Genomic DNA, 52,009 nt, shown 5'->3' with positions numbered 1-52,009 from the left:
TACTCATTTTCACTTCCTGCTACTCAATATTTGCTTTTCACTACCCATCCAACTCATCAACACCGAAGTCTCACCAGACCGGCTTTTCTGCTAGGGCCTCTTCTGCGGGGCTTTGCGGGTATACGTATTCCGGGGCCCGTCGCAGGGGCTGCCGTAATCCAGGATGAGCTTGTCGCCGACGATGCTGTAGGTGGCACCGTAGGAGTGGCTTGCTGGCGTAGTGATTTGGAAGATCAGACCTGGTGCCGAGGCCGCCAGGCCGCACAGGGTAGGCGTACCGATGGTGTAGGTGCCTTGGTTGGTCAACGTGCCATTTTCGTACTGGGTGAAATCGGTGGCAGTGAAGACGATAGTTTCGTCGGGTAGCGGCGTGGGGCGGCAGAAGCACTGGCGGTCAGCTAACTGCCAGGTGCCCGCCAGCCCACCCACGGCCGGTGTAATATCGTCGTTCTTGCAACCCGTCAAGCCCCCTGCCAGCATCAGGGCGCAGCTAATCAGCGAAGTATATCGTTTCATATGTTCCAACCGGTTTTCCAAGGCAACCCGCCTCTATAAGTCGAGCCACTCACGATAAATAAGGTTGCAAGCACCAAAAAAACAGCGAAACCACCGTCTCCAACGAGGCCGTCGTTACGCTGTCGTTGGTGGCGTATGCTCATCGGCCACAACCGACGAGTCCTCGCGCAGCTTGCGGCCGCGCAGCTGGAGCAGGAATATCAGGCCCAGAATGAAAAACACGATGAGCGCCAGGATGCTGTAGCGCATGTTGCCGCCCATGATTTGCGAGATGCCGCCGAACACCATCAAACCGATAACGATGCCCACTTTCTCAGTAACGTCGAAGAAGCTGAAGTAAGCCGCCGGGTTGGGCGTGTTCTCGGGGATGATTTTGGAATACGTGGAACGCGAGAGGCTCTGCACGGCCCCCATCGTGAGGCCGATAACGGAGGCCAGCGCGTAGAAGCTCCAGCCGGCCTGCACGAAGTAGCCGGCAATACAAATCAGCATCCAGATGAACACGGCCCAGCTGAGGGCGCGGGTGTTGCCGATGCGCTCCGAGAGTTTGGAGAACAGGTAAGCACCCAGAATACCCACTATCTGCAGCAGCAGAATAGTGATGATGAGCGAGGTTGTATCGAGCTTGAGCTCCTCGTCACCGAAAAGCGTGGCCACGTACATAACCGTCTGCACGCCCATATTATAGGTGAAGTAGGCCAGCAGAAACCGCTTGAGGTTGGGCTGCTGCTTGGTTTCTTCCCAGACCTTGCCCAGCTCGCGGAAACCGTTGAGCAGCCAGCCCGAATCGTTGGTCGCGCCGGCCGGGCGGCCAGGGTCGGCGGGCAGGGTGGCAAAGGGAATCTGGGCAAAGCCAGCCCACCAGATGCCCGTGAGCAGGAAGCTCATACGGGTCGCCTTTTCGGTGGTCAGGCCAAACAGCGGCGTGCCCGACAGCGTGGGCCCCTGAATGAGCACCAGGCAGATAACGAGCAGCAGCACCGAGCCGATATAGCCCATGGAAAAGCCGCGGGCCGAGAGCGAGTCGAACTTCTCCTCCGACGAAATATCGGGCAGATAGGAGTTGTAGAACACGATGGAGCCCGAGAAGCCCACCGTGGCCATGAGGAAGATGAATACCCCCATCGTGAACGTGCTGGCCTCGAAGAAATACAGTCCCGCGCACGAGGCCGCCCCGAGGTAGCAGAAAATCTGGAGAAATAGCTTCCGCCGGCCCGAGTAGTCGGCCAGGGCCGTGAGCACCGGACTGATGAGGGCAATGATGAGGAAGGCCGCCGACACCGAATAGTTCTGGAGCGAGGTGCCCGGAACACTCATGCCGAGGAACTCGACGGGGGTTTTGCCGCTGTCGGTGCCCGTGAGGCTTTTCACTACGGAACCCCAGTAAATGGGGAAGATGGAGCTGGTAATGACCAGCGGATAAACTGAGTTGGCCCAGTCGTAGAACGTCCAGCCGCGGGTGATGCGCTTGTCGTCTTTGGGAATGGTTTGAACGCCGGGTTCGGCGGACGTAACGGCGGCGGTAGCGTCGCTCATACAGGCAGGGGCTTGGGCAGTAGTGCGGGCAAGATAACGGGATTTCACGGCTGTGGTTGTGATGGCCCGGTAACGCAGTGGTTATGCTCCGGCACCACGTCCCGGCTCGCCTGCCAGCAGCGCTGCATATTGCTGCTCGGTATCCACATCAATGGCCCCGGCGGGGAAGGTTACGGCGGCTACCAGCGCCGGATGCTGCCGAAGCAGCTGCCCGGCCCCAGCGGCGTCCGGCAACTGCCGGAGTAGCGGTAGGGCCTCGGCGCCGAACAGCACCGGTACGCCCAGCGTATCGCCGTACTGGCTGGCTACCATGGGGCGGCCGCTGGCGGCGTGGGTTTCGGCCAGTTGCCCCAGCAGCGCGGGCGTTACGTGGGGTTGGTCGCAGAGCATTACGACCACTTCGGCCCAAGCCATGCCCAGGCATTCGAGCAGGCGCAGACCGCACCGGATGGAAGCACCCATGCCCGCCGCCCAGTCGGGACACCGCACCACCTGCACCGGCAGGCAGGCCAGCTCGGGTAGCAGTGCCTCATGCAGAGCACCGGTTACCACCACTACCGGCGCGCCGGCCGCGGCAGCTACGGCCGTTTCGGCGGCCCGGCGCAGCAGCGTCTGGCCTTGGTACATCAGCAGCTGCTTGGGTCGCCCCAGGCGCGAGGAGGCTCCGGCAGCTAGAAGCAGAATGGCGGGCATATGGGGGGAGTTGTAAGCTGTAGGAGAGGCGCCCCTACAACTCGCAGGTAGCTTCTACCCTACCCTCGGGCACCAATGGGGCGTCGGCGTGCAGCGTGGGGTGGATAGGATGGGGCGAGTCGCGCAGGAAACCAGCGGGGCGGCCCGTCAGCACGGCCTGGATTTCGGCCACGATGGAAAGGGCAATTTCCTCGGGCGTTTCGCCGCCCAGGTTCAGGCCGATGGGACTGTGCAGGCGGCTGTGCAGCTGCGTGGCGGCGTCGGGGGTTTCCTGCACCAGATCCTGCAGCAGCCGCTCGTACTTTTTGCGCGGGCCCAATAGCCCGATGTAGGGCGTGGTGGCGTCGGGTAGCAGGTGGCGCAGCACTGCCAGGTCGTAGTAATAGTTGTGGGTCATCAGCAGCGCGAAGGCCCCATCGTAGGGCTGCTCTGCTACCTTTTCCAGCGGAAGTACCCGCACGGCGTGGGCCTCGGGGAAGCGGGCCGGCTGCACCTGGGCCGGGCGGCCATCTACCACCGTTACACGCCAGCCCAGGCCGGCGGCCAGGCGCACCAGCGGCTGCACGTCGTTGCCGGCACCGTACACGGTCAGGCGCACAGGCGGGCGCAGGATTTCCAGGCTCACGCGCACGGCTCGCGGGCCGGCCGGGTAGTGGCGGGTAGCCGGCCGGCCAGCGGCCAGCGCGGCGCGGGCATCGGTTAGCAGCGGCTGCCGGAAAGACATTGTGGCAGGCAAGGTACCTTCAACGCTGCCATCGGCCAACAGCAGCAGGCGCTGGCCAACCTGCACCTCACCGTCGGGCCCCACTCCGGCAAATACGGTGGCTACCACGGCCGGGGCGTGCGCAGTGGCCTCGGCCCAGCGGCGCAGCAGCTCCAGCGGGTTATCGGGGTCCTGGAAGTCGAGCGGTTCGAGCAGAATCTGCACGATGCCCTGGCAGCCCAGCGCGGCCCCGAACTGCAGGTCGTCGTCGGGGTCGGTCGAGTCGTAGGTGACCAGGGCGGGGCGGCCCTGGCGGATGGTGCGGCGGGCCCGGCGGCGGGCGTCGCCTTCGAGGCAGCCCCCACTGATGGCTCCGGTCAGCTGGCCTTCGTCGGTCACCAGCATCCGGGCCCCGGGGCGGCGGTAAGCCGAGCCGGCCACATCCACCACCGAGGCCAACGCGCAGGCCCGCCCCGCGGCGCGGTGCTGGTCGTAGGCATGAAGCAGGCGTTCGAGTTCAGTCATTTTACTAAGCTGTTAGCTTTTTGTCAGGGTAACCCAGGTTGGGGAGGTCGCTGTAGGGGCGGGGCTTAGCTGCGCTGTCCTCCGGTTGTCCCCGCCCGCCGTTGAACGGCTCGGGGTCAAATCGTTGAACGACGCAATCCGAATCGTTCAACGGCGGGCGGGGACAACCGGAGGACAGCGCAGCTAAGCCCCGCCCCTACCCGATAGACCTACCTCTCAACAAAAACTACGCTGGCATCCGCATGGCTTCCAGCATCTTATCGGGCGTCATCGGGAGGCTGCGCAGGCGGCGGCCGGTGGCGTTGAATACGGCGTTGCCCACGGCGGCGGCCACGCCGACCATGCCCAGTTCGCCAATACCCTTCACGCCCAGATAGTTGATATAAGGGTCGCTTTCGGGCACGAATTCCACCTGAATATTGGGAATATCGGCGTTGACGGGGATGTGGTAGCCGGCCAGGTCGGCGTTGGTATAGTGGGCGAAGTTGGGGTCGCGGAACGTGTCTTCCATCAGGGCCGCCCCGATGCCGTAAATGGCGCCGCCGGTCATCTGGCTGGTAGCAGTTTTCAGGTTGAGGACGGTGCCCGCGCCGTGCACGCCCACCCAGCGCGTTACGCGAATCGTACCCAAGTCGGGGTCAACTTCCACCTCGCAGAAATGGGCACCAAACGAATGCATGGAGTGCCCGCCCGTTTTCTTCTCCTTGTTGTCGTTATTCGGGTCGGCACCGTTTTGGCCGAAGTTCTTCTCCTCGTAGCCCGCCCCATACTTGCCGGTGCCGCTGCCCTCAATGTCGGGCTGGCCGCTGCGGCCCAGGGCCGCCAGCAGTGTTTCGCCCTTCTTAGGGTCTTTGCTGAGGAACATGCGGCCCAACTCCACCTTTACGTCGGTGGGCTTGGCCTTGTAAAGCGGCGACTTCTTATCGGCCACCGCCATTTTCACCACCTTATCCCATACATCCTGCGCAGCGGCCATGATGGACGACGCCACCGTGCCGGCCGCCACCGAGCCGCCCGAGCCGGGGGCCGTAGGCAGGCGGGTGTCGCCCAGCTCGAAGCGGATTTTTTCGGGCGGCAGGCCCAGCGCGTCGGCCGAAACCTGCGTCATCACGGTGTAGGTACCGGTGCCCAGGTCGGTGGCCCCGGCCTCCACTACGGCGTGGCCGTCGGCGAATAGCCGGACGCGGGCCGTGCCCTGCGAGCTGTGTACCGGGTAAGTTGCCGAGGCCATGCCGTGGCCCACCAGCATTCGGCCCCTGCGCGTCTGGCCGGGCTTGGGGTTGCGCTTGCTCCAGCCGAACAGCTCTGCGCCGCGGGTGTAGCACTGCTTCAGGCTCTTGCTGCTCCAGGGCTTGCCGTTGCTGTGGTCGTAGTCGGCGTAGTTGCGCAGCCGGATTTCCATCGGGTCGATGTTGAGCTGGTTGGCCAGATCGTCCATCGACGACTCCAGCGCAAACGAGCCGGGGGCCTCGCCGGGGGCGCGCATCCACACCGAAGTCATCACGTTGGCCCGCGCCAACTCGTACACCGTCGAGTAGTTCTCGCAGGCATACAGCATGTCCATCACCTTGCCATTCGACTCGGTGTAATTGTCCCAGGGCGAAGTGGTGGCCTTTTTAGTGTGCACAATGGACACCAGCTTACCATCGGCCGTCGCGCCCATCTTCAGGGTTTGCTCCTGGTCTTCGCGGTGGCCGACGCCAGTGAACATTTGCGGGCGCGTGAGGGCCAGCTTCACCGGCCGGTTCACGGCCTTGGCCGCCAACACCGTGAGAATAGTGTGGGGCCAGAACGAGCCTTTGCAGCCAAAACCGCCCCCGATATACTTGGTCACCACCCGAATCTGCTCGCGGGGCATGCCCAGCAGATCCGCCAGCGCACCCTGGTGCATGGTTACGTTCTGGCTGGCCTCGTACACGGTCAGCTTGTCGGCGCCCTCCCACACGGCCAGCGTGGCGGCGGGCTCCATGGGGCTGTGGTGGTTGATAGCGTGTACGTAGGTGGCCTCGTGCTTCACGGCTGCGCCGTCGTAGGCCTGCTGCGGGTTGCCGCGCACCACGTGGGCGTCCTTCTTGCCCTGCTGAATTTTCTGGGGGTCGAACAGTTCGGCCTTGGGGTCGTGGTAGGAGTCGATGGGGGTTTCGGCCTGGTAGGTCACCTTGATGAGGGCCGCCGCCTGGGTGGCCGCCTCCAGCGTGGCCGCCACCACCAGCGCTACCGGCTGGCCGGCGTACTGAATCTGGTTGTCCTGCATGGGCAGGTAACTCTGGGCCGCCCGCCACTTCTCAATCTGCTTGGGCGTTTTGGCCGGCTTGGGCAGGTTTTCGTGGGTGAAGATGTTGATAATACCCGGCTCCTTGGCCGCCCGCGAGGTGTCGATGCCGGTGATACGGCCCTTGGCAATGGTGCTGGATTTAAGCACGCCGTACACCGTGCCAGGCACATTTATTTCGGCCGAGTAGCGGGCCGCGCCGGTTACCTTGGCCGGGCCGTCCACGCGGTCCAGGGGTTTACCGACTACGTTGGTAGGCGCGTTTTCTTTCTGGTTGGAAGTATTGCTGGTCATATCCATGATGTTGTATGGTTGTCCGTCATGCTGAGCGAAGTCGAAGCATCTCTACCGCAATGGTAACTCTGCCAACTGGTCAGCGGACCAACGAAGCAGTAGAGATGCTTCGACTTCGCTCAGCATGACGGACTATTGTCCTGATTAAACGGCTACCTCACTCAAGGCCCGTACCAGCGTATTCTTCGCCATTTCTATCTTGTAGGCGTTGTGCTCGCGCGGCTTGGCCCCGCGCAGCGCCAGCTCGGCGGCGGCCCGGAACGTGGCCTCAGTAGCGGGCTTGCCTACCAGCGCCTTTTCGGCCTCGAAGCAGCGCCAGGGCTGGGTGCCCACGCCGCCCAGCGCCACGCGGGCCGCCCGAACGGTGCCGCCCTGCACCTCCAGTCCCACCGCCGCCGATACCAGCGCGTAGGCGTAGGAGCTTCGGTCGCGCACCTTCAGGTACTTCGATTTGCGCGCTGCCGCCGTCTGCGGAATAGTCACGGCCACAATCAGCTCGTCGGATTCCAGCACGGTTTCACGCTGGGGCGTGGTGCCGGGCAGCAGGTAGAACTTCGTGATGGGCACCTGCCGCTGCTTGCCCTTGGAGTTTTCCAGCGTCAGCACCGCGTCGAGGGCGGTCAGGGCTACCGAGAGGTCGCCGGGGTAGCTGGTGGCAATGCAGGTTTCGCTGGTGCCCAGAATGGCCAGGTTGCGGTTGTCGCCTTCCAGGGCCGGGCAGCCGGTGCCGGGCTCGCGCTTGTTGCACGGAAACGCCGTGTCGCGGAAGTAGCCGCAGCGGGTGCGCTGCAGCACGTTGCCCCCGATGCTGGCCATATTGCGCAGCTGGGCCGAGGCCGCCAGCAGCAGCGACTCGGCCACGGCCGGAAACTGCTGTGCCACCAACGGGTGCGCCCCCACGTCGCTCATGCGCTCCAGTGCCCCAATGCGCAGGCCGTCCTTGGTCATCTCAATACCCCGGAACGGCAGCAGATTCACGTCGATAAGCTGGTCGTGATTTTCCACGTTCGACTTCATTAAATCGAGCAGCGTGGTACCGCCGGCAATAAAGGCCGCCGACTTATCGTCGCGCTTGGCGGCCGTAGCATCCTTGGGTTTCTCGGCCTGGATATAGGAGAAGTTATTCATGGTAGTAGGGTCTGGGGGAGGGTGCTTGAGCGAGGAGAGTGGGGTAATTGGACTGTCATGCTGAGCTTGCCGAAGCATCTCTACCGCTTAGTTGCAGTGACAGTTAGGTGATAGGGGTAATTACGGTAGAGATGCTTCGACTTCGCTCAGCATGACGTTCTTCTACCTGCTGAAACCAACCTTGCCCCTATCCCATCTGGCCCTTGGCCTCCAGAATGGCGGCCGTGATGTTGGGGTAGGCGCTGCAGCGGCACAGGTTGCCACTCATCCACTCGCGTACTTCGGCTTCGGAGCCGGCGTGGCCCTCCTGCACGCAGGCCACGGCCGACATAATCTGGCCCGGCGTGCAGTAGCCGCACTGGAAGCCGTCGTGCTTGAGGAAGGCGGCCTGCATAGGGTGCAGCTCGCCGCCCTCTTTGGCCAGGCCCTCAATGGTGGTAACTTCCTTGCCCTGCGTCATAATGGCCAGCGTGAGGCAGCTGTTCACGCGCTTGCCATCTACGAGCACGGTGCAGGCACCGCACTGGCCATGGTCGCAGCCTTTTTTCGAGCCCGTCAGGTCGAGGTACTCGCGCAGGGCGTCGAGTAGCGTTACGCGGGGCTCGGCCCGAATGGCGCGCACGGTACCGTTCACTTTCAGACTAATGGTGGATACGCCTTCTACTTTCTTCGAGAGGGCCGTCAGGCGCTCGGCCTGGCTCAGGAACGGCGGCGCCAGGGCCAGCCCCAGAAAGCCGCCGGCCTGTTTCATGAAGGTGCGGCGCGAGCCGTCGGGGTTGAGCGGGGCAGGAGTAGTTGGGGCAGACATAAGGCAGAAACGAAGTAGAAGAAAGACCTGCTACCGGGCCGGACCGGGTGGGGTACTACCGGCATACGCAACCTGCCGGATGTGTGTTCGCTATGCCGGAGGCTACCGATGGTTTAGTCGGTAAAACCTGCCTTCCGTCGTTATGTTGCGTTCATCGGGCCAGAACCAGTCTTTTCAGTTAGCTTGCTATGCGCCTGGCTTGCTGCTTTGCAGTTAACCAGCTCGTTCTATTGGTGCTTTCAGCCTGTTGCTTACTACCTCCGCCCTATTCCGCTGCATGCTTCATCAGTATATTCCTGCTTTCTGCCTGCAAACCGATGCGGAATCGGGCATGCTACGGGTAGCGTATCGGATGGGTACCGAATCGGCGCTGCGCCGCCCCGATGTGACGGCCCTGCTGGCACTGGCCCGTACGCATACCGTTCGCCGCCTGCTCATCGATATGCGCACCGTGCCCCTGCTGACGGTGTACGACGAGCTGTGGCTGGGCACCCACTTTATGCCCGCCCTGCTGGCCATGCCCCTCGAACGGCTGGTGCTTATTGTTGGCAGCCACCAAACCTACCACCAGCTGGCCATCGATGCCCTGCACGACCTGGTGCAGCCGTCCATCGGTTTCGACTCGCAGTATTTCGACGACCCCGAAACGGCCCTCTGCTGGCTCACCGACGACGCCCCCCAGGTACCCGCGCTGCTGGCCGAGTGGGCCGGCCGGACAGCCGGCCCCGCCAGACTGTAGGTACTGGAGAAACACGGGGCTATGTTGGCCAGCTGAACACCTCTTAGACGGTGCAGAACGCGTATTCACGTTGCTTCGTTGAACGAATCTGCCCTAACGGCGCGAACGATGAGACAGCTCAGGCACCATTGCTCCCCAAACCTTCGGCTTGTCCCAATTTTATATAACCTTACGTGGCAAATTCACGTAACTCATTATCCAATAACCAGTTACTTAAACCCCACATCTATGCGTAACCAGCCCTTCTTTTCCATTCTGCTCGCCGGCCTGCTCACTTTCGGTATAGGCACCGTTGCTTCGGCCCAGAGCGGCACCCCCACCGGCGCGCCGCTCACGCAGAAAGCCAATGGCAACCTGCTTCAGATGTCGAAGCTCTCTGATAACCATACCACGCTGATGAAGGCCGTGGCGGCGGCCGGCCTCGATGAGCAGGCCCGTGGTGCTACCAAGTACACCATATTCGCTCCCACCAACGCCGCCTTCGACAAGCTACCCGCCGGTACGCTCAACGAGCTGCTCAAGCCCGCCAATAAAAGCCAGCTGGCTCTGCTGATTTCCTACCACGTGGTGCCCGGTTCTTACCTGGCAGCCAACCTCAAAGACGGCCAAAGCCTGACTACTGTGCAGGGTGAAACCCTTACCGTGATGCGCCAGGGCGACGCCATTATGCTCAAGGACGCTAAAGGCGCTATGGTCAACGTCGCCAATGATGATATTATGGCCGAAAACGGCATCGTGCATTCGGTTGACGCCGTGCTGATGCCCACCAGCCTGACGGGCGCGAAGAAGTAAGCCGCACCTCTCATTGCAAAAGCCCCCGCCTGGTTCCGTAAGGAGCCAAGCGGGGGCTTTTTTACGTTGCCAGCCACTTCGGTTACATCTGCTGCCCCTGCAGGGCTGAAAATCAGCGAAGTGTATAGGCGCTGTACAAAAAAGGCTGCTCCGTGCCACCTGATGAGTCTGCCTTTCCAGACCCATTCGACCGAAGACCGTGGCAGCTGAATGGGCCAGGTTACGAAGTCAGGAGTGGGGTGCGAAGTTGAGCCCCGCGCCTCACTCCTGACTTCGCAACTTGAGTTACACATGGAAGCATAAGCATTTCGATATAATATAATTATACATATAATATTTTTAACTATACGTTAAAATAACTTATATTCACTAACCAAAATACTTTTTATTTCACTTTACTCCCTGCCCTATGAACGACCCCACTGACCTCTCTGCCCGCTCCCTGCATACCATCGATAGCGGACATTTGGAAATATATGCCTCCTCAGCAACTTGGCTAAAAATCGTCGACTTTTACAAGAGTTTGCTGGCCCCGTCGTCCAAACAGGCGGGACCAGCCGTGGCTATATTTCAGATGGCAGGTGGTAATGAGTTATACATCATTCTAACTAACGACCAGGCCCTTCTTGCCAAGCAAGCAGGCCATATTCCTTGGCACTTGCCACTAGATAATGCCGGTCAGGTAGCCCAAGCAATGCAACGCGCTCGAAGTCTGGGAGCCGATGTGGTACTTGACACAACCTATGCTTGGGCATTTCCTATTCCCGTACACCTAGGCGGACAGGCAATCATCACACTAGGCACCGTCCGGTTCCAGACACACCCGCAACTCTCATCCGACGACACGACCCTAGGGCTTATCCATAACCCCAACTGGTAGGCCGTACCGGCAGGAGGCACCGCCACTCAGGCCCCGGGTGACGGAAGGCGGCCGGCAGCATTCGGTTTTCAGGGGCCTTGGAGCTGGCAGCGGCCGGCCCCGCGCTGTTCTGAATTTCTGAGCTCACCCCCCATGAAACCCCTACTGATTGCCCTGCTGCTGAGTCTGCTGGCAACAGTGCCGCCCGTGTTCGGCCAGCTGGCCGGCCCCGATAGTCTGCGGCAGCTGCTTCGCACCCAACGCCGGCCCGATACCCTGCGCGTGCGGCGGCTGCAGGCCCTGTCCCATTTCCTGAAAACCACCGATGCCGAACAGGCCACCCAGGTAAGCCATCAAGCCCTGCGGCTGGCCCTGGCCCTCTCCGATTCGGTGGGGCAGGGCGAGGCCATGCTGGCGCTCAGCAACCTGTACCGGCGCCAGAACCAGTTTACGGTGGCCCACCGGTATGCCCGGCGGGCCCAGGCGCTTTATGCCCGGCGCCGCGGCGACCAAGGCGAGAGCCGGGCTTGGCTGGAGCTGAGCACTCTGGCCATGGTGCAGTCAATCCCCATTGAGGCGCTGGAAGCCGCCCTGCGCGGCCTACCCCTGGCCGAGCGCGCCCACGATCTGCAGACCCAGAATCGTCTGAATCTCATCGTCGGGATTACCCACTACCAAACCGGCAACTACACCGAAGCCCTGCCGGCCCTGAAAGCCACGTTGCGAATCGGCCGCCAGCTCGGCGACCATCAAATGGTGCTGACCGCCCTGGCTACGCTTGGCGACTCGTACCAAATGCTGAGCGACTGGCCCCGGGCGCTGCGCTGCTACCAGCAGGCGCTGCGCCTGAACCGGCAGCAGGGCGACCAACAGGGCGAGGCCGGCTCCGAGATAAGCCTGGCCGAAATGTACAGCCGGATGCGTAACTCGGGGGCGGCCCTGGCCCATGGCCAGCGGGCCCGCCAGCTGGTGCGCAACACCCCGAGCGACGGCTACAACATCCCGGGCCTGCAGCTGACTCTGGCCCGCGCCTACCAACTCCGGCAGCAACCCGACAGCACGCTGGCGCTGGCGCATTCGGCGCTGGTGCTCAGCCAACGGAGCAGCAGCAGCAACAACAGCATTAGCCGCGAGGCGGCCCGGCTGTTGGCCGAAACCTATGCTGGCCAGCGCAAATTCGGGGAGGCTTACCGCTTCCGGACCCTGCAGATGGCCTACGACGATACGCTGTCGGGGGAGGATACACAGCGCCGCACCAGCGCCCTGCGCTACGTCTACGAGCTGGACAAGCGGCGCAACCAGATTGTGCTGCTCACCAAAACCCGCCAAATCCAAACCCAGAAAGCCGACCGCCAGCGCCAGCATGTGTATGGCCTGCTGGCGGGCCTGGGGGGCGTGCTGCTGCTGACGGCGCTGCTGATGCGCAACATCTACCTCAAACAGGTCAGCAACCGCAGCCTGCAGGAGAAAAACGAGCAGATTGCGGCCCAACGCGACCACCTCGACCAGGCCCTGACTGAATTAAAGGCCACCCAGGCGCAGCTGGTGCAGCACGAGAAGCTGGCCTCGCTGGGCGAGCTGACGGCCGGCGTGGCCCACGAGATGCAGAACCCGCTCAACTTCATCAACAACTTCTCCGACCTGAGCCTGGAGCTGCTCGACGAGCTGACGACCGAGCTGGACAAGGAGCCCCTTTCGGCCAGCGGCCGGGCCCTGAGCGCCGAGCTGCTGGCCGAGCTGCGCGAAGACCAGGTGCGCATCAACCAGCACGGCCACCGCGCGGCCCGCATTGTGCGCAGCATGCTGGAGCACTCGCGCGCCAGCAGCGGCCAGGCCCAGGAAACCGACCTCAATGCCCTGACCGAAGACTGCCTGCACCGCGCCTACGAAAGCTGGCTGATCGAGCACCCGGGGTTCAGCGCGCACTTCAGCCTGCACCTGGCCCCGGGGCTGCCCCGGCTGCGGGTGGTACCGCAGGATGTGTGCCGGGTGCTGCTCAACCTGCTGGCTAACGTGTTTTATGCCCTCCGCGAAAAGCAGCGGCTGCTGGGGGCCCACTTCCAGCCCGAAGTGTGCCTGCGCACTCAGCAAACGCCCACCGAGCTGCGCATTGCGGTGCGCGACAACGGCATTGGCATGACGCCGGCCGTGTGCAAACACGTTTTCGAGCCATTTTTCACCACCAAGCCCAGCGGCGAAGGCACCGGCCTGGGCCTCTCGCTGAGTTACGACATTATCACCAAGGGCCACCGCGGCACCCTGAGCGTGGAAAGCCGCGAAGGCGAGTACACGGAGTTCGTTATCTGCCTGCCGCTGGCGCTGGCCCACCCCGCCGAGCTGCTGCCCACCCCGCAGCCGGTAGCCACCGCGGCGTAACTGTTGCGGCAGCTGGCAACGACAGCACGGCAACGACAGCACGGCAACGCCAGCACGGTAACGCCAGCACGGTAACGCCAGCACGGTAACGACAGCATGGTAACGCCAGCACGATGTAGGGGCGGGGCTTGTCCCCGCCCGCCGTTGAACGGTTCCCATTGAACGATTCCCGTTGCAGCGGCGCGAACGGCGGGCGGGGACAAGCCCCGCCCCTACATCGTTTGGGCGTGCCCGTTCTGGTAGCACCATTCAGCAGCGGGCGCAGCTAAGCCCCACCCCTACATCGTATTCCAACGGCTGGGGTTGTCGAGGATGTAGTGGCGCTGGGCTTCCAGCTCGCCGGGCGAGCGGATGATTCGCTCGTAGTAGTTGCGCTGCCAGCAGGACGGCGGGGCCGTGTGTCCGGCCGCCAGCAGGGCCCTGCGCCACTCCTGATAGCAGCGCGATTTGAAGCTCCCGACCAACTGGCTCACCGACACTGCCCGGTTGTGCGTGAGCGCCAGCAGCAGATGCACATGATTGGGCATGAGCACCCAGGTATCGAGCCGGATGGTGGGATAATGGTCAGCCAGGGCCAATAGCTCGGCCACGACCGTTTCTCCCAGCGCCGAGAGCTGCAAGGGCGCATCGGGGGGCAGCATACCAAACAGGTGGGCCTTTCCCTGGGCACAAAGTGTCAGGGAATAATAGCCCGCCATGTCGTAGTCGTAGCCAGCGTAGCGGATGCTGCGCCGTTCGGGAAGTGGTTCCATAGCTTTACTATCGAATAAGTATACAGAATACCCCTCAATTTAAATAAACGGCAACGCAGGAACGGCAACGGTACTGCCGGAATGGAAACGATAGCACGACGTAGGGGCGGGGCTTGTCCCCGCCCGCCGTTCGCGCCGCTGCAACGGTAATCGTTCAATGGGAACCGGTCAATGGGAACCGGTCAATGGGAACCGGTCAATGGGAACCGGTCAATGGGAACCGGTCAATGGGAACCGGTCAATGGGAACCGGTCAATGGGAACCGGTCAATGGGAACCGGTCAATGGCGGGCGGGGACAAGCCCCGCCCCTACACCGTGCTATCGTTTCCGTTTCCGTCCATCCGTTCCCCCGTTCCCGATAAATAACAACATAGCTCCCTATCTTCCCCGCCCCATTATCCTGTTATCCTACCTCCCTCGTGACTTACCCCGAATTTGAAGCCCGCTGGAAGCCAGCCGGCGGTGCGGAGCGCGCCAACTACGGCCTGTTTCTGCAAGACCTCTGCGACCTGCTGGGCGTACCCCGCCCCGACCCGACCACCGACGACCCCGCCCAGGATGCCTACGTGCTGGAACGGGCCGTGCAATTCCCCGGCGGCGGCAGCAGCACCGGCGGCGGCGGCAGCACCGGCGGCGGCCCCAAAACCAGCACCGGCCGCATCGATTTGTACAAGCGCGGCTGCTTCGTGCTCGAAACCAAGCAGGGCACCGACACGCCCGACCAGCAGCTGAAGCAGCAGCGGGCCGAGCTGGGCCTGGAGCCCGCCCGCCGCCGCAAGGGCCACGCCGTGCGCGGCACCGCCAAATGGGCCGAAATGATGCAGGCCGCCCGCCAGCAGGCCCTCGGCTACGTGCGCGCTTTGCCCCCCGACGAGCCCCGGCCCCTGTTCGTGCTGGTGGCCGACGTGGGCTACTGCCTCGATGTGTACAGCAACTTTGCCGGCGTGGGCGACTCGTTTGTGCCGTTTCCCGACCAAACCCGGTTCCGGCTGCCGCTGGCCGCGCTGGCCGACGAAAGCACCCGCGCCATGCTGCGCCAGCTCTGGCAAACGCCCCGCGAGCTGGACGCCAGCCGCCGCGCCGCCCGCGTAACGCGCGAGCTGGCCGGCCACCTGGCCAAGCTGTCGGGGCAGCTGGAGCAGGCCGGGCACGCGCCCGAGGTGGTGGCCCAGTTTCTGATGCGCTGCCTGTTTACCATGTTTTCCGAGGATACCGGCCTGATACCCAAGCGCAGCTTTACCGGCATGCTGGAGGCCTACGGCAGCCCCGAGCTGCTGGAGTTTCTGCCCGACGCGCTGGGCAACCTGTGGCGCACTATGGACGCCGGCGGCTACTCCTCCGACCTCAAGGCCCGCCTGCGCCGCTTCAACGGCCGGCTGTTTCATGAGGCCACCACGCTGCCCCTGAGCGCGGCCCAGGCCGAGCTGCTGCTGCAATCGGCCCGCGCCGACTGGACGGAGGTGGAGCCCGCCATTTTTGGCACCCTGCTGGAGCGCGCCCTCGACCCCCGGGAGCGCCACAGCCTGGGGGCCCACTACACGCCCCGCCGCTACGTCGAGCGGCTGGTGCTGCCCACGGTGCTCGAGCCGCTGCGCCGCGAGTGGAGCGCCGCCCAGGCCGCCGCCGCCCGCCGCCTCGCCGAAGGCCAGGAAAAAGAGGCCCGCGCCGAGCTGGTGCGCTTCCTCACGCGCCTCACCAGCCTGCGCATCCTCGACCCGGCCTGCGGCTCGGGCAATTTTCTGTACGTCACGCTCGAACACCTCAAGCGGCTCGAAGGCGAGGTGCTGGCCGCCATCAACAGCTACGGCCAAACGGGTTTGCTGGAGCTGGGGGGCGGCACCACCGTGAGCCCCCACCAGCTGCTGGGCCTGGAGCTGAACCCGCGCGCCGCCGCCATTGCCGACGTGGTGCTGCGAATAGGATACCTGCAATGGCACCTGCGCACCTACGGCCCCTCCGAGCTGCGCGAGCCCCTGCTCGATGAGTACCAGAACATCCGCCAGCAGGATGCCGCCCTGCAGCACGACCCGCCCGTGCCCCGCCTCGATGCCCAGGGCCAGCCCGTAACGCGCTGGGACGGCAGCACCCGCCTGCACCCCGCCACCGGCCAGCCCGTGCCCGACGAAACCGCCCGCACGCCCGTGCTCGACTACCCCAACCCCCGCCCCGCCGAGTGGCCCCAGGCCGATTTCATCGTGGGCAACCCGCCTTTTATTGGTAATAAGTACATGCGGGAGGCTTTGGGAGATGGTTATGCCGAAGCGTTGCGTAAGGCTTATAAAGGCAAGGTGCCTGAGTCGGCTGACCTTGTTATGTACTGGTGGTACAATGCTGCCGTAGTTGCGCAAAAGGGCGAAGTAGAGCGGTTTGGCTTTATCACCACGAACAGCATCAAACAGACCTTTAACCGGCGGGTGATGCAGCCCTTTATAGACGGTGAGAAGCCACCACTCACACTAACATTCGTTGTCCCCGACCACCCTTGGGTTGAGGGCGGCGGCGGTGCGGCAGTGAGAATAGCAATGACAGTTGCCGAACCGTCAGCTTCTATTAATGCTGGTCGTTTGCTGGTTGTGCAGAATGAATCTGTACCAGAAGGAGATGAAGCTGCTGAAGTCTCTTTTACAGAGACTCAAGGAAGTATTCAATCTGATTTGACAATCGGAGCCGCTTTAGACAGTGCTCAGTCTTTGAAAGCAAATAAAGGCTTAGGAAATAGAGGAGTACAGCTATTAGGTGCTGGATTTATTGTGACACCCGAAATTGCTCTGAAATTAGGTTCTGGTGCTGCATTAGGGTTAGAACAGCATATTCGCCCATATCGAAATGGAAGGGACTTAACAGATATTCCGCGTGGTGTTATGGTCATTGATTTGTTTGGTCTAACCTCGGACGAGGTACTTACCAAATACCCTTCTGTATACCAGCACATTCTTCAGACAGTGAAGCCCGAAAGAGACCAAAATAATCGCGCTTCATACAGAGAGAGGTGGTGGATTTTTGGAGAGGCACGCGGAAGTTTCCGCCCTGCTCTCGCAGGGCTTGCTAGATTCATTGCAACACCTGCTACAGCTAAGCATCGAGTTTTTCAATTTCTATCAGGAGATATTTTGCCTGATGATGCACTAATTGCTTTTGCATCTGATGATGCCTATAATCTAGGTATTCTATCTAGCCGACTGCACATAGTTTGGGCACTTGCAGCTGGGGGTGATTTAGGTGGTAATACGCCTAGATATAATAACTCCCGTTGTTTCGACCCGTTCCCCTTCCCCGAGGCCACGGCCGAGCAGCAGGCGGGCATCCGGGCGCTGGCCGAACAGCTCGACGCCCACCGCAAGCGCCAGCAGGCCCAGCACCCCACCCTCACGCTCACCGACCTCTACAACGTGGTGGAGAAGCTGCGCGCCGACCAGCCCCTGGCCACGGCCAAAGAGCAGCTCATCAACCAGCAGGGCCTGGCCTCCGTCGTGCTCAGCCTGCACCAGCAGCTCGATGCCGCCGTAGCCGCCGCCTACCACTGGCCCGCCACCCTGCCCGAAGCCGACATCCTGGCCCGCCTCGTGGCCCTCAACCACGCCCGCGCCCAGGAAGAAAGCGCCGGCCACGTCCGCTACCTGCGCCCCGCCTACCAGGCCCCCGAGCTGCAGCAGCAGGCCCTGACGCTGCCGGCCGCCGCCGCCCGCGCCACCGCCGCCACGGCTGCCACCGGTCCGCAACCCTGGCCCACCGAGCTGGCCCAGCAAATGCAGGCCCTCCGCGACGCCGTGCAGCAGGCCGGCCAGCCCTTGAGCGCTGCCCAGGTCGCGGCCCGCTTCCGGCGCACCCCCGCCGCCAAGGTGCAGCCGCTGCTGGCTACGCTGGTGGCCCTCAGCCTGCTACGCGAAACCGACGACGGGCTGTATGCCGGGTAGCGCGGGGCCCGTTTGCCCGCTGTAGTTCATCGTGGCCGGGGCGGTAGTAGCCGCTCCTGGCCGCTCTTGGCTTTACTCCCTTTCCCTATGCGCTCCTACCCCACTTCCGCCCGCCTGCTGCTCGCGGGCAGCCTGCTGCTGGCCCTGCCCGGCTGCCTGTTCAACTCCGACGACTCGGCCCCCCAAGAGCAGCTGCCGCCCGCCACCCAGCAGGGCCTCAACGAGGGAGGCTGCCGCATAGATGGCACCGTCTGGAAGCCCGCCCAAGTCCTTTTCGGCCCCAAAAAGCTCTACGTCAGCGTCGACCGTCGCACCGATAACACCCCCGGCTACCGCTTCTCGCTCTCGCTCGTGCGCCGCATCGATGCCTCCTATCCCAACGCTGTATCAGATGTCGACCTGTACGTGCCCAACCTGCGCGGCGTCGGCCCCATTGCCCTCAACCAGTCCTTCACGCCCGGTTCCGGCGGCCCCTACCCTGCCCACGCCCTCTTCAATAGCTACACCGACCCCAGCAACACCAGCACCCACACCGTCTACTACACCGGCCCCTCCGCCCCCGGCCAGCTCACCATCACCCGCTTCGACACCGTGGCCCGCGTAGTGTCCGGCACCTTCGAATTCGTTGGCCGGGCCGCCACCGGCCAGCAAATCAGCGCAACAGAAGGCCGCTTCGATGTGGGCTACTAAGTAGGAACCCCAACACGGAAACGCCAACGCGGAGGGCGCTGTAGGGGCGGGGCTTGTCCCCGCCCGCCGTTGAACGGTGACGTGACAACGGTGACGTGGAAACGGTGACGTGGAAACGGTGACGTGGAAACGGTGACGTGGGAACGGTGACGTGGGAACGGTGACGTGGGAACGGTGACGTGGGAACGGTGACGTGGGAACGGTAATGTGGGAACAACACGCACGCCAACGGTTGCAGCGGCGCGAACGGCGGGCGGGGACAACCGAAGGACAGCGCAGCTAAGCCCCGCCCCTACAGCGCCCTCCACGATTTGGGGTAATACAGGCGGGTTGAAATAGACTAGTTATTATTATACTTTTTATATATATTGTTTTATCATCCACTTACCCCCATTAGCTATGACCGACGAGTCCAACGCCATCGAAACCATCGTTCCAGCCGAGCAGTGGGAGAAGCTGGTGCAGTTCTACACCCGCCTACTCGGGCAGCCGCAGCAGCCCAGCGACTCGGAGGCCCTCTTCGCCTCCCCCGACGATGGCCTGACAATCCGGCTAACCAAGGAAGATACCACACGCGAGCTAACCAATGCCTTGGTGCCTAACATCAAGATCAAGCGCGGCCCGAACGGATTAAAGCAAGTCAAGGATGAATACGATAAGCTTCTAAAAGACAATGCGGGAAACATTGCCAACCAGGAGCCAACCTTCGTACGAGGCCCAAATGGAAATGAATGCACTATTGCGTTGGTCTGGATTGGCCCCCGTCACGTCGACAAACTGGCCAGCGAGCTGGTGTGCGTGGTTCATAATCCCAATTGGTAATTCAACATAACCCGGCTGCTAAAGCAGCCGCCTTGCAGCATAGCTCCAAGACCCGCACACGTACCCCGAAAAATAAAAAGCCCCGTTTCTGAAGCAGAAACGGGGCTTTTTGTAGAGGGGATGGGATTCGAACCCACGATGAGCTTGCACCCATACACACTTTCCAGGCGTGCTCCTTCAACCACTCGGACACCCCTCTGGGTGATGCGGTTTGGTGGCGCAAAATAACACCCGATTTTCCGGAAACGCAAGCGCCGGCCGCTTTAGGTGGGTAGATACAGCCGTCGGAACGACAGAACGGCAACGACAGCACGTTGTAGGGGCAGGGCTTAGCTGCGCCCGCCGTTGAACGATTTCCGGTGAACAGTTACCGTTGCAGCGGCGCGAACGTCGGGCGGGGGTTTACACGCAATATTCGAACGATGTAGGGGCGGGGCTTAGCTGCGCTGTCCTTCGGTTGTCCCCGCCCGCCGTTAAACGGTTACCGTTGTCGGTTACCATTGAACGGTTACCGTTGTTGCGGCGCGAACGGCGGGCGGGGGTTTACACGTAATATTCGAACGATGTAGGGGCGGGGCTTGTCCCCGCCCGCCGTTAAACGGTTACCATTGAACGGTTACCGTTGTTGCGGCGCGAACGGCGGGCGGGGACAAGCCCCGCCCCTACAATGTGCTGTCGTTGCTGTTCTGGTGGCGCTAGAGCAGCGTTATTTCGCCGCGCAGGTCCTGGGCCATCAGGCGGCGGGCCTGAGCCGGGCCCAGTTCCAGGCCGAGCACGAACATGAGTTTGGTGATGGCGGCCTCCACCGTAATATCGTCGCCGCCCACAATGCCGAGGTCGGAGAGGTAGGCGCTGGTTTCGTAGCGGCCCTGCAGCACCCGGCCCTCCTCGCACTGACTTACATTGAAGAGCACCACGCCCCGGTCGGAGGCCTCGCGCAGGCAGTTAAGGAACCAGGGGGTGGTGGGCGCGTTGCCCGAGCCGTAGGTTTCAAGCACGCAGCCGCGCAAGTCGTCCAGCTCCAGCTGGGCCCGCAGCACCCGCTCGCTCAGGCCCGGAAACAGCCGGATGAGGGCCACCCGCTCGTCGAGGCGCTGGTGGGCGCGCAGCGGGCCGGCGGGCAGCAGCCGGATGTGCCGGTCGTGAAACGTGAGCTCGATGCCGGCCTGGGCCAGGGGCGAGTAGTTTTCGCTGCGGAAAGCATCGTACTGCTGGCTTTCCACCTTCTTGGCCCGGTTGCCCCGAATCAGCAGGTCGTTGAAAAACAGGCACACCTCGGGCACCCGCACCGTGTTGCCTACGGGGTGGCGGGCGGCGGCCATTTCCAGCGCTGTTACCAGGTTGCGGCGCGCATCCGTCCGGATGCCGCCCACGGGCACCTGGGCCCCGGTAAACACCACCGTTTTGCCCAGGTTTTCGAGCAGAAAGCTGAGGGCCGCCGCCGAGTAAGCCATGGTATCGGTGCCGTGCAGCACCACAAAGCCGTCGTACTGGTCGTATTTTTCGGCAATGAGGGCGGCCATGCGCAGCCAGTCGTCGGTGGTTACGTTGCTCGAATCAATCGGCTCGCCCAGGTTGGTTACCTCCACCGTCATGTTCAGCTGTCGCAGCTCGGGCATCTTGCGCCTTATGTGCTCAAAGTTCATCGGCACCAGCTCGCCGCGCTTGTTGTACGCCATGCCGGCCGTCCCGCCGGTGTAGATGACAAGAATGGAGGTTTCCAAGGAGTGATGGGGTGGGAAGGTGGGAGGTGAGGGGAAGGGAACGATGCGGCCAGTACGGCGCTATAAGCACGTTGTAGGGGCGGGGCTTGTCCCCGCCCGCCGTTCGCGCCGCAACAACGGGAATCGTTTAACGGGAATCGTTTAACGGCGGGCGGGGACAAGCCCCGCCCCTACAACGTTCCCGCGTTACCGTTCTGGCAGTACCGTTCAACGGCGGGCGGGGACAACCGAAGGACAGCGCAGCTAAGCCCCGCCCCTACAACGTTCCCGCGTTACCGTTCTGGCAGTACCGTTCAACGGCGGGCGGGGACAAGCCCCGCCCCTACGTCGTTCTGGTTTTCGCCAAACAGCGCCAGTGTGTTGCGGGTGGTGGCTTCGGCTACTTCCTCTACCGATACACCGAGCAGCTCGGCCACGCGGCGGGCCACCAGGGGCACGTAGGCGGGCTCGTTGCGCTTGCCGCGGTAGGGCACGGGGGCCAGGTAGGGGCAGTCGGTTTCGAGCAGCAGGTGCGCCAGCCCCACGCCGGGCAGCACCTTGTCGAGCCCACCGTTTTTGAACGTCGCCACGCCCCCGATACCCAGCTTGAAGCCGAGTTGGATGACTTCCTCGGCCTCGGCCGGCGTGCCCGAAAAGCAGTGGAATACGCCCCGCAGCGTACCGTCCTGGGCCTGGGTAATGATGTCGGCGGTTTCGCGGAAGGCCTCGCGGGTGTGCAGCACCAGGGGCAGCCGGTGCTTTTTGGCCAGCGCCACCTGCACCCGCAGCGCCTCCTGCTGCTCGGCCAGCAGCGTTTTATCCCAGTGTAAATCGATGCCGCACTCGCCCACCGCCGCAAACGGCCGGCGGCTCAGCCAGTCCTCCACCTCGTACAGCTCGCGCTCCAGGTTGCGCGTTACGTGGCAGGGGTGCAGGCCCATCATGGCGAAGCACTGGGTGGGGTATTTTGCTTCCACTTCCAGCATGGCATCAATGCTTTCGTGGTCGATGTTGGGCATGAAAATGGTTTCCACGCCGCCCTCGTAGGCCCGCTGCAGCAGTTCCTCCTGATCGGGTTTGAGTTGGGGAGAATAGACGTGGGCGTGGGAATCAGAAAAGATCATAACGAAACAGAAGGCTGGGGAACCGGACAAAGATACTGTCATCCTGAGCAGAGCGCAGGACCTCACCACAGCTGAACGGCCGTAACAACGACTCGGCGGGTCTACGTGATAAGGTCCTTCGCTCTGCTCAGGATGACAGTATTTTTCTTCAGCCCTCCACCCCGCTATTGCACCTCCACTGCCCCCTGCTGGCGAATGTCGCGGGAGGAGCTGCCGGCCAGCAGCGTGAAGCGGCCGGGCTCGAGGGTCCACTGCTTCTGCGCCTCGTCGTAGTACCGGAAAGCGTCGGGGCCAAGCGTGAGGGTGACGGTTTTGCTTTCGCCGGGCTGCAGGAATACTTTCCGGAAGGCCTTGAGCTCCTTTTCGGGACGCTTCACGCGGGTCTTATCGTCGTGCACGTAAAGCTGCACCACTTCGGCCCCAGCCACTTTACCGGTGTTACGCACCGTGAGCGTAACGGTGGCCTGCTGGCCCGTGGTTTTGGCCGCCAGCGGGCCGTACTCGAAGCTGGTGTAGCTCAGGCCGTGGCCGAAGGCAAACTGGGGCGCAACTTTATAGGTATCGAAGTAGCGGTAGCCCACATAGATATCGTCTTTGTAGGTTTGCTTGAGCGGGTTGCCGGGGGTGCTGGGGTACTCGCCGAGCTTGTGGGCCGGCGCGTCTTCGAGCTTCACGGGGAAGGTGAAGGGCAGCTTGCCCGAGGGGTTTACGGTACCGAGCAGCACGCCCGCCAGGGCCGTGCCGCCCTCCATGCCGGGGTACCACGCTTCCACCACGCTCCGCGCCTGCCCCACCCATTCCGACACGTCAATCGGCCCGCCGCCCAGCAGCACCACGACCGTGTTGGGCTGGGCTTGCAGCAGGGCTTTCACCAGCTCGTCCTGGCCGAAAGGCATGCGCATGTCGGGCTTGTCGTAGGCCTCGGCATCGTAGGCATTGTCGCTCCACACCTTGTAGTCGTAGCCATGGATGGAGCCGCCCACGAAAATGGTGACGTCGGCGGCTTTGGCAGCGGCTACGGCCTGGGCCATGAGTTTAGGGTCGGACTTTTGGCCGCGGGCCACGGTGTAGCCTGGGCTAAAAGTCACTTTCACGTCGGGGCCAAAGGCCTTCTGCAGGCCCTGGAGGGCGGTGGTTTCAAACTTGGCCTTTACCTGCGAGCTGCCCCCGCCCATCGAATTGAGCCGGGTGGCATTGGCCCCTACTACGGCCACCGACTTCACGGCCGCCTTGTTCAGGGGCAGCAGCTGGCCCTCGTTCTTGAGCAGCACTATTCCTTCCTCGGCCACTTTCCGGGCCGTGGCATGGTGCTCAGGTGCGTTGTAGGCCCCCACCGGGCGGCGCTGGCCGGGCATCATACCGGTCGCGTAGCGGATGCGTAGCAGCCGGCGCACCTTGTCGTCTACCAGGGGCACGAGGCTCGAATCCTTCCGGATGGCTTGCAGGGCGGCGGTACCGAAGAAGAATCGGTCGTACAGGTTCACCTTCTGGTCGGGGGTCAGCAGGTTTTTCGACTGGTCGACGCTGTTGTACATCAGGTTCAGGTCGGTGCCCATTTCCAGGTCGGTGCCGTTGCGCAGGCCCTGCTGGGTGTCATGCACCGAACCCCAGTCGCTGATAACTACGCCCTTGAAGCCCCACTCGCCCTTTAGAACATCATTCATCAGGTAGGCGTTGTGGGTAGCAAAAGTGCCCCGGAACTTGTTGTAGGAGCCCATCAGCGTGTTTACGCCGCCCTGCTCCACGGCCGCCCGGAAGCCGGGCAGGTAGATTTCGCGCAGGGCCCGCTCGCTCATATTCACGTCGATGTCGTTGCGGTGCTCCTCCTGGTTGTTGGCCGCAAAGTGCTTCACGCAGGCCGAAATACCCTGGTCCTGCACGCCCCGGATGTAGCCGACCGCCATCTGGGCCACCAGGTAAGGGTCTTCGCTCAGGTACTCGAAGTTGCGGCCGTTGAGCGGGGTGCGGATAATGTTGATGCCGGGGCCCAGAATCACGTCTTTGCCCCGCGCATTGGCCTCGCGCCCCAGCGTGCGCCCAAAGGCATAACCCAGCTCGGGGTTCCAGGTAGAAGCCAGGGCATTGCCGCTGGGCAGGTAAGTGCCGGCGTCGTTGGCGTCTTTGTCTACCTCCCAGTCGCGCCCGAACTCCACCCGCACCCCGTGGGGGCCGTCCGACATTTTCAGCTCCGGGATACTCAGCCGGGGCACACCGCCCGAGGTAAACGAGGAGTTGGCATGAATCAGGGCCAGCTTCTCCTCCAACGTCAGCAGCCGCAGCAGACTGTCGACCTGGGTTTCGTGGCCCAGCAGGTGCTGCTGGCGGTTGGCGGGCGCAGCCGAAGAGTCAGCAGCAACGGCAGCTGTTTCGGTACCGGGCGTAGTGTTGGTGGTATTGCCCTGGCAGGCAGCACAAAACAAGCCCACCAGCAGGGCCGGGCAGTAGCGGGATAAATACATGGCAGGGCGCAGGAAAAGTGGAGTGGAGAATCCAAATCGAGGTTGGTCTGCCCATCGCGACAGGGCAACCCCGGCCAGCTAAAGTAAGCCAGTCTGGCGGTAAACCCCACTGGTTTACCCCTGCTCCGATTGCTCCACTGACTTTGACAGAGCGCTTAAGGCACACGCAGCAGTCGGGCCTAAGGGCTACCAGCCACCAGTGCGCCTGGGGCGGAAGCGGTTAAAAAACAACTATTTTTTTACCGGTAGCTCCGCCCTTTCCACTCGAAGCGCAGCGGCAGCAGCCGGAACAGCACCAAGCTCACCGTCAGGGCCAGCGTGTAGAGCTCGAACAGCGGCAGCAGCACCAGGGGCGGGCGGCGGCCCACGCGCCGGAAGCACACGGTAGCCAGCACGCCCTGCATGGCCGCCTTAGCCGCCCACACGGCCAGCGCCACGCCGGGGCCCGCCACCGCGGCCAGCGCCGCCAGCACCAGGTAAAACGAGCCGTACAGCGCCAGACACGCCTGCAGCCAGCCCGGCAGCTGCTCCACGCCCCGCATCCAGCGCCGCCGCTGGTGCAGCAGCCCCCGCCACGTGTACATCGGCAGCGACTCGGCCAGCACCTCGGGCCGGAATAGGTTGCGGTAGCCAAAGCCCCGCGCCCGCACCGCCTTGAATAGCTCAAAGTCTTCCGTCACCGAAAACGGCAGCGCCTCGTAGCCGCCGGTGGCCTCGTAGGCTTCGCGGCTGATGAGCATGTTGTTGCCCATGGCCGTCACGGGCTGGCCCAAATCGGTTACCACCTGCACCAGCCCCAACGACAGCAGCCAGTCGAGGCCCTGCAACCGATGAAACAGCCGCGGCCCCGTCACCAGCGTCAGGCCCGTGACGATGCCCACTCCCGGACCGGTCCAGGCCAGCAGCCCGCGCAGCCAACTGGGCGGCACGGCAATATCGGCGTCGGTAATGAAGAAAAAATTGGCTGTGGCGGCCCGCGCCAGCTGGGCCAGCACATTGGCCTTGCCCCGCGCCAGGCCCCGGTTTTCACGGATATCGAGCACCCGAAACGTGCCCGCGTAGCCCCGCATGGCGGCCTCGGCCTCGGCGGCGGTGGCGTCGGTCGAGCCGTCGTTGCCCAGCAGCACCTCCACCAGCTCCGGCGGGTAATCGAGCTTACGAATAGCCGCCAGGCAACGCGCAATGGCCGCTTCCTCATCCCGGGCCGCAATGAGGATGCTCACCCGCAGCCGCCCCGCCCCCACCACCGGCATCGGCAGTAAACGTCGCCCCAGCACCCAGGCCGAAACCGCCAGCAGCGCAAACCAGCCAATAAAATAGAGAGCGAAGAGCATGTTGGGTAAAGGTTATTCAGGGTGGCGGAGCGGTTTTACCAGCACGGTGTAGGGGCGGGGCTTGTCCCCGCCCGCCGTTCGCGCCGCTGCAACGATAATCTTATAACGGCGGGCGGGGACAAGCCCCGCCCCTACATCGTCCCTACGTTTCTGTTCAACGGCAATCGTTCAACGGCGGGCGGGGACAACCGAAGGACAGCGCAGCTAAGCCCCGCCCCTACTCGTTCTCACAGCGCCGCAAACTGGTACCCGGCTTCGGCGCAGTAGTCAAGGTAGCGGGGCAGCACGTAGCGCAGGTTGCGGGCGGCTTTCTGGCTGTCGTGGAAGACGATGATACTGCCGGGACGGGTGAGGCGGATGCTGGCCCGCAGGCAGGCTTCGGGGGCGTAGTCGGGGTCATAGTCGCAGGTAAGCAGGTCCCACATGATGAGCTGGTGACTGGAATCCAGGGCCTGCGCCAGCGGCCGCGTGATGCGTCCGTAGGGCGGGCGCAGCAGCGGCCGGACCTCGGGCGTTGCGGTGGATTGCAGGGCATCAAGCAGCTGCTGGCAGTGGGCCACATCGGCCAGATACTCGGGGCGCGGGGTGCGCCAGCCACTGAGGTGGCGGTGGGTGTGGTTGCCCAGGCGGTGGCCGGCGGCCAGCACTTGCCGGGCCACGTCGGGGTGGCGCGCCAGGTTTTCGCCCACGCAGAAAAACGTGGCCCGCGCATCGTAGCGCGCCAGCTGCGTCAGCACAAAAGGCGTCTGCTCCGGAATGGGGCCGTCATCAAACGTCAGGTAGAGCGTGGGCGGGTCGGTGGCGGGCATTTCCCAGATACACTCCGGAAACAGCCGCCGCACCAGCCCCGGCATTCGGTGTAAGTGCACGTTGGTTTTGGTTGGGGTAATGGGGGGGGGGGCGAGGGTGATGGGGTAAAATTACGAACGTCATGCTGAGCGCAGCGCAGCGGAGTCGAAGCATCTCTACCGCTTCGTTAGCAGAATAACTCCTGACGATATATTTACCACTGCGGTAGAGATGCTTCGACTGCGCCTCCGGCTTCGCTCAGCATGACAGTTCTTATCCCCCCATCACCCCATTACCCAAATCCGCCGCTCGTTCAATCTCCTGCCACAACCGCCGGGCGCTTTCGGCCCACGAAAACCGCGCGCCGTTGCGGAAACCGGCTCCTATCAACTCCTGGCGATACGGCTCCGACTGCTCCACCTGCACGAGGCCGGCAGCAATGGATTCCACCGAAAACGGGTCGACGAGGCAGGCGGCGCGGGGGCCAGCTACTTCGGGCAGGGAGCTGTAGTTGGAGGTGATGACGGGCGAGCCGCAGGCCTGGGCCTCGATAACGGGGATGCCGAATCCCTCGAAGTAGGGCACATAGCAGGTGGCGCGGGCGGCGGCGTACAGCTGCACCAGCTCCTCATCGGTTACGCGGCCCGTAAGGTGCACGGCGGCGCGGTGCTGCAGCCCCTGGTACACCTCGAAAATGGGGCCGGCCTGCCAGGCCGTGCGGCCCACTATCAGCAGCCTAGCCGGCGAGCCGGTGGCGGTTTTAAACGCATCGAAGGCCCGCAACAGGTTCTGCAGATTCTTACGCGGCTGCAGCGCCCCCACGAACAGGTAGTATGGGTGGCCGGCGGCGTACCGCTCGCGCGTGGCCTGCTGCACAGCCTCGGACTGGGGCCGGAACCGGGCATCCACGGCATTGTACACCACGCTGATTTTGTCGGGCGCAATGCCGTAACGGGCCACCACATCCTGCCTGGTAGCCTCCGACACCGCCACCAGCCGCGCCGAGGCCCGGGCGAAGCGGGGCGTAAAGTAGCGGTAATAGGCCCGCACCAGCCGGTCTACATCCTGCGGGAAGTGCTCAAAAGCCAAATCGTGCAGCACCGTTACGCGGGGTACGCGGGTGCGCAGCGTGGTGTAGCCATCGGTACTCAGGAACACGGCCGGGCGGTGGCGGGCCAGCCAGCGGGCCACCGCCCCCTCGAACCAGGCCAGCCACAGCAGCGGGTGCCGCGCCGGCGGCCCCAGCACGTGCGGCACCACATTCGGCCCCAGCACATACCGCTCATCAAACGGCCTATCAAACAGAAAATGAAACGTGTGCTCCGGCTGCTGCCGCACCAGTTCGCGCAGGGTCTCCAGCGTAAAGCGCCCGATGCCCTCCAGTTTGTCGCCGGGCAGCAGAAAACGGACGTTGACGGCAATGTGCATTTTAGGAGTATTTGGAGTCGGCAAGAAACGATGTAGAGACGCAATATCTTGCGTCTCGTCGTTGACCGGCATGATGGAACGGTCAACATCAGCAACGACGAAACGTAAGATATTACGTCTCTACACCGTTTCGTCTGTCTTTTCACCCTTACCCCCGCGCTGCAATGCGGCGCGCACCTCGCTGACCCGCACCACGCCAAGCACGAATATCAGGGCCAGCAGCAGCAAGCCCGCCAAGCCGGTTTCTAGCCACCAGGGCAGGCCGGTGTAGGTGCGCAGCGCGTACCAGCCGGCGCACAAGCCCCCGAAGGCCAGCGCCAGCCGCCCCAGCATGCGCAACGGTAGGGCTACGCCGGTGCGCCGCGGCACCAGCCACACGTAGCCCACCGACACGAATACGGCGCACAGCGTGGTATTGGCCGCGCCAGCTAGGGCCCCGTAGCGCGGCATCAGCAGGAAGTTGAGGCCCACGTTGAGCGCGATACTACCCGTCACGAGCCAGGAAACTGGTTTTTCGTGGTCGGTGCTGGTGAGCAGGGTGCTGTAGATGGCGAAGAAGGCATGCACCAGCACGTTGAGAAACAGAATTTGCAGGCACTGCGTCATGCGGGCAATTTCAGCCGGGCTACTATTGCCGAACTGGAAGAACAGCAGTTCGCCCCGAAACAGGCCGAAGGCCACTACCAGCAGCAGCGGCACCGTTACCACCCGTTGCCCGAACCAAAGCAACTCCTGCTGCGCGACGCGCTGGCCGGTGGCGCGGGCGAAACGCGCAAAAAACAGCGGCAGCACCGTCCAGAGGTACATCATCACGGCATCGACCCAACGGTAGGCTGCGGCGTAATAGCTAGCCTCGCGGGCCGACACCAGCCGCTCCAGCATGAGCATGTCAATGCGCTCATTCAGGCCATAAACGAGGGTGATGATGGCCAGCGGCAGACTTTCCATCAGCAGTTGCCGGGCCTGCTGCCAGCGCGGGCGCAGGCCCACCGGCCCGTACAGGCGCCGGATGAGGCCCACGAGCAGCAGCAGCGTAAACAGCCCCGCCACCACCCGCACGGCCACGTAGCGCTCCAGCGTTAGGCCCAGCGGCAGCAGGCCCAGCACCAGCCCCAGCAGCAGCACCCGCTCCAGCACCGAAAGCACGGCATCGGTATTAAAGCGCTGGTGGGCCTGCAGCACGCCCCTGAGAAACTGGGTATACTGCGTGAACAGCAGCCCGGCCGCCGTAATGGCCAGCAGCAGCAGCCAGTGGCCCGCGTAGCCCAGCACCCAGCCCAGGCCCACCGTAAGGCCCAGAAAGCTGACGCCTAGCCCGGCCCGCAGCGGCAGCAGCGTAGGAAAAAAATCGGTGAAGTAGCTGGCCGAGGCCGCCAAGCGCTTGGTGCTGAGTTGGGTAGTGCCCAGATCGGCCACGGCGGCCACAATGGTGGCCAGGGTGAGGATGGCTGTGAAGGTGCCGAACAGTTCGTGGCCGATACGGTCCTGCACCTCGCCCTCAATTATCACCCAGCCCGGCTTTACTAGCAGGTTGAGCAGCACTACAAAGCCGATATTGCCGAAGAAGCGTTTGATGCGCAAAGGAAATTAAACCGCTGGAAAACGAATCGCCCACCCGCCCCAGGTGGGGCCGGGCGCGGGGCCGTGGAAAGCAAAACTACGCAAAAGCCGGTGAGCCTCTCAAGGCGCCGCAGCAAGTCGGCGGCGGTCATTTTCCGCTATCTTTGCCCGCCGTCAGCCCTCTTTTACTTTCACTTTCCCGGGGCGCGGCCTGCTTTATTTATGTCCGAATCTTCTTATTCGCTGCTGGGTTTGTGGCCCATCATCAACCGATGGAAAAAACTAGTGCTAGCTGCCGTGGTGCTGGCCGCCGTGCTGAGCACGGTGGTGGCCCTGCTGCTGCCTAACATCTACCGCTCGACGGCCGTTTTCTTCCCTACCAACCCCGAAAGCACTGATCCCGACCGCCTTGTAGATGGTGGTAAGCTGGAACTAGGCGGCCGTTCCGAAGACCTGGACCGCATCATCACCATCGGCCAGTCGCAGCCGGCAGCCGAATTGCTGATAAACGAGTTCGGCCTTTACAAGCACTACGAGGCCGGCGCGCCGGGCAACGATGCCGCTGAAAACGCGGTGCTCTACCAGTTCAACTCCAACCTGAGCATTGTGCATAACGAGCGCGACGCCATCGAACTTACATTTGAAGACAAGGATAAGGAGCTTGCTGCCCGGCTGGCCAACCGGCTGGTGCAGGTCATCGACTCCATAAACCAGCAGCTCACGCTCGAAAACCGCCGCAGCGTGCTGGGGCTCTACAAGCTACGCTTCGACTTTTTGCAGAGCGAGTTCGAGCAGAGCCGCAAGCAATTGGTGCAGGCCCGCCGCCGTTATGGCATCTACGGGCTGGAACAGCAGGGCCGCTATATGGCCCGCGAAATTATTACCCTCGAAAGCAAGGTGCACCAGGCTGAGGGCAGCGGCAATACAGCCCAAGCCGCCGGCGCGCGCCGGGCGCTGGAGGCCCTCACCGACCCCAGTGGCCCCAACACCATTAACCTGGAGCGCTACGTGCAGGGCACCGACTCGATGGGCTTATTCGTGGCGCGACTCACCGACCTGCAGGAGCGACTGGTAAAAGCCCGCGGCGACTACGAAACGGCTGACTTAACACTTCGGGGCAAGATTTCGTCGCTCTACCTAGTGCAGAAAGCCTACCCCGCCACCCGCAAGAGCAAGCCTGTGCGCTGGCTGATTGTGGTGGGCGCGGTGGTTGTGACGCTGGCCGCCTCCATTGTGCTCATTACGCTGCTGGAGCTGTACGAGCGCAACCGGCGCGCCTCGCGGTACCGGCCCGAGCCAACCACCGGCGCGGGCCTGTGAGCGGCGCGGCGCGGGCGCTCCTGAGCCGCTGGCTTCCCCAGACCCCGGCCCAACGGCTGTTTGTGGCCCTGATGGGGCTGCTGCTGCTGGGCGGGGCAGTAGCGGGGCTGCTGGCCTCGCCCCTGCCGCTGCTGCCGGCCCTGGCCGGCCTAGGCTTGGTAGTGCTGCTGATTGACTGGCGGCTGGTATACTGGCTGTTTTTCCTGACGCTGCCTTTCTCGCGCGAAATTCCCCTCAGCGGCAGCCTCAGCCTCGATGTGCCCTCCGAGCCGCTCATGCTCGTGCTCAGCGGCTGCGTGGGGGCCAGCCTGCTTATGCGCCGCCACCGCCTGCCGGCCCGCGAGCTAACGCACCCGCTACTTGTCATTCTGGCTCTTATGCTGTTGTGGGCTGCGGTATCGGCATTTTTCTCGGTTGATAGCACCAAGTCCATCAAGTATCTGCTGGCCAAGGGCTGGTACCTCACGCCTTTTGTACTGGGCACGCTGCTGCTGCTGCGCCGCCCTGCCGATTTGTGGCGCGCCGCCACCCTGTACACGGCCGGCGCTGCCATTACGGTAATAGTAGTGCTGCTAAAGCATGCCAGTCGGGGCTTCGCGTTTGATGAGACGCAGTGGGCCGTGCACGATTTTTACCGCAACCACGTCATTTATGCCAGCGTGCTGGCGCTGCTGCTGCCCTTCATTTTCTACCGCTGGCGGAGCCGGAGCGGCTTAAGGCGGTTGACCTGGGGCGCGGCGCTAGGGCTGTTGCTGGTAGGGTTGCTGCTTTCCTACACCCGGGCCTCGGTGCTGAGTTTGCCGGTGGCGGGCCTGTTTTACCTGGTGATGCGGCTGCGCCAGACGCGGCTGGTGCTGGCGGGCGCGCTGGTGGCGGCGCTGGCCGGGGCCGGCTATTTCATGAGCCAGAACAACTACATGCTTTACGCCCCCGATTTCGAGAAAACCGTGTTCAACGGCGAGAACTTCGGCAAGCACCTGGAGGCTACCTACAAGCTCGAAGACGTGTCGGGTATGGAGCGGGTGTACCGCTGGGTAGCGGCGGCGCGCATGGTTGCCGACAAGCCCCTGGTGGGCAGCGGCCCCAACACCTTCTACCCCGAATACCAGCGCTACACAGTGCGCAGCTTCCGCACCTACGTGAGCGACAACCCCGAAAAATCAACTACCCACAACTACTTCCTGCTGGTGATGGCCGAGCAGGGTTTCCCCGGCATGGTGCTGTTTATTGTGCTGGTGGGAGCCGCCCTCATCACTATTGAAACCCTTTACCACCGCACCACGCCCGGCTCTGAGTACCGCGCCGTGCTGCTGGCCTGCGGCCTGAGCTTCGTTATCATCGCCTTCCACCTACTGCTCAACGAGTTGGTGGAAGTGGACAAAATCGGCTCGTTCTTCTTCATCAACCTGGCCATGCTGGTGCGAATCGGCACCTGGGTACGGGAGGAGAGGCTAGAAGCTGGAAGTGAAGATCGAGGAGTGAGAGGAGGAACGTCATTCTGAGCGTAGCCGAAGAATCTCTACCGCCAAAGCAACTCCCGACGACAGGATTACTTTGGCGGTAGAGATTCTTCGGCTACGCTCAGAATGACGTTCCTTTTCTAACTTCCATTATTTAAACCGGCAGCTCAGGATGGTTACGTCGTCGGCGAAACCGGTGCCGGCCTGGTCGAAGGCGGTGATTTCGCGCAGCAGCTCGGCGTGCATGGTGGCTAGCGGGGCGTAGCGGTTCTGGCGCAGCACGCGCAGCACGCCATCCTCGCCAAACTCGTTCTGGTTGGCGTCGAACACTTCGGTCAGGCCGTCGGTGTAAGTAAGCAGCAGGCTGTGGGGCGGCACTACGAGGTGGCCTACGTTCAGCATGGGTAGCTCTTCCATCACGCCCAGCATAATGGTGCCCTCTTTAAGCGGTTGGCTGGCACTGCCATCGTCGAGGAGCAGCAACGGGTCGTTGTGGCCGGCGTTTACGTACTGCAGCTCGCGGGTGGCGCGGTCGTAGAGGCCAAAAAAGACGGTAATGAACTTGTCGCCGCCGGCGTTGCGGAAAATGAGGTGGTTGAGCTCGTGTACTACCGTGGCCAGATCGACTCCCTGGCGCAGCAGCGTGCGCAGCCCGGCCTGGAAGTTGGACATCAGCAGCGAAGCGGCCACACCCTTGCCCGACACATCGGCCACGCACAGCAGCAGGCGGCCGCCGTCGAGCTCCACCACGTCGTAGTAGTCGCCGCCCACGGCCGTGTGGGGCACGTAGCTGGCATGCACGGCCAGGTGGGCATCGTTGGGCAGGCGCTGCGGAAACAGCATGGTCTGCACCTCGCGGGCAATTTCAATTTCCTTGCGTATGGCCGCCGAAGCCACCCGCTGCCGCACCAGCCGGCGGTTTTCAATGGCTCCCACCAGAATGTTGCTCAGCGTCTGCAGAAACTTGAGCGCTTCTTCGCCGGCATAATCTTCGTGGGCGTTGCCGATGAACACGTAGGCCAGCACCTGGCCGTTGCTGCCCACCGGTATCACCACTTCGAGGTTGGCCCACACTGGCTCCAGCCCCGCAATTTCGTCGAGTCGGCACGAGGCTTTGGTACAGGCATCGGCAATCCGCTGCGGTAGCTCTACCTGCCGGAAATCGACCTGCCCGGTGCCGAAATAGGTCATGCATTGCCACTGGCCCTCTTCCAGCACATACAGCACCAGCCGGCGGATGTTGAGCTGGCCGAGCAGCGTGAACTGGAAAATCCGGTAGAGGGCGGCTTCGGTATGGTCCTGGTTGATGGCCTGGGTGATTTCCAGCAGCGCCCCCAACTCCCGCTCTTTCAGGAACAACTTTTTTTCAGGAGTAGTATTGGGCATAGCAAAAGAAAGGCAGGGAGGTGGCGAAAGGATAGGCAGGCAAGTAAGCCTGGTGGTTGGGAGGCAAAATAGCCATTTGAAATTCGGGCAGGTCGGCGGCGTAGGTGCTGGCTTCCACTTACGCCACCACGGCTGCCAACGCGCCTACAGCAGCGGCGTTTTGGGGTCGTAGGCGTCGCGCAGGCCGTTACCGAGCAAGTTGAAGCTGAGCACCAGCAGGCTGATGGCCAGGCTCGGCAGCAGCGTGAGCCACAGGCCGGCGCGGGTGCCCAGCAGCTGGAAACCCTCGTTCACCATCAGACCCCACGACGGTGCCGGCGGCTGCACGCCCAAACCTAAGAAACTCAGGCCAGCTTCGAGCAGAATGGCCGACGCAAAATTACTCGTGGCCAGCACAATCAGCGGGCCGGTCATGTTGGGCAGCAGGTGTTGGGCAATCAGGCGGCGCTGGGGCAGGCCCAGTACCCGGCCGGCCTCCACGAAAGTGGCCTGTTTTAAGCTCAGCATCTGGCCCCGCACCACGCGGGCCACATCTACCCACATAGTCAGGCCCACAGCCACAAACGAGGTCCAGACGCCCTTGCTGTCGAGGGCCAGCGAAATGGCAATCACCAGCATAATGCCCGGAATGCTCCACACCACCGTCATCAGGCCCAGCAGCAGCGAATCGAGCCAGCCGCCCACGTAGCCCGCCACGGCCCCCACCAGCATGCCCAGCAGCACCGAAATAATAACGGCCACCAGCCCGATTCCCAGGCTGATGCGGGTGCCCAGCAGCAGCCGGCTCAGCTCGTCGCGGCCGGCCTTATCGGTGCCCAGCCAGTAGGTGCGCTCGATGATGTTCTGGCGGGCCAGCGGAGCCAGGTCGGCGGCCGAACCGCTGCGGCCGGCCACGGCATTCAGGGCGTAGGCCTGGCGCTGGTCGGCCAGGGCCGAGTGGTTTTGGTAAGGCTGCGTGATGAGCGAATCGCCCACGATTTGGTAGCCACCAATGGCTACTTCGCGGAAGCGCGGTGCGCGGCCCTGCCACCACGTACGCAGCGGGTTGTCGGCCGCGTCGCGCACCGCATCGGGCCGGGGTAGGCGCAGGATGGTGGCGGAGAAACCGGGGGCTTCTTTTTGCAGCTGCACCAAGCCGTTGTTGGCCGAGGGCGAATTGTCGGGCAGCACCCAATAGCCCAACACAGCCACCAGCGTACAGAGCACAATAAAGCCCAGCCCGAGCATGGCCGGCAGATTGCGCAGCAGGCGCTGGCGTACGTAGTAGCCCGGCGAGCGGGCCGGCGTCGGCGCGGCTACGGCAGCGACGGGAGCAGCGGGCATCAGCGGGTGTTGTGTTGCAGCAGGCCTTCTTTGGAAGCCAGAAACTGGCAGTCGCCCACCAGAGCCCCGAACGAGCTTTCCTCGTAGGCCAGCTCGGTATCGGGGTCGGGCCAGAAGCTCCGCACGTAGCCCACGTCCATCAGGCGGCGCAGGGTTTCCACTAGCTCGGGGCGCGGCAGGCCGGTTTTTTTCAGCAGGTCGGCGAAGGGCGTGACGAAGTACAGCTCGTCGAGAACATCAAATTCGGCGTCGGTCACGGCAGGGAGGGCGGATTGTGAGGCATAAAGGTAAATGTTCGGCCGGGGTTTCTCGCAGCGGTTTGCGGAGGAATGCGCGGGGTGTGTCAGTTGATTGCTGAAACCACGTATCTGACCTCCTGCGACTCCACGTAGTCTAAAATCTGGCTAATTTCCTCGTTTGAAAGATTGTACGAGGGCATTTGCTGCTTGTCGTACTGCTCGTAGATTTTCAGGGCGTATTCGTCGCCGCTGGCAACCAGCTTGCTGGAGTTTTTCACCCAGGCATGCAGCCATTTCTCGGGTCGCCGCTTTCGCACCCCGGCCAGCGCGGGACCGACTATCACCTCAACAATGCCATGACACTGGGCGCAGTTGCCCTTGAACAGCGCGTCGCCGGATGCAATGTTCATGGCTTCAGCAGCAGTTAGCGGAGGCAGCGGAGCCAAACTATTCGGCCCGAGTATGCCTGGCCCGGCGCAGGCTGATTGATTGGCTAAATCCGTCGGCGGCTCTACAATTAGATTACTGCCCAGCAGCAGCAGACAACCGCCAATGGCCCCAGCCACCACCGCCAGGCTGGCCGGCATTATGATTTCCAGCAGGTTCTTATTCATCTTGACAGAGAAGTTGGAACACTCCAGAAAGTACGCCCCCAAACGCCGCAATAGCAAGCCATTTCCATGGTTTGATGCCCTTCAATTATAGCTTCCCTCCTACCCGGCCCGCCGGCCCTTCCACTCGTAGCCGCCGCGCAGGCCCGCCAAGCCCACCAGCAACGCATAGGGCGCGTACGCCAGTTGCAGCAGCGGCGCGTAGGTCAGCCAGCGGCGGCGGCCAAGGAAGCCCAGTACAGGGGCCAGAAACCAGCAGTCGGCGGCCAGCTTAAGGCCCAGGCCAGCGGCGGCCCCGGGCAGCAGCGCGGGTTGCCAGGCCGAAGCCACTAGTCCGGCCATTGGGGCTAGGTTAGCCAGCAACACCAGCACCGCCAGCCGTTGCGAGGGCGGGTGCCGGTAGTGCCGCCACTTGCTGGCCCAGCGCACCCGCTGCCGCAGCAGGGCCGCCAGCGTGGGCGGCCCGGCCGTGCGTACCAGCGCGGCCGGGTGTTTCAGGAACCGAATGCTGCCCGGAAACGCCGCGTGGAGCTTGTGGAGCAGGAACTCATCGTCGCCGCTGGGCAGGTGGGCGTTTCCCGCGTAGCCGGCCACGGCCGCGAAGGCGCTGCGGCGGTAGGCCAGGTTGGCCCCGTTGCACATGGTGGGCGTGCCGGCCGCAATGCCCGCCGCACCCGTACCCACCAGCCCCGCAAACTCCAGCCCCGACAGGTGTTGCAGCAGCGCATCCGGCCCCGTCAGCAGCACCGGCCCGCTCACGAAATGCACTTCCCCAGGGCCGGCTGCGTCGAGCAGCACCGCGTAGGCCCGCAGCCAGTCGGGGCCCACGCGGCAGTCGGCATCAGTACACACCACCCAGGGGGCGCGGGCGTGCTGCAGGGCCGCCTGCAACGCTGCTTTCTTGCCGACTGCGGCTTCCGCAGTTTCAGCCAGCCGCACCACTTGCAGCCGAAAAACGGCCGTGTCAATAGCCGCCGTCAGCAGCGCGGCCGTGTCGTCGGCCGAGTGGTCGTCGGCAATGATGACTTCGAACTGGTCGGCAGGCAGGCGCTGGCGGGCCAAGTCGGCGAGTAGCTGCGGCAGGTTGGCGGCTTCGTTGCGGGCGGCTACGAGTACCGAGAAGCGCGGCGTCGCGGGCGTTTCAGAGCCGCTAGCAGGCGCGGGCGCGGCGGGTAGCGGCGGCAGCTCGGGCACCGGCAGCTGCTGCCAGGCGTGGCGCAGGCGCAGCATCTGCCCCGCGTACAGCGCCGGAAATGCCAGCAGCAACAGGCCCCAGCCGCTGCTCATGTGGTGGGTTGAATGACTTCGGCAGTAGCCGGAGCTGCTGCCGAAACTGGTGCGCCCGCCGTAGCCGGGCCGGCCTGGCGCTTGCGCAGAACTTTCAGGCGGAGCACAAAAATCAGCCCTACGGCGCTGGGCACGGCAATATTGAGCACCCACAAGCTCAGGCTGGCGCTCAGCACCGGCAGGGCTGACTGGCCCAGCAGCCCGAACAGGTGGGTGGCCGACAGTTCGCGCACGCCCACATCGGCCAGGGCATTGAGCGAAGGCACCAGCGATTTGAGCAGGAAGGTGCCCGCCACGGCGGCCGCCGCCGGCCCCACGGCCGTATTCACTCCGTAAGCCAGCAGCAACAGCCCAAACTGCGCCCCGAACACCAGATAGCGCAGGCCCGAAATCAGCAGCACATCAGTTAGCAGCCGGGCCGGATAGGTGGGCATTACGGCCAGATATTGGCTGAAACGGCGCAGCGGCTTAACGGCCTGCACAGCCGCCACCAGCAGTTCGGAGTGATAGAGCGGCAGCAGCACCGCTAGGTTAATGACCAGCGTGAGCACCACCAGCCCAATTTGCGCGGCCGGGTAGCCGTTCAGGTAGAAGCGCAGGGCAAAGTACAGCAGCCCCAGCGTACCGGCCATTACCGTGGCCACCAGCTGGCAGTAGCGCCCCAGAAACACGGCTCCCAGCGCATCCAGCCGGCGGCTTTTCAGCTCCATGATGCGGCCGGCGTAGTCGCCCATGCGGTTGGGCGTCACGAAACCCAGCGTGAGGCCTACCAGCACCGCCCGGAAGCTGCGCCGGAACGAGACGGGCTCCAGGTGCCGGGCCAGCCGCCACCATTTCCAGCTTTCGAGGCCCCAGTTGAGCGGCACCAGCAGCAACGCCAGCAACACCGGGCCACGCCCCTGCCCACCCAGACTGCGCGCCAGCAGCCCCCGCCACGCGGCGGCCGTGGCCTCATTATCGACCAGCGAGTGCCAGAGAAAACCCAGTGTAAGCAGCGTAATGCCCAGCTTGGCCACCACCACCCAGCCCCCCCACCGTTGCGCCGGCGCGGGCCGGGCCGGCACGCGGGGTTCGGGGCTTTGGGCGTAGCTTTGGGGTGGCAACATAATTGAGCTGATAGCTATCAGCTGCTAGCTGTTAGCCTTTTTTTCAGGCGAAGCTACTGCGTAAAACGCTAGCTTTGAAAAGTCTCCGGCTCGAAATACAGGCCTCCACCAGGTATTAAATGAGCTTAATGGCTCAGCAGCCACCAAAAAAGCTAACAGCTGGTAGCTTTCAGCTAACAGCTCAAACCCATGATTCTTCCCCTCGCTTCTTCTTCCGAACTGCTGCCCAAGGTGATTATGGGCGTCGACCCCGGCACGTCCATTATGGGCTACGCCGTGATTGAGGTGCGGGGCCAGAAGGTAACGGTGCTCTGCTACGACGTGATTGATATGCAGAAGCTGGGCACCAACCACGCCCTCAAGCTCAAGCGCATTTTCGAGCGGATGCTGGAGCTGATTGACGAGTACCTGCCCGACGAGCTGGCCATTGAAGCCCCGTTTTTCGGCGTGAACGTGCAGAGTATGCTCAAGCTGGGCCGCGCCCAGGGCATGGCCATTGCCGCCTGCCTCTCGCGCCAGATTCCGTACGTGGAATACGCGCCCACCAAGGTAAAGCAGGCCGTTACGGGCTCGGGCAGCGCCACCAAGGAGCAGGTGGCCCACATGCTACGCCAGACCCTCACGCTGCCCCCCATTGCCGAGGCCAGCAAGTTCCTCGACGCCACCGATGCGCTGGGCGTAGCCCTGTGCCACCACTACCAGAAGGGCAACAACGTGAAGGCCGGCGGCAAAAGCTGGGGCAAGTTTCTGGCCGACAACCCCACCAAACTGGCCGCCCCGGTTGCCGGGAAGAAGTTGGCAGCGGCCAGGAAGAAGCCGGCGGCGTAGAGCAACTTACTATCCTTAGACTACGCAATGCCAGATCATCAGCGGGGCGTCAATTCCTTTCTGCTGCTATTATCCTGTATCGGCGCGCTGGGCAACGCGGTAGCGGCCAGCGTATTTTGCCTGTGTTCACACGAGTCAATCCAACGCCTAATTCAACAGGACGGTCTACTGATTATTTTCAGCAAAAGATGGCTCGGCTTTTTTATCTTCGGTGCAGTGCTAGCCGCTGGTGTTGCCCTGCTGCAATTGTTTATTACTTCATTCAGCCATAAGAATTGGGGCAAAACCAAATGGATTTTTTTGTTGGCATTGGCGCTGCAACTGATGGCAGCTTTTGTTGGAAGCCTGCTATTCACTTACTCTATCGCGTGAACTTTCGCCTGTAATTATCCACTAATGCTCCGCCGCCCCATCCGCTCCACTTCCCTGAAAGCCGTGGGCTACGACCCGGCCACCCAAACCCTGGAAATCGAGTACCGCCACGGCGGGCTGGTGCGCTACACCGGCGTGCCCGAGGAGCTGCACCAGGCGCTGCTGCGGGTGCCGGGCAAGGCGTTATTCGTGGAGCAGGTAGTGGAGCGCGGCGGCTTCGGGCGCGAGCAGCTGCGGGGCGGGTAGCGGCCGCAACTGCTCATCAACCCAACCTACACCTCTCCCAGCTCGATTTCACCTTTAAGGTAGGTAACGGCGTGGCCGCTCATCAGTACCCGCTCGCCGCGCAGCTCACACCATAGGTCGCCGCCGCGGGCCGATACCTGGCGGGCGTGGAGAGTGGTTTTGCCCAGCCGCTCGGCCCAGTAGGGTACCAGCGTAGTGTGGGCCGAGCCGGTTACCGGGTCTTCGGGCACGCCCACCCGGGGGCCGAAAAAGCGCGACACAAAGTCGATTTCGCCCGAGCCGGGGGCGGTGGCGATTACCCCGCGAAACTCCACCTCGGCCAGCCGGGCCTGGTTGGGGCGCAGGGCCCGCACTTCGGCCTCCGAGGCAAACACGCACACCAGATCGGGGCCGGCCAGCAGGGCCAGCGGGGTGGCGCCCAGGCCATCCACCAGGCCGCTGGGGTGGCGGGGCAGCGGCTGGGGCGGCCGGGCCGGGAAGTCGAGCGTCAGCATACCGCTTTCGGCGCGGCTCACGCGCAGGGGGCCGCTTTTCGAGTGGAACACGATTTCGGGCTGCTGGAAGTTGAGGTGGCGGTAAAGCACGTGCGCCGAGGCCAGCGTGGCGTGCCCGCATAGTTCCACCTCCACGGTGGGCGTAAACCAGCGGATTTCGTACTCGTGATCCAACTCAGCTTTGGGCACGAAGAAGGCGGTTTCGGCTAGGTTATTTTCGGCAGCAATGGCCAGCATGGTGGCATCGGGCAGCCACTCGGTAAGGGGGCACACGGCGGCGGGGTTGCCGGCAAACGGGCGGTCGGAGAAGGCATCGACCTGATAAAGGGGAAGTAGCATAGCAGAGAGGCAGAATGAAAGTAAGGCCGCCGCAGCTCGGTGGCACTGCTAAACTACGGTTTCGGCGGCTATTACTCGTCCTTCGGTTTCCTCCGGCAATGTGAAAGTGACGGGGTGGGAAGGCAGCTGCAGTTCATCCCCGAAATAATTAATGCAGCCCGCGCAACCCGGCGGTGGGGGTAGCCGGTCATGCAGTAGATTGCCGATTCTCCTGATGGATAGGCGCTTTTTTTGCCCGCTCGATGGCCGAACAGATTGACGCTTTGGTGGAAGGATGCCGCCGGGGCCAGCCAGCGGCGCAACGGGCGCTGTATGAGCGGCTGGGTACCCGGCTGATGGGCGTGTGCCTGCGCTACTGTCCCTCTCGCGAGGAGGCCGAGGACGCGCTACAGATCACGTTTGTTAAGATTTTCAGCCGCCTCGACCAGTTTCGCAACCAGGGACCATTTGAAGCCTGGGCCCGGCGCATTGCCGTGACTACCTCGCTCAACCTCTGGCAGCAACACCAGCAGCGCGGGGGCTTCCCGCTTGAAACCGACGAAGTTCAGTACCTCCCTCACCCCGATGGTACGCCCTTCGACCAGCTTTCGGCCACCGACCTGCTGGACTTGCTCGCAACGCTGCCGCCCGGCTACCGCACCGTGCTCAACCTCTACGCCGTGGAGGGGTACTCACATGCCGAAATAGGGGAGCTGCTGGGAATTTCTGAAGGTACCAGCAAGTCGCAACTCTCGCGGGCCCGCCGCCTGCTTGAAGCCCGCCTGAGCCGTCAGGCAGCCATTTCTACGCACCATGACTGAGCACGACCCACTTTTCGACCACCTGCGCCGCCAGCTGCACGACTATGGCCCGCCCCCACCCGAGTCGGTGTGGACGGGAATCCGGCAGCAGGTACCCGCCCCGCGTCCGCCCCGGCCCTGGCTGCGGCCCGCGCTGCTGCTGGGCCTGCTGGTGCTGACCCTGACTTTCACGGCCCGCTACTGGCGTCCGCTATATAATTCGGCGCCTCCCGCAACGGCCAACCGCCCATCCGCCGGCCCGGCCGGTAGTGGTCCGGCGCGTTCGGAAGCAACCACAAACCGGGGTTCTACCCCCCAGAAAAGCTCTATTGGGACTTCCGGGCCACTTGCACGCCTTGAACAGACGGCCACCAACATTGAGCAGCCTGCTGCTACGCCAGAGCTGGCAGCCGCTTCTGCTGCAAAAGCGCCTTCCGCTTTTGGCCGAAAAAAGATTGTTATTCAATCCAACGTAGGTTATCCTTTGACAACTCTACCGCGGCGGCGTAAACAGAAGGGCACGCTCGCCCTGGCTTCCACTGAGCCCCGTCGGCTCGTCCGCCAAGGGAGCGAACAAGCCAAACCAACAACGGCTTCAATCAAACCAACTTCAACAACTTATCTGGTAAGCCAGGCAGCGGTGTTGAAGCGGGCAGAAGCTGAAGAGCCGAATACCCCAGGCCGCCGGCACGACCTTGCGGTGGCAGCGGACGAACCCCAGACACTGGCTTTCCGAAGTGCCGTTGCGCAGCTAGAAGCCCGGCGCTGGTCGGGCACCGGGCTGGCCCTGCCGCGGGTACAGAAACAACCCGAGCCCGAGCAGACACCACGACTGCCGGCCGATTGGAGCGTGCAGGTGCTGGCAGGTCCGGGGCTCACGTACCGGCTGCTGGGACGGCCGGCGACCCAATTGCAAGGGCTGGAACGGCCCGCTGTGGGCTTTAACGGGCAGATAATGGCGGCTTATACATTCTCACCGCGCCTAACGCTGGCGGCTGGGCTGGGTTACGCTCAGTATGTCACCACGCTGCGCTACCAAATCGTCAGAAACCGTCCCGACAGCCTGCTTACCGCCGTTAATTTTCGCGACCGGTACCACTTTCTGACCCTGCCTGCGCAGGCCCGGCTGGAGCTGGGTGGCAACCACCGCTGGCGCTACGGTGTGCTGGGCGGGGCCGAGTTGGCTGTGCTGCTGGGCGCCCGCACAACCGAAGGGTCGCCGTGCAACTGTGGGCAGCAGCGCTGGTTAAGTGCCGCGCCCGACAGCACGTTCCGCCGACTCAACCTGGCCCTCACGGCCGGGGCATTTGCCAACTACCAGTTCCGGCCGGGCCATTGGCTCACCATCCAACCCCAGGGCCAGCTGTTTGCCAACTCCCTGAGTGGGGCCAGCCGCATCCAGCGCCGCCCCTGGAGCCTGAGCCTGCAGCTGGGCTACCGCTGGGACCTAGCCCCACGACGGCAACGCTAGGCAGAGATGTCATTTACTGGCAAAACAAACTCCATCCCTACGTGGAAGCTGATTTTGCGGACTTTTCTGTCCGTTCTACCCTCTCACCTTTTACCCCACCTTACCTTCTACCACTATGCGTTACTCTCCCTTAGCCAACCTACTGCTGCTGGTACTGCTGGCTGGCTGCCAGTTCGATTCCGGTGTTGTGGTATGCGAAGATGGCACCACGCCCTGTCCTCAGGTACCGACAACTATTCGCGACCTGCAGACACAATTGGGCGCGCCGCGGCAGACGTTTACCTACCAGCCTGGGCAAACCAACACGTTTACCGGCGCCCAAGGCACTATTGTTACCATCCCGGCCGGGGCTTTTCTGAAGTTCGGCCGGCCCGTTACCTCGCCCGTGCAGCTCACGCTGCGCGAGGTTTACGACCGGGCCACAATGGTACTGAGCAACATGCCCACCATAACCAGTTCTGGAGATGTGCTCGAATCGGCGGGCGAGATATACCTACGGGCCGACCAGGACACAACCCTGCGCCTGGCCCCAGGAATAGCTATCCGCCTGCAGACGCCTAATCCGCCCAATCTCGCCATCATTGACTCTATGCTCCTGTTTGTGGCGCCATCTGTGCCGGCCGGCTGCTTTGGCTGGTCGCTGTACCGCGACGCAGTGTCTGACCTGACACCCGTTGCCGGTGGCAACATTGTCACCATTGGCCAGACCCTTTACAACAGCGGTTATGGCTGGTTCAACTGCGACCGATTCTACGGATCAAGCAGTTTATTGCCGGTGGTGGTACAGGCCCCAGGCACCAATATCGACCAGACCAATACCGCCGTATTCATTATCTTCCGGGACTTCAACGGGACGCTGGCCCTCTGCGACTTTGCATTACCAAATGTATTTACGGCCCGCTCAGTGCCTAATGGAGCTCGGGTAAGTGTAGTCGTTATCCGTACCATCGAAGGCAAGCTTTACTACGGCCGCCAGGATGATATAGTGCAGCCCGGCCGGAGCTTTAGCCCGCTCCTGCGTGAAACCACGGCCGTCGAGTTGGTGGCCGACCTCAAACGCATCTAAATCACTGGGCTTGATGCACCAAGTTTGCCCCGGCCGCTTCAACTCCGGCCGGGGCAAACTTGGCTTCTTTCTTCTCACATATTTTCTTCCACCAGCTCTCCTCCGATTATCACCTGCTGCACGGGGTTGTCGCCCAGCCAATAGGGTATTTCGGGCAGGGAGCCTACATTCAGCACCAAAATATCGGCGCGCAGGCCGGGCGCGAGACTACCGCACTCCTGCTGCTGGCCAATGGCCCAGGCGGCGTTGCGCGTGACGGCAGCCACGGCTTCGGCCGGCGTGAGGCCCATTTTCAGGCAGCCCATGCTCAGGGCCAGCCACAGGTTTTTGCTGGGGCAGGAGCCGGGGTTGAAGTCGGTGCTGAGCGCCACCGGCAGGCCCGCATCAATAAAGGCGCGGCCTGGCGCATACCGCTCCAGGCGCAGAAACAGCGGCACCAGCGGCAGCAGCACGGCCACGGTGCGGCCTTGCGTAGCCGCGGCTATGCGGGCCGCCGCCTCGGCCGATAGGTAGTCGGCATGGTCGAGGCTGACGGCCCCGAGTTCGGCCGCCATTTCGCAGCCGCCCAACTCGTGCAGCTGCTCGGCATGGATTTTTAGCCCGAAGCCCCGGTTGCGGGCCGCCGTCAGGAACTCGCGGGAATCGGCTACGCTGAACGCGCCCTGCTCGCAGAAAATGTCCACGAAGGGTATCTCGGCTGGGTCGAGTTGGGGCAGCACCTCGTTCACGAGCATGGCCAGGTAATCGGTGGGGCGGCCGGCGTACTCGGGACCGGGCACATGGGCCCCCAGGAAGGTGGGCACCACCCGCACGGGCTGCTGTAGGCCGGCCTCGCGAGCGACGCGCAGCAGCCGCAGCTCGGTTGCGGCGTCGAGGCCGTAGCCGCTCTTGGCTTCGAGCGTAGTAACGCCGTAGCGCCTGAAGTCGGCCAGGTGGCGCAGGGCAGCGGCCAGCAGCTCGGCTTCGGAAGCAGCACGGGTAGCGCGCACGGTATTCAGAATGCCGCCGCCGCCGGCCAGAATATCAAGGTACGATTCGCCCCGTAGCTTGCGCTCGAACTCGGCCGCCCGCTGCCCGCCAAATACCAGGTGCGTGTGGCACTCCACCAGCCCAGGCATCACCACCCGGCCGTGCGCCTCGATTGTGCGGGTGGCAGGCGTCAGCTGGCTTTCTTCTAGCTCCGCCATGGGGCCCACGGCCGCAATCCGGCTTCCCTCGCAGGCCACGTAGCCGTCGGTGATGATGTGCCAGCCAGACTGGTCGGGGCCGGCCAGTGGGCGGGTAGCGGGTGGTCCGGTCAGCGTGAGCAGCTGGCCGCAGTGGCGGATGAGCAGAGTGTAGGGCATGGCGGGGCGGGAGTATAGGCTGGGTAAAGATGCGTACTAGAGCCATAAGAGTCCGCAAGGCTGGTAACAGCAGTAACAGCCCGGCGCGGGCTGTTACTGCTGTTACCGGCTTCGTGCATCGTTGCTGACTTCCTACCGGTTTTGTTCGCCGGTGCGCGAAGCTGGAGCTTCGCGCTACAGCCCTTTTGCGTAAGCCCCGATCAGGCATTGCCCGATAGAAATAATGTATCCCGAAGTGAGATTCAGCCGTATGAAGGTCTCAAGATATTGACTTATAGCTAGTTGTTTTACTATATTACATATATAGCCGTCCTCCACACTTCTTCCTTTCCCATTATGAAACAACTTCTCCTTTTCTGGCTGGCCTCGGCACTTGCGCTACAGGCACGGGCTCAGCTCCCTACTAACAGCTACGCCGTATCCACCCCTTGCCCAAGCAGCCTCAACCAACCTTCCGGGCTGTCCAGAATCAATACCGACGGCTCGATTACTCCCATCGGCATTGTTAGCGAAGCGGGTACGGGCATTGTAGTGAATGGCTTAGGTTATAACGACAACAACCGGGTTGCACTGTATGCCATGCGCGTGGTTCCGCCCACGGCGGCTTCCATTCAGGCCGGCACTCCTCCCGACTTATACCGCATCGACCTGACAACGGCCGTGGCCACCAACGTAGGCCCGATGACGCCGCCCCCCACGCCTACCACGGGCCTGACCCCGCCCTCCGGCTTTGGCGTAACTGCCCGCGACTACCGGCAGACCCTGAATTTTGTGGGCGACAGCAACCCTGACGGCACTTACTACCTTGGGGGAGTTACGTTTCGCATCTCCGCTCTTTATTTTGGCGACTTCCCGTTTCCGGGTACGGCCACCGTTACCGATGTGCGCCTGTACGTGGGCACCACCAGCCTACCGGTTGTCCCGGCGCCCGTAGCGGCCCCTGTCTGGCAACGGGTGAACGCTTCCGACCCTGCTACGGCGGCCATTATAGAAACCTACAGGGCCCAGACACAAGCCTACATCAACTCCGCACTCTCTACTCCGGCGCCCGAAGGGGGCATTCAGGATTGGGTGTACGACAAGCCCAGCGGTAATCTGGTAAGCTACATCGGCCAATCGGGCCAGTACCTCACCATCACCAACCCCGGAACAGCTCCGGTAGGCGTTACCACTACGCCTACCGTACCGCTGCCGCCATTGCCACCCGGCACCACCGACAACAATATCGGTTCGATGTTTTCTGACCAGTTCAGCAACGTATATGTAGTGCGGGCCGGGAGTGGAGAGATATTTCGGGTGGATAACGTAACCGGCAACTACGAGAACCGCTCGTTTGGCAACGCGCTGGGCTGCAACCGGGGCGACGCCGTGAGCTTTTCGGATGCCCTGCCTCTGCCCGTTACACTCACCCGCTTCGATGCTACGGCCACGGGCCCAACCGTGCGCCTGAGCTGGGCCACGGCTTTCGAAGAGCGGGCCAGCCACTTCGAAGTGGAGCGTAGTGCCACCGCTACCGCCTGGAACACCGTGGCGCGGGTGGCGGCCGGTAACCAGGCCACCGGCCAGCAATACGCGGCCACCGATGCCCGCCCCTTGCCCGGCACAGCCTACTACCGGCTGGCCATGCACGACCGCGACGGTACCGTTAGCTACTCGGGTGTCCGGATAGTGCGTAGTGCGGCTGCTACGGCAGTGTACCCCAACCCCGTGCGCCGCACGGCGCAGGTGCTGCTGCCAATGCCTGGCCAAAGCGCCACGCTGGAGCTGGTTTCGGCCCGGGGCGCGGTAGTCCGACGGCTCACGGCGCCGGCCGGACTGGCTTCGGTTGAGGTACCGATGGCCGATTTGCCCGCCGGCTTCTATCTGTTGCGCGTGCAGCAGGCCGGTGCCACCAGCACCACCCGCGTGGTACTGGAAAAGTAGCACCGTGCCTTTTCCATCAACTGGCAGCTCTTTCCGATACCCCGGTGCGCCCTGGCTGCGTATCGGGGTATTTGCTTTTGTATGCCTGATTTGCCTCCCACCATCATTGATGCGCCCCTGATTCTGACGCTGCTTCTCGACGAGGAGGCCCAGCAGCATTTCGACCAACTGCGCACGGCACACTTCCCACCGGCCCGTAACTACCTGCGGGCCCACATTACGCTTTTCCACCACTTGCCTGGCGCCGACCACGCCAGCATCGCCCAGCAGCTGCAGGCCATAGCGGCCGCTACCCCGCCCCTGCCGCTACGTGTTGCGGGCGTGCGGTTTCTGGGCCAGGGCGTGGCATACTTCCTCGAAAACGACCAGCTGCGCCAGCTGCACCACGAGCTGCAGACTCGTTGGGCCGCCACGCTCCGCCCCCAGGACATACAGCCTCTGCGGCCCCACATCACTGTGCAGAATAAAGTAGCGGCCGCCGTGGCCCGTACCCTGTACGAGCAGCTTTCCGCCGATTTCGAGCCTTACAATGTTACCGGCACCGGCCTGGCCCTGTGGGCCTACCGCGGCGGCCCCTGGGAAGCCCTGGCACAGTTTCCGTTTGAGGGAAAGGGTGAACTGGATCTAACGGGCGGTCAGCAGTGAAACCACCAAGGGCGGTCAGGCGGAGCTTGCTGCCTTCGTAGCACGACGTAGGGGCGGGGCTTGTCCCCGCCCGCCGTTGAAAGATTGTCGTTGAACGGTTACCGTTGCAGCGGCGCAAACGGCGGGCGGGGATAAGTCCCGCCCCTACATCGTATTACGGAGCGGTAGAGATGCTTCGGCAAGCTCAGCATGACTACCTTTTCTCCTCCTTATGCTACCGTGCCTTGATCGTACGGGTGAGGCCTTTGAACTGCTCCAGGGCTTGGTCGAAATCCTGGCGGGCAATGCCCTGCAGCGCTACAGCGGTGTTGCCGATGACCGTTACCTGCTGGTACACCAGCACCCGCTGGCCCTGAAGCTGCGCAAACCCTTCGGTTTCGTAGGTTATCAGGTCGTTTACCTTGCCCGAGGTCATCTTACGGGGTTTATAGGCCTTGGGGCCATCGGGGCGGGTAAGCAGCTGGGCGCTGATATCGGCCGCCGTGATGGACGGATTGTAGGGATAGGTGCTGACGGTAAGTACTGGCTCAGTACCATAATCGGGCTTGCGCTGCCCGCCCAGCGTGTAGGTATAGGTACCCTGCCGGGCCAGTGCCAGCGCAAAGGGCGACTTCTGCTCGTCGAGTACGAACACGGTGTTGCCCAGCGTGGCCAGCGCATCGGCGGCAATGGGTCGGTAGGTGGCCGAGCGCAGGCTACGCCGCAACGCCCCGCCGGCCGCCGTATCGGCCGCCGGATAGCGGGCGTCGAGCAGCACCACAAACGTCGAGTCGCCGAATAGTAGCTGGCTGGTTTCCTGGGTGGGGCTGAGCTGCACCCGCGCCAGCTGCGCTGGGTAGCCGTCTATCTGCAGAGCACTGAAACTGATAACCGTGCCGCCGCGCGCCGTGAAGCGCGCCGGGTTGAAGCCGGCTGCCTGCCGGTAATAATTGCTGCCGGGCATTTCCATTACCTGCAGCGCGGCCGGCCCCCGGCGCAGCCCCGTGAGGCCCGCAGCCGGGCCAAAGCCGGCGGGTGGCACCAGCCACACCCGCGTACCTGCTACCGCCTGCCGGGCCGCCGCCTCGGGGGCCGAAACAGAACCCAGGGTTTGGGCCACGCCCACTTGTGGCAAGCTGCCCAGCAGCAGGCCCAGGCCCACCAGAAAAAACTTCGTCATTATCTATCGTGCGCTTTCGGATTGCGGGTCGGGCCCGCCCCTCAATTCGTAGCAAAGTACGCACGAATCGGGCGAGCGGGCCAGCAAGTGGGCCGGCTGGGCTACTTTTGCCCGGCCGGTTGGCGTACACTATCTTCCGAAAGCGGCCTTCTGCCAGAGCCGTGCACTTTTCAGTTCTGCCCGATGAAAGCACTGTTGTTGATTGACATTCAGAACGATTTTGTGCCCGGTGGGGCGCTGGCAGTAACCAACGGTGACGCTGTGGTACCGCTGGCCAACCAGCTGCAGCCCTACTTCGGACTGGTGGTCGCCACCCAGGACTGGCATCCGGCCGGCCACGGCAGCTTTGCCAGCTCGCACCCCGGCCGCCAACCTTTCGAGCAGGGCGAGCTGCACGGGCTGCCCCAAACGCTCTGGCCCGACCACTGCGTGCAGGGCACGCCCGGCGCCGGGTTCGTGGCCGGCCTCGATCAGCACCGCATCGAGGCCATCTTCCGCAAGGGCACCAACTCCGCCATCGACTCGTACAGCGGCTTTTTTGATAACGGCCACCGCAAAAGCACCGGCTTAGCCGATTACCTGCGCGGCCGCGGCGTAACCGCAGTGTACCTGGCCGGCCTGGCCGCCGACTTCTGCGTTTACTTCTCGGCCCTCGATGCCCTGCAGGAAGGATTCACCGTGTTCTTAGTAGAAGATGCCACCCGCGCCATCAGCGCCGAGGGCTACAAACAGGCCCGCATCGACCTGGCGCAGCGCGGGGCACAGTTCGTAACCACAGCCGGTGTAGTTGTTGATGGTTAGCAAAAGAAACGTCATTCAGAGCGTAGCGAAGAATCTCGCTCGCATCCGTTGAGCTACCACAGGGCAGTTTTTGCGAGCGAGATTCTTCGCTGCGCTCTGAATGACGTTCTTTTCCACTAATCACTAACCTCTAAACTCCAGAACCTACGGCTTTTGGGCTACTACTGAGAACATCAGCGGGAGCTTGCCGGGCATGTGTGCGAGCTGGTAGCCGCCGCCAGGGGCCGGCTCCAGTCCGTTCAGGCAGTCGTAGCACGAGTAGTCGTACTCTTCAAAATGGCGAATGGTCAGCCCCTGGCCCAGTAGCGCGCCCAGCACCTCGCCCAAGCTGTGATTCCAGCACACCGATGTTTCGTGCAGGGGCGCGGCGCGGTCGGCGTAGGTGCCGGTTTCCTGCTCGATGATGGTCTGGTGGTTGAAATAAGAGTACTCGATGCGGGTGAAATCGTTGTCGAACATCCAAACGGCCGGATGAAACTCGACCAGTACCAGCCGGCCGCCGGGGCGAAGGCAGCGGGCCACGCCGGCAGCCCACGGCGCCAGGTCGGGCAGCCAGCCCAGCACGCCGTAGGAGGCAAACACCACGTCGAACTGCCCGTTGAGGCGGGTGGGCAAGTTCAGCACATCGGCCTGCACAAACTCAGCGGCCAGGCCCAGCTGCGCGTTGAGGGTGCGGGCGGCAGCAATGGCCTCGTCGGCCAGATCGACGCCCGTGACGTGGGCACCCATGCGGGCCAGCGAGAGGGTGAGGGTGTCGAGGCCAAAATGACACTGCAGGTGCAGAATATGCTGCCCGGCAACGTCGCCGAGCAGCTGTAGCTCAGGCGGATTGAGCGACGTTTGGCCCGCCGTAAAACCAGCTACATCATAGAAATCTGACGCGAGGTGGAAGGCTGTTTTAGCGTTCCAGAGGCGGCGGTTAAGCTCCAGGTAATCCGGTGGAATATTGGGTGGCGTACTCATCGAACGGTAAGGCGGGTTTGCTGGATAAATTCCCGGATCAGCTCCCGGATCAGCTGGCCGGCTTCGTTGCGGGGCTGCCAGGGATTGTCGGGGTCGCAGTAGCCGGTCAGCGAGGAAAAGGCCGAGGGCGAGGCAACGGCAAAAGCCATCGACCACTCGGGAAACTCGCGCCAGCTCACCGGACCATCGGCCAGCTTCACCACGTTGCCATGGCGCGGGTCGTGCTCGATGCGGCTGTAGAGCTGCTCCACTACCGTCCGCTCGCCTTCCAGCACCTGTAGCACCTGGCCGTTGCAATACAGCAGAATGCCCGTAATGCCCACCTGGTGGTTGTAGTGCCTGAACTTTTGCAGCATTTCGCGTAACAGGCTTTCACTCAATGCACCCACTATCTGGCTCGAATATACAAGATGATGCATAACTGAGGGCTTTACCTGACACATACAACGCACACCCGGCGCAACGGTGGGGCCTATCAAAACCCATCCTGCCAAGACGCTACCTAACTCAAGTTGCGCAAAACGATGCAGGGTCGGGGCCGAGCTTCGCTGCTCTTCAGTTGCCCCCGCCCACCGTCGAAACGATGCGTCGAACGACTGTTCTGAGTCACTGTAAAGCCCGTTACAACAACGGGCAGGGGCGCGCCGCGCCGTTGCAACGGGCCGACGTCCTCGCTTCGCAACTTGCGCTACCTAATATACGCTTTTAAAGATAGAGTTTCCGGCCGGAGGCATGATAGACTAATGCCCTGCGCTTATCTTTTTAGGGGCCGGGTTCGTACCTATCAGCTCAGCCTCTTTCCCTATGAACTCTACTACCCCTTTCCTGCCCGACACCGACGTAGTCCTGATTGGTGCCGGCATCATGAGCGCCACACTGGGCCTGATGCTCAAGGAGCTAGACCCAACGCTGACCATCACTATTTTTGAGCGCCTCGATGTGGCCGCCGCCGAAAGCTCCGATGCCTGGAACAACGCCGGAACCGGCCACTCGGCTTTTTGCGAGCTGAACTACACGCCCGAGCGCCC

At 63.0% G+C, this 52,009-nt stretch carries 45 protein-coding genes and 1 tRNA gene (1 of these 46 only partly in view); 19 read left to right on the top strand and 27 right to left on the bottom strand.

The genetic code is table 11. The annotated features are described in order from the left end of the window. Positions 1-90: 90 nt before the first annotated feature. The 7 genes from HW554_RS04330 to HW554_RS04300 all read right to left on the bottom strand — a co-directional run bounded on the left by HW554_RS04330 (position 91) and on the right by HW554_RS04300 (position 8,475). Complete coding sequence (locus tag HW554_RS04330; protein WP_176907139.1) at positions 91-516, bottom strand: hypothetical protein; 426 nt, start codon at positions 514-516, stop codon at positions 91-93. Between the two features lie 114 nt (positions 517-630). Further along, complete coding sequence (locus HW554_RS04325; protein ID WP_176907136.1) at positions 631-2,052, bottom strand: MFS transporter; 1,422 nt, start codon at positions 2,050-2,052, stop codon at positions 631-633. 81 nt (positions 2,053-2,133) lie between these two features. Then, a complete protein-coding gene (locus HW554_RS04320; protein WP_176907134.1) occupies positions 2,134-2,745 on the bottom strand; it encodes a nucleotidyltransferase family protein in 612 nt (203 codons plus the stop codon). A 34-nt stretch (positions 2,746-2,779) separates the two neighbouring features. After that, positions 2,780-3,973 carry an XdhC family protein gene (locus HW554_RS04315; RefSeq protein WP_176907133.1) on the bottom strand — a complete coding sequence of 398 codons (1,194 nt, stop codon included), beginning with the start codon at positions 3,971-3,973 and terminating at the stop codon, positions 2,780-2,782. A gap of 226 nt (positions 3,974-4,199) precedes the next feature. Then, positions 4,200-6,539, bottom strand: coding sequence for a xanthine dehydrogenase family protein molybdopterin-binding subunit (locus HW554_RS04310; protein WP_246285096.1), 2,340 nt, complete (start codon positions 6,537-6,539; stop codon positions 4,200-4,202). Positions 6,540-6,683: 144 nt separating this feature from the next. Next, positions 6,684-7,667, bottom strand: a complete 984-nt coding sequence (locus HW554_RS04305) for an FAD binding domain-containing protein (RefSeq protein WP_176907130.1) — start codon at positions 7,665-7,667, stop codon at positions 6,684-6,686. Between the two features lie 187 nt (positions 7,668-7,854). Continuing rightward, entirely contained in the window at positions 7,855-8,475 is a 621-nt protein-coding gene (locus HW554_RS04300; protein ID WP_176907128.1) for a (2Fe-2S)-binding protein, read from the bottom strand. Positions 8,476-8,752: 277 nt separating this feature from the next. On the opposite strand from HW554_RS04300, the gene HW554_RS04295 reads away from it, so the two are divergent. The 4 genes from HW554_RS04295 to HW554_RS04280 all read left to right on the top strand — a co-directional run bounded on the left by HW554_RS04295 (position 8,753) and on the right by HW554_RS04280 (position 13,241). Further along, on the top strand, positions 8,753-9,214 hold the full coding sequence (locus HW554_RS04295; protein WP_176907126.1) for a hypothetical protein: 462 nt from the start codon (positions 8,753-8,755) through the stop codon (positions 9,212-9,214). 228 nt (positions 9,215-9,442) lie between these two features. Further along, complete coding sequence (locus HW554_RS04290; RefSeq protein ID WP_176907124.1) at positions 9,443-10,006, top strand: fasciclin domain-containing protein; 564 nt, start codon at positions 9,443-9,445, stop codon at positions 10,004-10,006. 409 nt (positions 10,007-10,415) lie between these two features. After that, positions 10,416-10,886, top strand: coding sequence for a hypothetical protein (locus HW554_RS04285; RefSeq protein ID WP_176907122.1), 471 nt, complete (start codon positions 10,416-10,418; stop codon positions 10,884-10,886). A 132-nt stretch (positions 10,887-11,018) separates the two neighbouring features. Then, positions 11,019-13,241, top strand: coding sequence for a tetratricopeptide repeat protein (locus HW554_RS04280; RefSeq protein WP_176907120.1), 2,223 nt, complete (start codon positions 11,019-11,021; stop codon positions 13,239-13,241). A gap of 278 nt (positions 13,242-13,519) precedes the next feature. Here HW554_RS04280 and HW554_RS04275 read toward each other — a convergent pair whose 3' ends face one another. Beyond that, entirely contained in the window at positions 13,520-13,993 is a 474-nt protein-coding gene (locus tag HW554_RS04275) for a transposase (RefSeq protein WP_176907118.1), read from the bottom strand. A 420-nt stretch (positions 13,994-14,413) separates the two neighbouring features. Here HW554_RS04275 and HW554_RS04270 point away from each other — a divergent pair, with 420 nt between their 5' ends. The 3 genes from HW554_RS04270 (at position 14,414) to HW554_RS04260 (ending at position 19,420) form a co-directional block, all read left to right on the top strand. Then, positions 14,414-17,908, top strand: a complete 3,495-nt coding sequence (locus HW554_RS04270; protein ID WP_176907117.1) for a class I SAM-dependent DNA methyltransferase — start codon at positions 14,414-14,416, stop codon at positions 17,906-17,908. Between the two features lie 87 nt (positions 17,909-17,995). Next, positions 17,996-18,598: a hypothetical protein gene (locus HW554_RS04265; RefSeq protein ID WP_176907115.1), complete on the top strand. Its 603-nt coding sequence runs from the start codon at positions 17,996-17,998 to the stop codon at positions 18,596-18,598. Positions 18,599-18,997: 399 nt separating this feature from the next. Further along, positions 18,998-19,420, top strand: a complete 423-nt coding sequence (locus HW554_RS04260; protein ID WP_176907113.1) for a hypothetical protein — start codon at positions 18,998-19,000, stop codon at positions 19,418-19,420. A 112-nt stretch (positions 19,421-19,532) separates the two neighbouring features. Here HW554_RS04260 and HW554_RS04255 read toward each other — a convergent pair. The 8 genes from HW554_RS04255 to HW554_RS04220 all read right to left on the bottom strand — a co-directional run bounded on the left by HW554_RS04255 (position 19,533) and on the right by HW554_RS04220 (position 29,838). Next, positions 19,533-19,619 (bottom strand) — tRNA-Ser (locus HW554_RS04255). 496 nt (positions 19,620-20,115) lie between these two features. Next, on the bottom strand, positions 20,116-21,144 hold the full coding sequence (locus HW554_RS04250; protein WP_246285095.1) for an asparaginase: 1,029 nt from the start codon (positions 21,142-21,144) through the stop codon (positions 20,116-20,118). 293 nt (positions 21,145-21,437) lie between these two features. Then, entirely contained in the window at positions 21,438-22,247 is an 810-nt protein-coding gene (locus tag HW554_RS04245; RefSeq protein ID WP_176907111.1) for a TatD family hydrolase, read from the bottom strand. A gap of 164 nt (positions 22,248-22,411) precedes the next feature. Then, on the bottom strand, positions 22,412-24,706 hold the full coding sequence (locus tag HW554_RS04240; RefSeq protein WP_176907108.1) for a glycoside hydrolase family 3 C-terminal domain-containing protein: 2,295 nt from the start codon (positions 24,704-24,706) through the stop codon (positions 22,412-22,414). A gap of 239 nt (positions 24,707-24,945) precedes the next feature. Next, positions 24,946-26,040 carry a glycosyltransferase gene (locus HW554_RS04235; protein ID WP_176907106.1) on the bottom strand — a complete coding sequence of 365 codons (1,095 nt, stop codon included), beginning with the start codon at positions 26,038-26,040 and terminating at the stop codon, positions 24,946-24,948. A 227-nt stretch (positions 26,041-26,267) separates the two neighbouring features. Continuing rightward, on the bottom strand, positions 26,268-26,909 hold the full coding sequence (locus HW554_RS04230; RefSeq protein ID WP_317170823.1) for a polysaccharide deacetylase family protein: 642 nt from the start codon (positions 26,907-26,909) through the stop codon (positions 26,268-26,270). A 193-nt stretch (positions 26,910-27,102) separates the two neighbouring features. Further along, positions 27,103-28,257, bottom strand: a complete 1,155-nt coding sequence (locus HW554_RS04225; RefSeq protein WP_176907104.1) for a glycosyltransferase family 4 protein — start codon at positions 28,255-28,257, stop codon at positions 27,103-27,105. Positions 28,258-28,377: 120 nt separating this feature from the next. Beyond that, the gene (locus HW554_RS04220) at positions 28,378-29,838 is read right to left on the bottom strand and encodes an oligosaccharide flippase family protein (protein WP_176907102.1); all 1,461 of its coding nucleotides are present in this window, start codon (positions 29,836-29,838) and stop codon (positions 28,378-28,380) included. A 201-nt stretch (positions 29,839-30,039) separates the two neighbouring features. Between HW554_RS04220 and HW554_RS04215 the strand changes: the two genes are divergently transcribed. Together HW554_RS04215 and HW554_RS04210 are read left to right on the top strand one after the other, a co-directional pair. After that, complete coding sequence (locus HW554_RS04215; RefSeq protein ID WP_176907101.1) at positions 30,040-31,137, top strand: GumC domain-containing protein; 1,098 nt, start codon at positions 30,040-30,042, stop codon at positions 31,135-31,137. Further along, positions 31,134-32,639 (top strand): O-antigen ligase family protein, encoded by a 1,506-nt coding sequence (locus tag HW554_RS04210; protein WP_176907099.1) that lies wholly within the window; start codon positions 31,134-31,136, stop codon positions 32,637-32,639. The genes HW554_RS04215 and HW554_RS04210 overlap by 4 nt, the downstream gene beginning before the upstream one ends. Positions 32,640-32,747: 108 nt before the next feature. Here HW554_RS04210 and HW554_RS04205 read toward each other — a convergent pair whose 3' ends face one another. From HW554_RS04205 to HW554_RS04180, 6 genes are all read right to left on the bottom strand, one after another. Beyond that, positions 32,748-33,983 carry a PP2C family protein-serine/threonine phosphatase gene (locus tag HW554_RS04205; RefSeq protein ID WP_176907097.1) on the bottom strand — a complete coding sequence of 412 codons (1,236 nt, stop codon included), beginning with the start codon at positions 33,981-33,983 and terminating at the stop codon, positions 32,748-32,750. Positions 33,984-34,127: 144 nt separating this feature from the next. Then, positions 34,128-35,306, bottom strand: a complete 1,179-nt coding sequence (locus HW554_RS04200; RefSeq protein WP_176907095.1) for an ABC transporter permease — start codon at positions 35,304-35,306, stop codon at positions 34,128-34,130. Beyond that, a complete protein-coding gene (locus HW554_RS04195; RefSeq protein ID WP_019949513.1) occupies positions 35,306-35,563 on the bottom strand; it encodes a MarR family transcriptional regulator in 258 nt (85 codons plus the stop codon). Before HW554_RS04195 ends, HW554_RS04200 begins: the two co-directional genes overlap by 1 nt. 86 nt (positions 35,564-35,649) lie before the next feature. Beyond that, positions 35,650-36,159, bottom strand: coding sequence for a c-type cytochrome (locus HW554_RS20560; protein ID WP_246285094.1), 510 nt, complete (start codon positions 36,157-36,159; stop codon positions 35,650-35,652). A 99-nt stretch (positions 36,160-36,258) separates the two neighbouring features. Then, entirely contained in the window at positions 36,259-37,443 is a 1,185-nt protein-coding gene (locus HW554_RS04185) for a glycosyltransferase (RefSeq protein ID WP_176907093.1), read from the bottom strand. Next, on the bottom strand, positions 37,440-38,549 hold the full coding sequence (locus tag HW554_RS04180; RefSeq protein ID WP_176907091.1) for a lysylphosphatidylglycerol synthase domain-containing protein: 1,110 nt from the start codon (positions 38,547-38,549) through the stop codon (positions 37,440-37,442). The genes HW554_RS04185 and HW554_RS04180 overlap by 4 nt, the downstream gene beginning before the upstream one ends. 189 nt (positions 38,550-38,738) lie before the next feature. Between HW554_RS04180 and ruvC the strand changes: the two genes are divergently transcribed. Genes ruvC through HW554_RS04165 form a run of 3 tightly spaced genes read left to right on the top strand, consistent with a single transcriptional unit; the run spans position 38,739 to position 39,995 of the window. Further along, the gene (gene ruvC / locus HW554_RS04175; RefSeq protein ID WP_176907090.1) at positions 38,739-39,377 is read left to right on the top strand and encodes a crossover junction endodeoxyribonuclease RuvC; all 639 of its coding nucleotides are present in this window, start codon (positions 38,739-38,741) and stop codon (positions 39,375-39,377) included. Between the two features lie 27 nt (positions 39,378-39,404). Beyond that, the gene (locus HW554_RS04170; protein ID WP_176907089.1) at positions 39,405-39,749 is read left to right on the top strand and encodes a hypothetical protein; all 345 of its coding nucleotides are present in this window, start codon (positions 39,405-39,407) and stop codon (positions 39,747-39,749) included. A 24-nt stretch (positions 39,750-39,773) separates the two neighbouring features. Continuing rightward, entirely contained in the window at positions 39,774-39,995 is a 222-nt protein-coding gene (locus HW554_RS04165) for a KTSC domain-containing protein (protein ID WP_176907088.1), read from the top strand. Positions 39,996-40,021: 26 nt separating this feature from the next. On the opposite strand, the gene HW554_RS04160 is transcribed toward HW554_RS04165, so the two are convergent. After that, positions 40,022-40,828, bottom strand: a complete 807-nt coding sequence (locus HW554_RS04160) for a PhzF family phenazine biosynthesis protein (protein ID WP_176907087.1) — start codon at positions 40,826-40,828, stop codon at positions 40,022-40,024. A 242-nt stretch (positions 40,829-41,070) separates the two neighbouring features. On the opposite strand from HW554_RS04160, the gene HW554_RS04155 reads away from it, so the two are divergent. The 3 genes from HW554_RS04155 (at position 41,071) to HW554_RS04145 (ending at position 44,144) form a co-directional block, all read left to right on the top strand. Then, on the top strand, positions 41,071-41,628 hold the full coding sequence (locus tag HW554_RS04155) for an RNA polymerase sigma factor (protein WP_176907086.1): 558 nt from the start codon (positions 41,071-41,073) through the stop codon (positions 41,626-41,628). After that, positions 41,621-43,078, top strand: a complete 1,458-nt coding sequence (locus HW554_RS04150) for an outer membrane beta-barrel protein (protein ID WP_176907085.1) — start codon at positions 41,621-41,623, stop codon at positions 43,076-43,078. Before HW554_RS04155 ends, HW554_RS04150 begins: the two co-directional genes overlap by 8 nt. Before the next feature lie 115 nt (positions 43,079-43,193). Continuing rightward, positions 43,194-44,144, top strand: a complete 951-nt coding sequence (locus HW554_RS04145; RefSeq protein WP_176907084.1) for a hypothetical protein — start codon at positions 43,194-43,196, stop codon at positions 44,142-44,144. 74 nt (positions 44,145-44,218) lie between these two features. On the opposite strand, the gene hutI is transcribed toward HW554_RS04145, so the two are convergent. Then, positions 44,219-45,490 (bottom strand): imidazolonepropionase, encoded by a 1,272-nt coding sequence (gene hutI, locus HW554_RS04140; RefSeq protein ID WP_176907083.1) that lies wholly within the window; start codon positions 45,488-45,490, stop codon positions 44,219-44,221. 336 nt (positions 45,491-45,826) lie between these two features. Here hutI and HW554_RS04135 point away from each other — a divergent pair, with 336 nt between their 5' ends. Continuing rightward, entirely contained in the window at positions 45,827-47,413 is a 1,587-nt protein-coding gene (locus HW554_RS04135; protein ID WP_176907082.1) for a T9SS type A sorting domain-containing protein, read from the top strand. An 81-nt stretch (positions 47,414-47,494) separates the two neighbouring features. Next, a complete protein-coding gene (locus HW554_RS04130; protein ID WP_218134587.1) occupies positions 47,495-48,058 on the top strand; it encodes a 2'-5' RNA ligase family protein in 564 nt (187 codons plus the stop codon). A 214-nt stretch (positions 48,059-48,272) separates the two neighbouring features. On the opposite strand, the gene HW554_RS04125 is transcribed toward HW554_RS04130, so the two are convergent. Further along, positions 48,273-49,217, bottom strand: coding sequence for a hypothetical protein (locus HW554_RS04125; RefSeq protein WP_176907081.1), 945 nt, complete (start codon positions 49,215-49,217; stop codon positions 48,273-48,275). Positions 49,218-49,400: 183 nt separating this feature from the next. Here HW554_RS04125 and pncA point away from each other — a divergent pair, with 183 nt between their 5' ends. Next, a complete protein-coding gene (gene pncA / locus HW554_RS04120; RefSeq protein ID WP_176907080.1) occupies positions 49,401-50,018 on the top strand; it encodes a bifunctional nicotinamidase/pyrazinamidase in 618 nt (205 codons plus the stop codon). 144 nt (positions 50,019-50,162) lie between these two features. Here the strand turns inward: pncA and HW554_RS04115 are convergent, their stop codons facing one another. Together HW554_RS04115 and HW554_RS04110 are read right to left on the bottom strand one after the other, a co-directional pair. Continuing rightward, the gene (locus tag HW554_RS04115; RefSeq protein WP_176907079.1) at positions 50,163-50,981 is read right to left on the bottom strand and encodes a class I SAM-dependent methyltransferase; all 819 of its coding nucleotides are present in this window, start codon (positions 50,979-50,981) and stop codon (positions 50,163-50,165) included. Beyond that, positions 50,978-51,400, bottom strand: a complete 423-nt coding sequence (locus HW554_RS04110) for a BLUF domain-containing protein (RefSeq protein ID WP_176907078.1) — start codon at positions 51,398-51,400, stop codon at positions 50,978-50,980. The genes HW554_RS04115 and HW554_RS04110 overlap by 4 nt, the downstream gene beginning before the upstream one ends. Before the next feature lie 385 nt (positions 51,401-51,785). Here HW554_RS04110 and HW554_RS04105 point away from each other — a divergent pair, with 385 nt between their 5' ends. Continuing rightward, positions 51,786-52,009, top strand: the start of a protein-coding gene (locus tag HW554_RS04105; RefSeq protein ID WP_176907077.1) for a malate:quinone oxidoreductase. Its footprint extends 1,300 nt past the window's final position; the window shows 224 of its 1,524 coding nt (coding positions 1-224); it begins with the start codon at positions 51,786-51,788; the stop codon falls past the right edge of the window.

The organism is Hymenobacter lapidiphilus (genome assembly GCF_013377885.1).
GTDB classification, from domain to species: domain Bacteria; phylum Bacteroidota; class Bacteroidia; order Cytophagales; family Hymenobacteraceae; genus Hymenobacter; species Hymenobacter lapidiphilus.
Note: the sequence above shows the minus strand (reverse complement) of the source record. Positions and strands in the feature narration are given on the sequence as shown.

Bases quoted from the DNA above. Each gene is read 5' to 3' on its own strand.
- HW554_RS04330 (WP_176907139.1), bottom strand. From the start codon at position 516: ATGAAACGATATACTTCGCTGATTAGCTGCGCCCTGATGCTGGCAGGG.
- HW554_RS04325 (WP_176907136.1), bottom strand. From the start codon at position 2,052: ATGAGCGACGCTACCGCCGCCGTTACGTCCGCCGAACCCGGCGTTCAA.
- HW554_RS04320 (WP_176907134.1), bottom strand. From the start codon at position 2,745: ATGCCCGCCATTCTGCTTCTAGCTGCCGGAGCCTCCTCGCGCCTGGGG.
- HW554_RS04315 (WP_176907133.1), bottom strand. From the start codon at position 3,973: ATGACTGAACTCGAACGCCTGCTTCATGCCTACGACCAGCACCGCGCC.
- HW554_RS04310 (WP_246285096.1), bottom strand. From the start codon at position 6,539: ATGACCAGCAATACTTCCAACCAGAAAGAAAACGCGCCTACCAACGTA.
- HW554_RS04305 (WP_176907130.1), bottom strand. From the start codon at position 7,667: ATGAATAACTTCTCCTATATCCAGGCCGAGAAACCCAAGGATGCTACG.
- HW554_RS04300 (WP_176907128.1), bottom strand. From the start codon at position 8,475: ATGTCTGCCCCAACTACTCCTGCCCCGCTCAACCCCGACGGCTCGCGC.
- HW554_RS04295 (WP_176907126.1), top strand. From the start codon at position 8,753: ATGCTTCATCAGTATATTCCTGCTTTCTGCCTGCAAACCGATGCGGAA.
- HW554_RS04290 (WP_176907124.1), top strand. From the start codon at position 9,443: ATGCGTAACCAGCCCTTCTTTTCCATTCTGCTCGCCGGCCTGCTCACT.
- HW554_RS04285 (WP_176907122.1), top strand. From the start codon at position 10,416: ATGAACGACCCCACTGACCTCTCTGCCCGCTCCCTGCATACCATCGAT.
- HW554_RS04280 (WP_176907120.1), top strand. From the start codon at position 11,019: ATGAAACCCCTACTGATTGCCCTGCTGCTGAGTCTGCTGGCAACAGTG.
- HW554_RS04275 (WP_176907118.1), bottom strand. From the start codon at position 13,993: ATGGAACCACTTCCCGAACGGCGCAGCATCCGCTACGCTGGCTACGAC.
- HW554_RS04265 (WP_176907115.1), top strand. From the start codon at position 17,996: ATGCGCTCCTACCCCACTTCCGCCCGCCTGCTGCTCGCGGGCAGCCTG.
- HW554_RS04260 (WP_176907113.1), top strand. From the start codon at position 18,998: ATGACCGACGAGTCCAACGCCATCGAAACCATCGTTCCAGCCGAGCAG.
- HW554_RS04245 (WP_176907111.1), bottom strand. From the start codon at position 22,247: ATGATCTTTTCTGATTCCCACGCCCACGTCTATTCTCCCCAACTCAAA.
- HW554_RS04240 (WP_176907108.1), bottom strand. From the start codon at position 24,706: ATGTATTTATCCCGCTACTGCCCGGCCCTGCTGGTGGGCTTGTTTTGT.
- HW554_RS04235 (WP_176907106.1), bottom strand. From the start codon at position 26,040: ATGCTCTTCGCTCTCTATTTTATTGGCTGGTTTGCGCTGCTGGCGGTT.
- HW554_RS04225 (WP_176907104.1), bottom strand. From the start codon at position 28,257: ATGCACATTGCCGTCAACGTCCGTTTTCTGCTGCCCGGCGACAAACTG.
- HW554_RS04215 (WP_176907101.1), top strand. From the start codon at position 30,040: ATGTCCGAATCTTCTTATTCGCTGCTGGGTTTGTGGCCCATCATCAAC.
- HW554_RS04205 (WP_176907097.1), bottom strand. From the start codon at position 33,983: ATGCCCAATACTACTCCTGAAAAAAAGTTGTTCCTGAAAGAGCGGGAG.
- HW554_RS04200 (WP_176907095.1), bottom strand. From the start codon at position 35,306: ATGCCCGCTGCTCCCGTCGCTGCCGTAGCCGCGCCGACGCCGGCCCGC.
- HW554_RS20560 (WP_246285094.1), bottom strand. From the start codon at position 36,159: ATGAATAAGAACCTGCTGGAAATCATAATGCCGGCCAGCCTGGCGGTG.
- HW554_RS04185 (WP_176907093.1), bottom strand. From the start codon at position 37,443: ATGAGCAGCGGCTGGGGCCTGTTGCTGCTGGCATTTCCGGCGCTGTAC.
- HW554_RS04180 (WP_176907091.1), bottom strand. From the start codon at position 38,549: ATGTTGCCACCCCAAAGCTACGCCCAAAGCCCCGAACCCCGCGTGCCG.
- ruvC (WP_176907090.1), top strand. From the start codon at position 38,739: ATGATTCTTCCCCTCGCTTCTTCTTCCGAACTGCTGCCCAAGGTGATT.
- HW554_RS04170 (WP_176907089.1), top strand. From the start codon at position 39,405: ATGCCAGATCATCAGCGGGGCGTCAATTCCTTTCTGCTGCTATTATCC.
- HW554_RS04165 (WP_176907088.1), top strand. From the start codon at position 39,774: ATGCTCCGCCGCCCCATCCGCTCCACTTCCCTGAAAGCCGTGGGCTAC.
- HW554_RS04160 (WP_176907087.1), bottom strand. From the start codon at position 40,828: ATGCTACTTCCCCTTTATCAGGTCGATGCCTTCTCCGACCGCCCGTTT.
- HW554_RS04155 (WP_176907086.1), top strand. From the start codon at position 41,071: ATGGCCGAACAGATTGACGCTTTGGTGGAAGGATGCCGCCGGGGCCAG.
- HW554_RS04150 (WP_176907085.1), top strand. From the start codon at position 41,621: ATGACTGAGCACGACCCACTTTTCGACCACCTGCGCCGCCAGCTGCAC.
- HW554_RS04145 (WP_176907084.1), top strand. From the start codon at position 43,194: ATGCGTTACTCTCCCTTAGCCAACCTACTGCTGCTGGTACTGCTGGCT.
- hutI (WP_176907083.1), bottom strand. From the start codon at position 45,490: ATGCCCTACACTCTGCTCATCCGCCACTGCGGCCAGCTGCTCACGCTG.
- HW554_RS04135 (WP_176907082.1), top strand. From the start codon at position 45,827: ATGAAACAACTTCTCCTTTTCTGGCTGGCCTCGGCACTTGCGCTACAG.
- HW554_RS04130 (WP_218134587.1), top strand. From the start codon at position 47,495: ATGCCTGATTTGCCTCCCACCATCATTGATGCGCCCCTGATTCTGACG.
- HW554_RS04125 (WP_176907081.1), bottom strand. From the start codon at position 49,217: ATGACGAAGTTTTTTCTGGTGGGCCTGGGCCTGCTGCTGGGCAGCTTG.
- pncA (WP_176907080.1), top strand. From the start codon at position 49,401: ATGAAAGCACTGTTGTTGATTGACATTCAGAACGATTTTGTGCCCGGT.
- HW554_RS04115 (WP_176907079.1), bottom strand. From the start codon at position 50,981: ATGAGTACGCCACCCAATATTCCACCGGATTACCTGGAGCTTAACCGC.
- HW554_RS04110 (WP_176907078.1), bottom strand. From the start codon at position 51,400: ATGCATCATCTTGTATATTCGAGCCAGATAGTGGGTGCATTGAGTGAA.